The sequence below is a fragment of the Lysobacter yananisis genome, assembly GCF_031199375.1.
Taxonomy (GTDB): domain Bacteria; phylum Pseudomonadota; class Gammaproteobacteria; order Xanthomonadales; family Xanthomonadaceae; genus Lysobacter; species Lysobacter yananisis.
The window spans coordinates 4,516,664-4,572,647 of the sequence record NZ_CP133568.1 but is presented as its reverse complement, the minus strand read 5'-3'; the positions used below and the strand labels follow the sequence as shown (position 1 = coordinate 4,572,647).

The 55,984-nt window shown below is 70.5% G+C and carries 53 protein-coding genes and 1 pseudogene (2 of these 54 cut by a window edge); 25 read left to right on the top strand and 29 right to left on the bottom strand.

Annotated features, from left to right (window positions below; all coding sequences use genetic code 11):
* From RDV84_RS19175 to RDV84_RS19160, 5 genes are all read right to left on the bottom strand, one after another.
* Positions 1–477, bottom strand: the start of a protein-coding gene (locus tag RDV84_RS19175) for a cryptochrome/photolyase family protein (RefSeq protein WP_309151243.1). 954 nt of this gene lie to the left of the window's left edge; only the first 477 of its 1,431 coding nucleotides appear in the window; its start codon is at positions 475–477; its stop codon lies off the left edge, out of view.
* A gap of 323 nt (positions 478–800) precedes the next feature.
* A complete protein-coding gene (locus tag RDV84_RS19170; protein ID WP_309151242.1) occupies positions 801–2,456 on the bottom strand; it encodes a S8 family serine peptidase in 1,656 nt (551 codons plus the stop codon).
* Positions 2,457–2,718: 262 nt separating this feature from the next.
* Positions 2,719–3,795 carry an alanine racemase gene (alr, locus tag RDV84_RS19165; protein ID WP_309151241.1) on the bottom strand — a complete coding sequence of 359 codons (1,077 nt, stop codon included), beginning with the start codon at positions 3,793–3,795 and terminating at the stop codon, positions 2,719–2,721.
* A gap of 10 nt (positions 3,796–3,805) precedes the next feature.
* Positions 3,806–3,997 (bottom strand): DUF6053 domain-containing protein, encoded by a 192-nt coding sequence (locus RDV84_RS26895; protein WP_425606224.1) that lies wholly within the window; start codon positions 3,995–3,997, stop codon positions 3,806–3,808.
* A gap of 66 nt (positions 3,998–4,063) precedes the next feature.
* A complete protein-coding gene (locus tag RDV84_RS19160; RefSeq protein ID WP_078995421.1) occupies positions 4,064–4,396 on the bottom strand; it encodes a glycine zipper 2TM domain-containing protein in 333 nt (110 codons plus the stop codon).
* Between the two features lie 282 nt (positions 4,397–4,678).
* On the opposite strand from RDV84_RS19160, the gene RDV84_RS19155 reads away from it, so the two are divergent.
* Positions 4,679–5,335: a hypothetical protein gene (locus RDV84_RS19155; RefSeq protein ID WP_309151240.1), complete on the top strand. Its 657-nt coding sequence runs from the start codon at positions 4,679–4,681 to the stop codon at positions 5,333–5,335.
* 310 nt (positions 5,336–5,645) lie between these two features.
* Entirely contained in the window at positions 5,646–7,106 is a 1,461-nt protein-coding gene (locus RDV84_RS19150) for an NAD(P)/FAD-dependent oxidoreductase (protein ID WP_250450360.1), read from the top strand.
* Between the two features lie 9 nt (positions 7,107–7,115).
* Here the strand turns inward: RDV84_RS19150 and RDV84_RS19145 are convergent, their stop codons facing one another.
* The 10 genes from RDV84_RS19145 to RDV84_RS19100 form a co-directional block, all read right to left on the bottom strand.
* A complete protein-coding gene (locus RDV84_RS19145) occupies positions 7,116–7,865 on the bottom strand; it encodes a class I SAM-dependent methyltransferase (protein WP_158229734.1) in 750 nt (249 codons plus the stop codon).
* Positions 7,866–8,054: 189 nt separating this feature from the next.
* Positions 8,055–8,201: a hypothetical protein gene (locus RDV84_RS19140; RefSeq protein ID WP_168356357.1), complete on the bottom strand. Its 147-nt coding sequence runs from the start codon at positions 8,199–8,201 to the stop codon at positions 8,055–8,057.
* A 163-nt stretch (positions 8,202–8,364) separates the two neighbouring features.
* Entirely contained in the window at positions 8,365–8,652 is a 288-nt protein-coding gene (locus tag RDV84_RS19135; protein ID WP_197414860.1) for a hypothetical protein, read from the bottom strand.
* On the bottom strand, positions 8,649–9,830 hold the full coding sequence (locus RDV84_RS19130) for an aKG-HExxH-type peptide beta-hydroxylase (RefSeq protein WP_175429205.1): 1,182 nt from the start codon (positions 9,828–9,830) through the stop codon (positions 8,649–8,651). The genes RDV84_RS19135 and RDV84_RS19130 overlap by 4 nt, the downstream gene beginning before the upstream one ends.
* Positions 9,827–11,329, bottom strand: coding sequence for an aKG-HExxH-type peptide beta-hydroxylase (locus RDV84_RS19125; protein ID WP_309151239.1), 1,503 nt, complete (start codon positions 11,327–11,329; stop codon positions 9,827–9,829). Before RDV84_RS19125 ends, RDV84_RS19130 begins: the two co-directional genes overlap by 4 nt.
* A gap of 531 nt (positions 11,330–11,860) precedes the next feature.
* On the bottom strand, positions 11,861–13,273 hold the full coding sequence (locus RDV84_RS19120; RefSeq protein WP_057947702.1) for a replicative DNA helicase: 1,413 nt from the start codon (positions 13,271–13,273) through the stop codon (positions 11,861–11,863).
* A 391-nt stretch (positions 13,274–13,664) separates the two neighbouring features.
* Positions 13,665–14,117, bottom strand: a complete 453-nt coding sequence (gene rplI, locus RDV84_RS19115; RefSeq protein ID WP_078998188.1) for a 50S ribosomal protein L9 — start codon at positions 14,115–14,117, stop codon at positions 13,665–13,667.
* Positions 14,118–14,284: 167 nt separating this feature from the next.
* Complete coding sequence (rpsR, locus tag RDV84_RS19110; RefSeq protein WP_031372470.1) at positions 14,285–14,515, bottom strand: 30S ribosomal protein S18; 231 nt, start codon at positions 14,513–14,515, stop codon at positions 14,285–14,287.
* A gap of 22 nt (positions 14,516–14,537) precedes the next feature.
* The gene (gene rpsF, locus RDV84_RS19105) at positions 14,538–14,966 is read right to left on the bottom strand and encodes a 30S ribosomal protein S6 (protein WP_057947704.1); all 429 of its coding nucleotides are present in this window, start codon (positions 14,964–14,966) and stop codon (positions 14,538–14,540) included.
* 261 nt (positions 14,967–15,227) lie between these two features.
* Positions 15,228–17,036 carry a DUF885 domain-containing protein gene (locus tag RDV84_RS19100; protein ID WP_309151238.1) on the bottom strand — a complete coding sequence of 603 codons (1,809 nt, stop codon included), beginning with the start codon at positions 17,034–17,036 and terminating at the stop codon, positions 15,228–15,230.
* A gap of 337 nt (positions 17,037–17,373) precedes the next feature.
* On the opposite strand from RDV84_RS19100, the gene RDV84_RS19095 reads away from it, so the two are divergent.
* Positions 17,374–19,524, top strand: coding sequence for a DUF7024 domain-containing protein (locus RDV84_RS19095; RefSeq protein WP_309151237.1), 2,151 nt, complete (start codon positions 17,374–17,376; stop codon positions 19,522–19,524).
* A 90-nt stretch (positions 19,525–19,614) separates the two neighbouring features.
* On the opposite strand, the gene RDV84_RS19090 is transcribed toward RDV84_RS19095, so the two are convergent.
* Together RDV84_RS19090 and RDV84_RS19085 are read right to left on the bottom strand one after the other, a co-directional pair.
* Positions 19,615–19,953: a HesB/IscA family protein gene (locus RDV84_RS19090; protein WP_057947706.1), complete on the bottom strand. Its 339-nt coding sequence runs from the start codon at positions 19,951–19,953 to the stop codon at positions 19,615–19,617.
* Between the two features lie 140 nt (positions 19,954–20,093).
* Positions 20,094–21,260 (bottom strand): DUF2891 domain-containing protein, encoded by a 1,167-nt coding sequence (locus RDV84_RS19085; RefSeq protein WP_309151236.1) that lies wholly within the window; start codon positions 21,258–21,260, stop codon positions 20,094–20,096.
* A 121-nt stretch (positions 21,261–21,381) separates the two neighbouring features.
* Between RDV84_RS19085 and asnS the strand changes: the two genes are divergently transcribed.
* From asnS to RDV84_RS26890, 6 genes and pseudogenes are all read left to right on the top strand, one after another.
* On the top strand, positions 21,382–22,782 hold the full coding sequence (gene asnS, locus RDV84_RS19080) for an asparagine--tRNA ligase (protein WP_057947708.1): 1,401 nt from the start codon (positions 21,382–21,384) through the stop codon (positions 22,780–22,782).
* 179 nt (positions 22,783–22,961) lie between these two features.
* On the top strand, positions 22,962–23,267 hold the full coding sequence (locus RDV84_RS19075) for a hypothetical protein (protein ID WP_123648247.1): 306 nt from the start codon (positions 22,962–22,964) through the stop codon (positions 23,265–23,267).
* A complete protein-coding gene (locus RDV84_RS19070; RefSeq protein ID WP_057947710.1) occupies positions 23,267–23,578 on the top strand; it encodes a hypothetical protein in 312 nt (103 codons plus the stop codon). Before RDV84_RS19075 ends, RDV84_RS19070 begins: the two co-directional genes overlap by 1 nt.
* An 8-nt stretch (positions 23,579–23,586) precedes the next feature.
* A complete protein-coding gene (locus tag RDV84_RS19065) occupies positions 23,587–24,222 on the top strand; it encodes an FMN-binding negative transcriptional regulator (RefSeq protein ID WP_250450340.1) in 636 nt (211 codons plus the stop codon).
* Between the two features lie 37 nt (positions 24,223–24,259).
* Positions 24,260–25,045 carry an SDR family oxidoreductase gene (locus RDV84_RS19060; protein WP_309151235.1) on the top strand — a complete coding sequence of 262 codons (786 nt, stop codon included), beginning with the start codon at positions 24,260–24,262 and terminating at the stop codon, positions 25,043–25,045.
* 138 nt (positions 25,046–25,183) lie between these two features.
* Positions 25,184–25,279 (top strand): annotated as a pseudogene (locus RDV84_RS26890) (DUF6053 domain-containing protein); the annotation flags it as partial.
* 91 nt (positions 25,280–25,370) lie between these two features.
* Here the strand turns inward: RDV84_RS26890 and RDV84_RS19055 are convergent.
* From RDV84_RS19055 to RDV84_RS26885, 10 genes are all read right to left on the bottom strand, one after another.
* Positions 25,371–27,257, bottom strand: coding sequence for a carboxypeptidase regulatory-like domain-containing protein (locus tag RDV84_RS19055; protein ID WP_309151234.1), 1,887 nt, complete (start codon positions 27,255–27,257; stop codon positions 25,371–25,373).
* Positions 27,254–29,428, bottom strand: a complete 2,175-nt coding sequence (locus RDV84_RS19050; RefSeq protein ID WP_309151233.1) for a hypothetical protein — start codon at positions 29,426–29,428, stop codon at positions 27,254–27,256. Before RDV84_RS19050 ends, RDV84_RS19055 begins: the two co-directional genes overlap by 4 nt.
* The gene (locus RDV84_RS19045) at positions 29,425–30,588 is read right to left on the bottom strand and encodes a BatA domain-containing protein (protein ID WP_309151232.1); all 1,164 of its coding nucleotides are present in this window, start codon (positions 30,586–30,588) and stop codon (positions 29,425–29,427) included. The genes RDV84_RS19050 and RDV84_RS19045 overlap by 4 nt, the downstream gene beginning before the upstream one ends.
* Positions 30,585–31,478: a DUF58 domain-containing protein gene (locus tag RDV84_RS19040; protein WP_309151231.1), complete on the bottom strand. Its 894-nt coding sequence runs from the start codon at positions 31,476–31,478 to the stop codon at positions 30,585–30,587. The genes RDV84_RS19045 and RDV84_RS19040 overlap by 4 nt, the downstream gene beginning before the upstream one ends.
* A 46-nt stretch (positions 31,479–31,524) precedes the next feature.
* The gene (locus RDV84_RS19035) at positions 31,525–32,526 is read right to left on the bottom strand and encodes an AAA family ATPase (RefSeq protein WP_309151230.1); all 1,002 of its coding nucleotides are present in this window, start codon (positions 32,524–32,526) and stop codon (positions 31,525–31,527) included.
* 52 nt (positions 32,527–32,578) lie between these two features.
* Positions 32,579–33,253 carry a DUF4159 domain-containing protein gene (locus tag RDV84_RS19030; protein ID WP_309153756.1) on the bottom strand — a complete coding sequence of 225 codons (675 nt, stop codon included), beginning with the start codon at positions 33,251–33,253 and terminating at the stop codon, positions 32,579–32,581.
* A 74-nt stretch (positions 33,254–33,327) separates the two neighbouring features.
* Positions 33,328–34,953 (bottom strand): TldD/PmbA family protein, encoded by a 1,626-nt coding sequence (locus RDV84_RS19025; RefSeq protein ID WP_309151229.1) that lies wholly within the window; start codon positions 34,951–34,953, stop codon positions 33,328–33,330.
* Between the two features lie 99 nt (positions 34,954–35,052).
* Complete coding sequence (locus tag RDV84_RS19020) at positions 35,053–36,387, bottom strand: TldD/PmbA family protein (RefSeq protein WP_309151228.1); 1,335 nt, start codon at positions 36,385–36,387, stop codon at positions 35,053–35,055.
* A 19-nt stretch (positions 36,388–36,406) separates the two neighbouring features.
* Positions 36,407–38,035 (bottom strand): TldD/PmbA family protein, encoded by a 1,629-nt coding sequence (locus RDV84_RS19015; RefSeq protein ID WP_309151227.1) that lies wholly within the window; start codon positions 38,033–38,035, stop codon positions 36,407–36,409.
* 445 nt (positions 38,036–38,480) lie between these two features.
* A complete protein-coding gene (locus tag RDV84_RS26885) occupies positions 38,481–38,693 on the bottom strand; it encodes a DUF6053 domain-containing protein (RefSeq protein WP_425608221.1) in 213 nt (70 codons plus the stop codon).
* Positions 38,694–38,745: 52 nt separating this feature from the next.
* Between RDV84_RS26885 and RDV84_RS19010 the strand changes: the two genes are divergently transcribed.
* The 14 genes from RDV84_RS19010 to RDV84_RS18945 all read left to right on the top strand — a co-directional run bounded on the left by RDV84_RS19010 (position 38,746) and on the right by RDV84_RS18945 (position 51,720).
* A complete protein-coding gene (locus RDV84_RS19010; protein ID WP_309151226.1) occupies positions 38,746–40,173 on the top strand; it encodes an aldehyde dehydrogenase in 1,428 nt (475 codons plus the stop codon).
* Positions 40,174–40,234: 61 nt separating this feature from the next.
* Positions 40,235–40,900: a carbonate dehydratase gene (can, locus tag RDV84_RS19005; RefSeq protein WP_057947723.1), complete on the top strand. Its 666-nt coding sequence runs from the start codon at positions 40,235–40,237 to the stop codon at positions 40,898–40,900.
* Positions 40,897–41,334: a RidA family protein gene (locus RDV84_RS19000; protein WP_309151225.1), complete on the top strand. Its 438-nt coding sequence runs from the start codon at positions 40,897–40,899 to the stop codon at positions 41,332–41,334. Before can ends, RDV84_RS19000 begins: the two co-directional genes overlap by 4 nt.
* 4 nt (positions 41,335–41,338) lie before the next feature.
* On the top strand, positions 41,339–41,869 hold the full coding sequence (locus RDV84_RS18995; RefSeq protein WP_309151224.1) for a 3-hydroxyanthranilate 3,4-dioxygenase: 531 nt from the start codon (positions 41,339–41,341) through the stop codon (positions 41,867–41,869).
* Between the two features lie 7 nt (positions 41,870–41,876).
* Positions 41,877–42,887 (top strand): amidohydrolase family protein, encoded by a 1,011-nt coding sequence (locus RDV84_RS18990; protein WP_309151223.1) that lies wholly within the window; start codon positions 41,877–41,879, stop codon positions 42,885–42,887.
* A 34-nt stretch (positions 42,888–42,921) separates the two neighbouring features.
* Positions 42,922–43,359, top strand: a complete 438-nt coding sequence (locus RDV84_RS18985) for a hypothetical protein (RefSeq protein ID WP_309151222.1) — start codon at positions 42,922–42,924, stop codon at positions 43,357–43,359.
* A 41-nt stretch (positions 43,360–43,400) separates the two neighbouring features.
* Positions 43,401–44,687 carry a kynureninase gene (gene kynU, locus RDV84_RS18980; RefSeq protein WP_309151220.1) on the top strand — a complete coding sequence of 429 codons (1,287 nt, stop codon included), beginning with the start codon at positions 43,401–43,403 and terminating at the stop codon, positions 44,685–44,687.
* 53 nt (positions 44,688–44,740) lie between these two features.
* A complete protein-coding gene (locus tag RDV84_RS18975) occupies positions 44,741–46,114 on the top strand; it encodes an FAD-dependent oxidoreductase (RefSeq protein WP_309151219.1) in 1,374 nt (457 codons plus the stop codon).
* Between the two features lies 1 nt (position 46,115).
* Positions 46,116–47,561: an exodeoxyribonuclease I gene (gene sbcB, locus RDV84_RS18970; RefSeq protein WP_057947730.1), complete on the top strand. Its 1,446-nt coding sequence runs from the start codon at positions 46,116–46,118 to the stop codon at positions 47,559–47,561.
* 135 nt (positions 47,562–47,696) lie between these two features.
* Positions 47,697–48,383, top strand: a complete 687-nt coding sequence (locus RDV84_RS18965; RefSeq protein WP_309151218.1) for a DUF2461 domain-containing protein — start codon at positions 47,697–47,699, stop codon at positions 48,381–48,383.
* Between the two features lie 299 nt (positions 48,384–48,682).
* On the top strand, positions 48,683–49,696 hold the full coding sequence (locus RDV84_RS18960) for a hypothetical protein (RefSeq protein ID WP_250450296.1): 1,014 nt from the start codon (positions 48,683–48,685) through the stop codon (positions 49,694–49,696).
* Positions 49,697–49,726: 30 nt separating this feature from the next.
* Positions 49,727–50,071: a hypothetical protein gene (locus tag RDV84_RS18955; protein ID WP_057947733.1), complete on the top strand. Its 345-nt coding sequence runs from the start codon at positions 49,727–49,729 to the stop codon at positions 50,069–50,071.
* 352 nt (positions 50,072–50,423) lie between these two features.
* Complete coding sequence (locus RDV84_RS18950; protein ID WP_057947734.1) at positions 50,424–50,975, top strand: DUF2939 domain-containing protein; 552 nt, start codon at positions 50,424–50,426, stop codon at positions 50,973–50,975.
* Between the two features lie 355 nt (positions 50,976–51,330).
* Positions 51,331–51,720: a lysozyme inhibitor LprI family protein gene (locus RDV84_RS18945; protein WP_078998210.1), complete on the top strand. Its 390-nt coding sequence runs from the start codon at positions 51,331–51,333 to the stop codon at positions 51,718–51,720.
* A gap of 205 nt (positions 51,721–51,925) precedes the next feature.
* Here the strand turns inward: RDV84_RS18945 and RDV84_RS18940 are convergent, their stop codons facing one another.
* Positions 51,926–52,846 carry a 5'-nucleotidase gene (locus tag RDV84_RS18940; protein WP_078999991.1) on the bottom strand — a complete coding sequence of 307 codons (921 nt, stop codon included), beginning with the start codon at positions 52,844–52,846 and terminating at the stop codon, positions 51,926–51,928.
* 321 nt (positions 52,847–53,167) lie between these two features.
* Between RDV84_RS18940 and RDV84_RS18935 the strand changes: the two genes are divergently transcribed.
* Complete coding sequence (locus RDV84_RS18935; RefSeq protein ID WP_309151217.1) at positions 53,168–54,541, top strand: amino acid permease; 1,374 nt, start codon at positions 53,168–53,170, stop codon at positions 54,539–54,541.
* A gap of 67 nt (positions 54,542–54,608) precedes the next feature.
* On the opposite strand, the gene RDV84_RS18930 is transcribed toward RDV84_RS18935, so the two are convergent.
* On the bottom strand, positions 54,609–55,670 hold the full coding sequence (locus RDV84_RS18930) for an IS30 family transposase (protein WP_057945874.1): 1,062 nt from the start codon (positions 55,668–55,670) through the stop codon (positions 54,609–54,611).
* Between the two features lie 169 nt (positions 55,671–55,839).
* Here RDV84_RS18930 and RDV84_RS18925 point away from each other — a divergent pair, with 169 nt between their 5' ends.
* Positions 55,840–55,984, top strand: partial view of an NUDIX domain-containing protein gene (locus RDV84_RS18925; protein ID WP_309151215.1) — the 5' end (the start) only. Its footprint extends 269 nt past the window's final position; only the first 145 of its 414 coding nucleotides appear in the window; the start codon lies at positions 55,840–55,842; its stop codon lies off the right edge, out of view.

Here is a 55,984-nt window from a genome sequence, read left to right as displayed (position 1 = left end):
GGCCGCGCGCCAGAACGGGGTGAACACCTTGAACGGGCCGCCCTGCTTGGTCCGCAATGTCCACGGCTCGAACAGCAGCGAGCCGTTGAAGCTCTCCGCCTCCAGGCCCGTGCGCCGCAACTGCTGCTTGATCCGCGTGTCGCGTTTTTCGATGTAGGGCTCGTAGCGGCGGTTCCAGAACACCGCCTGCGCGCCGGTGGCCAGCGCCAGCGACTGCAAGGTCGCCAGGCTCGGGCCGAAGAAGCGGCGCAGGTGCGAGCCGCGCTTGCGCAGGTCGGCGTCGAGCGCGGCCAGGGAATGATGCCGCCACGCGTCCGAGGCGGCGCCGGGCGTCCACGCGCCGTGCTCGTCCGGCGCGTGGATGTAGACCGGCACCGGCACGAACCCGGCTTCCAGCGCCGCGCGCAGCGCCGGGTTGTCGTCCAGGCGCAGATCGTCGCGGAACCAGACCAGGGCGGAGGGTTGGGCTTCGGGCATCGGGGCCGGCGCGCGGGAGGGGCGACCAGTATGCAGCCAGAACCGCGGCCGCCCGCGCGCGCCGGCGCCGGCCTCGTTTCGCTCGCCCCGCCCCGCCGGCCTCGAAGCCGGCGCGCAGTCGGGCGGCGCCCGATTCGCAGATCCGCGCTTCGCAGACTCGCGCTTCGCAGATCCGCAACGCGCAAGCTGCCGGGCCCAAGCGAGCGGGCGCCGCACAGGCCTGCCCCGAGCGCTCGCGAACCCAGCGACCGGCCCGCGTGCGCCGCTTAAAAAGAACGGGAGCCCGAAGGCTCCCGTTCGCTTGCAGCTTCGGACGCGAACGCTTACTGCGACTGCAGCTCGGCGATCGCCGCCGGAATCTGCACCAGGCCCCAGCCGGTGTTGTTGTCGCGGCCGGCCGCGTCGATGTCCAGCGCGGTGGCGTCGAGCGCGTCGCGCACCTGCTGGGCGGTAGCGGTGGGCTTGGCGCTCCACACCACCGCGGCGGCGCCGGCGACGTGCGGGGTCGCCATCGAGGTGCCGCTCATGGTCTCGTAGGCGCTGTTCGCGACCGACGGCGTGGCGTCCACCGTCGCGGTCTTGCCGGCGAGGTTGGCGACGAGGTACTCGCCGTCGACCTTGCTGATGCCCACCGCCGGCAGGGTCGTGGTGGTCGCGCTCAGGTTCGGCGCGGTGCCGGTGTACAGGCCGATGGCCAGCGGGCCGTCGACGTTGTTGTAGATGACCACGCCGGCGGCGCGGCCGCTCTTGGCCTTGGTGATCTTGTCCACGAAGGTGTTGGTGCCGCGCTGGCAGACCACGATCTTGTTGCGCCAGGTGCTGGACGAGGTCTGGCACAGGCCGCCGTTGACCCAGCCCGCGCTGGCCGTGGCCTGCTTGGAGCCCGCCACCGGGATCGCGGCGAAGCTGGAGGTGCCGACCACCAGCGGGTCGTTCTTGAGCGGATAGGTGCTCAGCACGTCCACGCCCGGCGCCGCCAGTTCCACCTTCGGGGTGAACTGGGAGAAGTCGGCCTTGACGTTGCTCGAATCCACCGCCGCCACCGAGACCACGCTGGCGTAGCCGGCCGGATAGCTCTGCGAGCTGTCGCCGTCGTTGCCGGCCGCGGCGATGCTCAGCACGCCGGCGTCGGCCACGGTCTGGAACGCGGTGCGTTCGGCGGTGGACGCGCTCGGGCCGCCCAGGCTCATGTTGATGACCTTGGCGCCGGCGGCCTGGCAGCGCTGCGCGGCGTCGGCCAGGGTCGAGGAGTAGGTCCACGAGCACTGGCCGTGATCGCTGCCGTTGTAGGCGTTGCTGCCGAAGATCTTGACGATGTGCAGCGAGACCTTGCCCGGGCTCACGCCGACCACGCCGACGTTGTTGTTGGCCGCCGCGATGGTGCCGGCGACGTGGGTGCCGTGGCCGCAGGTGTCGGTGTCCCAGCCGGTCGGATAACCGGTGATGGTCATGCCGGCGAAATCTTCGTGGCCCTTGTTGAGGCCCGAGTCGATGATGCAGACCTTGATCCCGGAACCGTTGGCGGCGCCGGTGTCGAGCACGCCGTCGCGGTTGGCGTCCCACACGTTGCGCGCCTGCACCTGGTCGATGCCGTAGGGCACGCTCTGCGCCTGCAGGTAGCGCGGCTGGTCGATCTCGACCGATTCCACGTCGGGGTTGGCGCGCAGCGCCTTGACCGCTTCCGGCGAGGACAGGGTCATCACCGCGGTGTTGCTGCGGTCGAACTGGTAGTTGAGCTCGGCGTCGCCGGCCTTGGCCGCGCTGAGCTTGCCGCGCAGCGCCTGGATGCGCTGGCCCAGGTTCGCCGGCGCGGCCAGGCCGCTGCGCGCGTTGGCGGCATTGGCGGAAACGCCGGCGCCGGACTTGAACTTGACCCACACGCGATTGGGGTTGGGCCCTTCCTGGGCCATCGCCGCGGTGGACAGGGTGGTCGCGGCCAGCGCCAGGCCCAACGCGCACATCAACTTGCTCTGCTTCATCGATCCCCCGGGGATTGGAGTGACGGGGCCGGCTCCGGTCGGAGGCGGCCGTCGGGCGCGATGTTCGTGCCCGATGTCAGTCCTAACGGGGCCGCGAGGGTGCCACCCTACCCCGGGAAAACACCCAGGCCGACAGCGGATTTTCATCCGGTGCGCGCCTGGAAAACGCAAGTAAAGGCCGGTTTTTTGTGAGTGGATTTACTCGACGGTGTCCACAACTTGCGCACTTGGTGCGCATCGCTGCAGCCGCCGCGGGACGCGTTCAGGTCTCGACGAAACGCACCCGGCGGGTGATCGAGCAGGTCAGCTCGTAACCGATGGTGGCGCTGACCTCGGCGATGCGCTCCACCGGCAGCTCCGGCCCCCACAGTTCGACCGGGTCGCCGACCGCGGGCGAATCGATGCCGCGCAGGTCGATGGTCATCAGGTCCATCGACACCCGCCCGATCAGCTGGGTTTCGTGCCCGCGCACGCGCACCGGCGTGCCCGAGGGCGCCGCGCGCGGATAGCCGTCGCCGTAACCGATCGCGGCCACGCCGACCAGCATGTCTTCGGGGCATTCCCAGGTCGCCGCGTAGCCGACGCGCTCGCCCTTGCGCACCCGGTTGACCGCGATCAGCCGGGTCGACAGGGTCATCGCCGGGCGCAGGCCGAAGTCGGCGCCGGTGCGGCCCTCGACCACGCTGATGCCATAGAGCAGGCCGCCGGGACGGATCCAGTCGGCGTGCGCGTCCGGCCAGCCGAGCACCGCGGCCGAGTTCGACAGCGAACGCGCGCCGCCGAGCCCTTCGGTGGCGGCGGCGAACGCGGCCAGTTGCTGGCGGGTCTGGGGGTTGGCGAATTCGTCGGAACTGGCGAAGTGGTTCATCAGCACGATGCCGCCGGCCACCGCCGGCGCCGCGGTCAGGCGCACATAGGCCTCGCGCACGAACTCCGGGGCGAAGCCGAGGCGATGCATGCCGCTGTCGATCTTGAGCCAGCAGCGGATCGGCTCGCCCGGCCCGGCCTGTTCGAGCATCTCGATCTGGCTGATGTGATGGACCACGGTCTCCACGCCCAGGCGGCGCAGCTGCGGCAGATCCTCGGGTTCGTCGAAGCCCGACAACAGCACGATCGGCTGCGACAGCCCGGCCGAACGCAGCCGGTCGGCATCGGACAGCGCGGCCACGCCGAAGGCGTCGGCGCCTTCGAGCGCGCGGGCGACGCGTTCCAGGCCGTGACCGTAGCCGTCGGCCTTGACCACCGCCATCACCCGGCTGCGGGGAGCGAACGCCCGGGACTGGGCGAGGTTGTGACGCAAGGCGTCGGTGTGGATGTGTGCGCAGGTCGGTCGTGCCATGGCGCACATTCTAGCGGCGCGCTCGCGGCGGGCTATGAGGCGAATGTGAAGTGACGGCTGCGCGCAGGATGGGCAAAGCCCGAGCTTGCGGCCGATGCTTTCGGGCAGTCGTGGGAGGGCCTTCAGGCCCGATGCTCTGGTTTCGGATCGCGGCGACCCGAGCCGAAAGCATCGGGCCTGAACGCGATCCCACATAGGCCATCCACAAAAAAACCGCGCGCGGTCGCCCGCGCGCGGCTCGGTGTTGCGACGGCGGCGGCCGGCTGCGTCAGTCGCAGCGGCGCTCGATCACCGTCTCGGTCTTGTTCTGCTGGTTTTCCTGGATCTTGCGGCCCGCGAACGCGCCGCCGACCGCGCCGGCCGCGGTGGCCAGCTTCTTGCCGTTGCCGCCGCCGACCTGGTTGCCGAGCAGGCCGCCGGCCACCGCGCCGATCGCGGTACCGGCGATCTTGTGCTGGTCCTTGATCTGCTTGGGACGCTGCACTTCCACGTTGTAGCAATGCGGAGTCTTCTTCGACTTGGTCTGCGCGCCGGCGGCGCCGGTGACCATGACGCAGGACACCAGCGCAGCGGCGATCATGGTTTTGAAAGTGGAGTTCATATAACTCACCGAAGGAGTTGGGAGGGCGATGTCTACGATGCGCCCGGACTCGTCATAAAGACGTCAATCCGGCACATCGCCCCGGCAGGCTAGCCGCCCCAGCCTGAACGGGCGCATGCGCGTTCGCGCCGCGCGCGGCGAAATTCGCGCAGCGTGCGCGGCGTCGCCGAATGCGCGACGCACCGCGCCGTCGCGCAGCGGTACCGCGCCCTGCCCCGGCCGCCTATGATCGGCGTTTGCCCGCGCGTGCGCGGGTGCCGTGCGCAACAGGAGAAACCTCGCATGGACCGTCTTGCGGCCCGCATCCCGACTCCCCCGATGGCATGGCTGTGCGCGTGCCTGCTGCTGGCCGCGTGCGGCCCGCGCGAAGCGGCGCAGCCCGCCGCGCCCGCGACGTCGCCCGCGCCGGCCACGCAGAGCGCGCCCGCGCAAGCCGCGCCCGCGCCGGTCCAGGCAGCGCCCGCGCTGGCCAAGCCGCCCTATCGCTTCGCCTTCGCGAGCAAGGACGACAAGCGCAACAAGGACCCGCGCGTGGTCGAGTGGGGCGAAGACGGCTGCGGTCCGTATCCGGTCGCCGAGGTCGAGGCGATCCCGCTGCACGACGCCTGGCTGCTGCCGGACTGGGTGGTGGAATTCGACGACAAGAACCGCGAGATCGCGCGCTGGGGCCGGCCGATGGCGGCCGAACTGGTCGGCCTGGACGGGCCGCAGTTGCGCTTCCGCGTCGACGGCCACGGCCAGACAGGCGAGTTCGCCACCGACGCCGACGGCGCGCTGCAGCCGCTGAGCGCCAGCGGCGCCTCCCTGTACGACAGCGCGCGCCAGATCGAATGCCCGCGGTTGCCGACCTTCGCCGAATCCGACTACGCGCAATGCTTCGTGGTCAAGGATGCCGCCGGCGCCGAACGCCGCCTGGCCTGGGAAGCGCCCTGCACCTGAGCCGCGCGGCGCCGTGCGGCGCGACACCCGCGCGGCGGCGCTGCAGCATGGAACGGCGCCGACGACGACGGCGGCGACGAGAAACGCAGAGGCAACGCACGCAGATGTAATCGAGTTGGCGTTCTGCGCAATGGGTCGCTCGTCACCGCGCGCCCGCGCCCGCATGATGCAGGACCGCCCGCGCACGGTCGCCCGACCCAGGCGCGCGCGGCCGACGCGTATCGCGCACGCCTGCCGCGATGGTTTGCGGCCGATGCGATCACGCGACCCGAGCCGATGACGGACGCGCCCCGCGCGCGATGGAGCGAGCATGGCCGATTACGATGGTTACGATGTCGTGGTGGTGGGCAACGGCGTACTGGGCATGGCGACCGCGCATGCGCTGCAGTTGCGCGATCCCGGATTGCGCGTGGCCGTGGTCGGCCCGGCGCCGCGGCCCGGCGCGGCCTCGGCCGCCGCCGGCGCGATGATGGGCTGCTACGGCGAGGTCACCGCGCAACTGCTGCGCACGCCGTCCGGACGCGCCAAGCTGGCCAAGGGCCTGCTCGCCGCGCGGCACTGGCCGGACTGGCTGGAAAGCATCAACCAGGCCCTGCCCGCCGAGGAGCGCATCGCGCTGACGCCGGGCACGATCGTCTTCAGCAACAACAAGTCCGGGATCATCGAGGACGAGAACTACGCGGCCATCGTGCAGGCGCTGGAGGAAAACGGCGCGGCCTACGAGACGCTCGACCCCAACCGCATCGACGGCCTCGCCCCGGCCGAGGACTGCCGGCCCAGCCGGGCCCTGTACCTGCCCGACGAAGGCTCGATCGACGCCGCCAAGCTGTTGGGCGCGCTGAGCGCCTTGATCGAGCGCTCGCCGACGCTGAGCTTCATCGACGACACCGCGACCGGCCTGGACATCCACGGCGGCCGCATCCGGGCCGTGCGCCTGCGCGAAGGCGGCCGCGTCGCCGCGCCGCAGGTCGTGCTCGCCGCCGGCGTATGGACCCAGGCCGTGCTCGACAGCGTGCCGGAGCTGGCGCGGCGCATTCCGCGGCTGTTCTGCGGCGGCGGCACCTCGCTGCTGCTCGACACCGGCCCGCGCGCGCAGGCCCACGTGCTGCGCACGCCCAACCGCGCGTTCGCCTGCGGCCTGCACGCGGTGCCGCGCGGCGGCGGCCGGCTCTACGTCGGCGCCACCAACACCCTGTTCGCGCAGCCGATGCTGCGCACCTCGCCGGCGGACATGTTCTTCCTGCTCGAATGCGCGCTGGACCAGCTCGACCAGGACCTGTGCGCGGCGCAGCTGGTGGCCTGGCAGGCCGGCAACCGCCCGGTCGCGGTCGACACCTGCCCGCTGATCGGCCCGACCTCGGTCGAGGGCCTGTGGCTGCTGACCGGCACCTACCGCGACGGCCTGTTCCTGTCGCCGCTGCTCGGCCGGCACATCGCCGACCGCGTCTGCGGCGGCCCCGGCCTGTTCGAGGAAACCTTCGCGCCCGAACGCAAGCCGATCCGCCTGTACACCGTCGAACAGGCGCGTGCCGAGGCGCTCAAGCACTATCTGGCGATGGGCTCCGAGCACGGCATCCGCCTGCCGCGGGTCGGCTGGCACCACGCTTTTCCGCGCTTCTACGAACAGATGCTCAACGGTCTGTACGACGAGCTGGGCGAAGAGGAATTCGTGCTGGCGCCGGAACTGCTGGCGATCGTCGCCGCCGACCGCAAGCGCATGGTGCCGTTCTTCCGCGACTACTACGCGCAGGTCCGCCAGGCCTGGGCCTGACGCCGCGGCTCAGGCCGCGCCGTCGCGCAGGAACCAGGCCGACAGGCTGCGCCGCCACTGCTGGAAATAGGCGCTGTCGCGCTCCGGCGCGATCGTCGCCGCGGCCGTGTCGATGCGCTGCATCGCGCCGTAGCCGAGCCGGGCCATCGCGCCGGCGATCAGGCGTTCGCCGAGCACCACCGAGTAGCCGCAATCCGGACGCCGGTTGTAGCGGTAGTTGCAGCTGTTGACCAGGTTCGGCACCGCCACGCGCAGCTCGGCGACGCCGTCGTCGAGGGTGTCGATCAGGATCGCGCGCGGGCGCAAGTGCGCCATCGCTTCCAGCAGCAGGAACGGATGGGCGGAGTGGTAGAGCACGCCGGCGCAGACGACCACGTCGAACCGGTCCTGCCCCAGGTCCCACAGCGCGTGGTGCATGTCGCCGGCGACGATGCCCAGGCGTTCGCCGAAACGCTCGCGCAGGTGGCGCACGCAGCGCGGGTTGTTCTCCACCGCGACGACCTGCGCGGCGTGGGCGAGCAGCGCCTGGGTCAAGCCGCCGGTGTGCGCGCCCAGTTCGAGCACGCGCGCGCCGCGCAGTCGTTCGGCTTGGGTATCGATGAGCCAGTGCCGGCGGATCGGCGTGGCGTGGGTGTGGTCGGCCTGTTCCAGCACCACTTCGAAGCGCTGCGCCCAGTGCGCCAGCGGCATGCGGCCGTCGGCGGCGTCGCGGTCGAGCCAGGCGTAGTCGACCGCGTCGGCGTCGCGGCGCAGCACCATCACGGCCTCGGCCGGGTCCGCGCGAGAGCGCCAGATCTCGCCGGCGCTGGGCGCCCCCCCGGCGTCGCCCGCGGCGGGATCGGCGAACGACGCGGGCGCCGGGCGTTGCGATCGAAAGTCCTGCATGCGGGCGGCGCCAACCCTGCCGCGCCCTTGCGGGCGCGGCAGGTCCAGCGACTGGCGCGGGCGTCAGTTGCTCGGCGGGGCCGGCGAGACGTTGTACGGCGGCCACCAGCGGCGCTCGTCGGCCGAGCCCGTGGTCACTTCCGATTCTTCCAGCGCCTTCTTGTTGCTCAACAGGTCCTTCAAGGTATCCAGGTTGGTTTCATTGCTCATGGACGTTCTCCTGTGGAATGGACGTACTGTCTTGCCTCGATCGCTGCGGCGTCCGTGCCGTCGCTTGCTACCTCTTCCTTTCGCGTGGCCCGCCCGAGGGCCGTAGTCGGTGGATCCGGCCGCGACGACACCGGCCGGGGCCGGCGCGCGCGCGCCGCCAGGCTCAGGCCGGCGCGGCCTCGATCAGGCGGCTGCCGAGCAGCGACGCCAGGCCGCGCTCGGCGCGGGCCCGGGCATCGCCGCCGCCGAGCTTGTCGCCGGCGAGTTCGGCATAGCCGCGCGCGACCGCATCGACATTGCGGCCGTCGCACAGCTCGAACAACAGCCAGGTATCCAGGGCCAGCCAATGGATGCGCCCGGAATGCGGCGAGAACACCATCAGGCATTCGGCCTGCGGCACCGGGCGCCAACGCACCCCGTCGGCCTTGCGTACGCTGTCGTCTGCGTTCATGCGGCCTCCCGCGCGTCGGCGAACATCGCCTCGTCCACCGGCGCCAGCGCGCTGCGCAGCCAGTGGATCAGTTCGAAACCGCCCGGCGAGAGCAGGTGCGACCACTCGCCTTCGAGCATCTCGCCGAGGTAGCGCGCGCGGTCGATCGAGCGCCCGTACTGGTGGGCGGTGTCGTTGTTGACCACCGACATCGCATGCGCGCGGCTCACATAGGCCAGCGGATCGCCGTACAGCTCGAAGCAGCGCGGGTCGGCGACCAGCGCCGCGGCCTTGAATAGCGACAGATGCACGTAGACGTGGTACGCGAAGATCGCGCGCACGATCGACCAGCGCACGTTGCGCCACGGCACCTGGATGGTCGCGTCCGGCTCCTTGGCCAGCGACACCGAGCGCGCGGCGTCGAACAGCTTCATGTGCAGGCCTTCGTGCAGCAGGCAGCCGGCGATGTCCCAGGGATTGCCGAGCTGGTCGAGCGAGACGAACACGGTCGAAGGCGTGAGGTCGCCGCCGGCGGCCGACAGCACGATCCCGCCTTCCAGTTGCGCTTCCAGCAGCGCGATCGCGCCGACGTGGCGCAGCGCCGCCGGGCCGGAGTTGGGCAGCAGCATCGACAGCAACGCGATCGAATCCTGGACCTTCTTCTGCGCGCCCGCGTCAGGGTTCAACAACAGCCCGCGGTTGGCCGGGTTGTCGGCGAAGATGCGGTCGAACGCGGCCTGCAACTGCGCGGCGAACGGGTCGTCGCTGCCGACGATCGACCACATCCAGTGCTGCTCCTGCGACTGCAGGCCCCAGCGCTGCAGCATGTGCGATTCGCACAGCCCCGCCGGCAACGCGGCGATGGCTTGCGGCAACAGCGCTTCGAGCCGGTGCGGCGACGCCAGCTGCCCGCTCTCCAGTTCGGAGAAGGCGTCTTCGGCGGCCAATCGCACCAGCGGGTCGAAGAAAATCCGCCGCACGTCGGCGTCGGGCATCGCCTCCACTTGCTGCAGCAGCGCCGCGGCCTGCGGCAAGCGCTGCGCGAACAGCTCGGTGCCGAAGCGGTAGCGCGCGTAAACCTTGGCCAGGATGCGCTGCGAATCGCCGAAGTTCGGATGCTGGGCGAGCGTGCGGTCGGCCGCGGCGACCAGTTGCGCCTGCGGCGAGTGGGCGTGGCCCTGGGCGGACGGCGCGCTCATGCCGCCCTCCCCTCGCGCAGCGCGACGCGTTGGCCTTGCGCAACGATCATGCCGGTGGCGACCAGGCTGTCCAACACCGGCTCGACCTGTTGCCAGGCACGCTCGGACGCCAGCCCGGCGAGGTCGGCATAGGCCTGGGTCAGATCGCTTTCGCTGCGCCCGTCGCACAGCTCGAACATCAGCCAGGCGGCGGTGTTGAGCTTCTGGATCTTGGGCCGGGCCGGATCGGCCGCGAACAGGATGCCGCGGTCGCCGACCGGGCGCAGTTGCAGCTGCGGGTTCTTGGCGTAATGCACCGACGTCGTCGGCGCGCTGGCCGCGACCGGCGCGGGCTCGCCGGCCGCGCCGGCCTGCGGCGCGACCGACAGGTCGATCAGCGGCGCGATCGCCGCGCACAGCCAATCGACCATGCGCCGCGCGTACGGGGTCAGGTAGTGCGACCACTGCGTGCGGAACTGCTGGGCCAGGTAGGCCATGCGTTCGTGCCCGCGCGAGAACGGCGTGGCCGAGGCGTTGTTGACCACCGACATCGCATGCGGCCGGGTCGCGGCGCGGTAGCTCTCCGGCGCGCCGTAGACCGCGTGCAGCTGCGGCCCGATCTGTTCGACCGCGGTGCGGAAGATCTGCAGGTGGACATAAGCGTGGAACGCGAACAGGCAGTTCGACACCGAGATCTCGCGGCCCCACGGCAGCGTCACCATGTCCTCGCGCACCACCGCGGCGCTGGTGCGGACCATGTCGGAGAGCTTCAGGTGCACCGCCTCGTGCATGATGTGCACGGCCGTGTCCCAGGGATTGGCCAGTTCCTCGGGCGCGATGAAGATCATGCACGGCGTCGAGTCGCCGCCCGAAGCGGTCAGCATCGGCCCGCGCTCGTTGCGCATGTTCGCGAACGCGACCGAATGCAGGTGGCCGAACACGCTGCGCGCGACCTGCGGCACCAGCGATTGCAGCAGCGAACAGGCGCGGTCGAGCTGGGCGACCATCTGCGGCGTCGGCCGCACCAGTTCGGCCTCGCAATGGCCGCCGGGCATGAAGCCCAGGCGCAGCGCTTCGCGCAACGCGTCGGCGACCGGTTCGGAGGCGTCCGGCAGGTCCCAGATCCAGATGCGGCGGCCGTCGAGGTCGGGGCCGGCGACGAAGCTGCGCTGCATCGCCGAAGCCGACAGGCTCAGCGGCTGGTCGATGCGCTGCAGCGACTGCGCCAGGCTCCAGGCCAGCACGCCGGCCTGGTGGATCGGCGCCACCCCGGTTTCCAGCCGTTCGATCGCCGCTTCCAGCTCGGCGCGCACCAGCAGGTCGCCGAACAGCTTGTCGGCGCGGCGCTCGTCCAGGGCCTCCAGCGCCGGCAGCAAAGCCTGCAGCGCGGCGTCTTCGCGCGCCAGCACCGCCAGCGCGAATCTATAGCGTTCGACGTTGAGCCGAACGATCTGTTGCGAATTGCCGAACTCGTCGTGGGCCTGCAGACCCGCGTCGACTTGCTTGATCAGATCTCTCATGGGAAGACCTACCTCGCGAAATCCAGCGTTCGAGTTGTCGTTGCTTGCGCGTGCGGGACGATCGCGGTGCGACAGGTGCGCTGCGTTCGTCCGACTCCTGGGCTTATAGCAAGAAGATGTCATGCGCTTTTGTGCATGGGCATCGCAAACCGGCAAGTTTTTTTCTGTATGCGGCCCTTGCGGCCGTGCGAGCGCGCGCATGCGAGCGCGGTGCGCGACAAAGCGCAAAGCGTGTCGCAAAACGATTCATCGTCGTCGGATGCGCGCGAGGCATCGTCGTCCGATCGCGCGCAATGCGCCCGATGCGGCAAAAAATTAGCGGCTTGCGCGCGCGATCGCCCGTCGCGCCTGGCTTGCGCGCGAGCGAACGCGGACGCGCGTGCGCCGATGGCGCTGCGCTGCAACACGGATTTGCGGCGCGAAGCGCCGGATGACAATCGTCATGCGCGCGACGCCGCGCGGATGCACACGCGCGACGCCGCGGCGACGACGCCGGCATGGCGCGCGGGCCTGCGCCGGCTCGCGCGCGGATTACTCGAAGCTGCCGATCGAGTCGTGGGCGAGATTGTCGAAGCGGGTGTATTCGCCGAAGAACTTGAGCTTGAGCGAACCGGTCGGGCCGGAACGCTGCTTGCCGATGATGACCTCGGCCAGGCCCTTATCGGGCGAGGTCTCTTTGTTGTAGTAGTCGTCGCGGTAGATGAAGATGATGATGTCCGCGTCCTGCTCGATAGCGCCGGATTCGCGCAGGTCGGCCATCACCGGGCGCTTGTCGGCGCGCTGTTCCAGCGAGCGGTTGAGCTGCGACAGCGCGATCACCGGCAGGTTGAGTTCCTTGGCCAGGTGCTTGAGCGAGCGCGAGATCTCGGAGATCTCGGTCGCGCGGTTCTCCTGGTTGCCCGGCACCGACATCAGCTGCAGGTAGTCGATCACGATCAGGCCCAGGTCGTGCTCGCGCTTGAGCCGGCGCGACTTGGCGCGCAGCACGTCCGGCGACAGGCCCGGGGTGTCGTCGATGAAGATCTTGACCTCGCGCAACTGCCGGATCGCGCCGGTCACGCGCGCCCAGTCCTCGTCCTCGAGCTGGCCCGAGCGCAAGCGCTGGGCGTTGACCCGGCCGACCGAGGAGATCAGGCGCAGCGCCAGCTGGCTGGCCGACATTTCCATCGAGAACACCGCCACCGCCTTCTTGGTGCGGAAGGCGACGTGCTCGGCGATGTTGAGGGCGAAGGTGGTCTTGCCCATCGCCGGACGCGCGGCCAGGATCAGCAGGTCGGTGTTCTGCAGGCCCGCGGTCATCTCGTCGAATTCGGTGTAGCCGGTCGGCAGGCCGGTGACCGCGCCGCCGTTGGCGTAGCGCGTCTGCAGCACGTCGAAGGCTTCCGACAGCGCCTTGGTCACCGGGGTGAAGTCGGTGCGCCCGCGCGCGCCGGCCTCGGCGATGGCGAACACCTGCTGCTCGGCCTTGGACAGGATCTCGCTGCTGTCGCGGCCGTCGGGCTGGAAACCGTCGTTGACGATCTCGGTGCCGACCTCGATCAGCTTGCGCATCACCGCCTTGTCGCGAACGATTTCGGCGTAGGCGGCGATGTTGGCGGCCGAGGGCGTGGTGGTGGCCAGTTCGATCAGGTACGCGCCACCGGCGACCTGCTCGCTCAGGCCCTGCGAATCGAACCATTCGCCCAGGGTCACCGCGTCGAACGGGCGGCTGCGCTCGGCCAGCTCGCGGATCGCGCGGTAGATCAGCTGATGGTCGCGGCGGTAGAAGTCTTCCTCGACCAGTTGGTCGGCGACGCGGTCGTAGGCGTCGGGCGCCAGCATCAGGCCGCCGAGCACGGCCTGCTCGGCCTCGACCGACTGCGGCGGCACGCGCAGTTGGTCGATGCGCTGCTCGGCGCGGGTCTCGAAACGTTTTTCGCCACGGAATCCGGGACGTGAGCTCATCGGGGAGACGATCCTGGTCGGAGGGCCGCGCTGGCGGCCGGTCTGCGGCGGTGGCCGGGACGTCGCCCGGGGGCTCATCCTAGCGGCCGTCGCCGGCAGGGGGTTGCAGACAAGACGGTGGACAGGCTGTGGACAACGAGTGGGTCGTTTATGCGCCCGTCGCGTCTACGCGGCTAAGACTGGAAGAACATCGCCGAACGGCGGCGAAACCTCCCGGTTCGGCGAAGCCCTGCCGGACGCGGCCGAATGTGGCCGGATCGGCCCGGCGCGGGCCCGAACGTATCGCCGGCACGCACGATCCCGGCCTTGCGCTCAAACAAACGAAAGGCGCCTCGCGGCGCCTTTCGCTGGTTCGCGACCGCGCCCGTCGGGCGCGGACCGCGTTGTCGGATCAGGCGGCGTCGCCGATCACGATCACCTTGACGCTGGTCTCGACGTCGGCGTGCAGGTGGATCAGCACGTCGTACTCGCCGGTGCGGCGGATCGGGCCTTCGCCCATGATCACTTCCGACTTGCCGACTTCGAAGCCGGCCTTGGTCAGCGCCTCGGCGATGTCGCGCGGGGTCACCGAGCCGTACAGCTTGCCTTCGGTGGCGGCGTTGGCGGTGATGGTCACCTCGACGCCTTCCAGCTTGGCCTTGCGGCCTTCGGCGCCTTCCAGCAGCGAGCTGGCCTTGGCTTCGTACTCGGCGCGGCGGGTCTCGAACTCGGCCAGGTTGGCGGCGGTCGCCGGCACGGCCTTGCCCTGCGGGACCAGGTAGTTGCGGCCGTAGCCCGGCTTGACGTTGACCTTGTCGCCGAGGTTGCCGAGGTTGGTGACTTTCTGCAGCAGGATCAGTTGCATGGGATTGCTCCGTATTCGTTAGCGGGTCTATAGGCCCGCAGCAGGATTCGCTGTCCGAAGAAGCGAGAAGCGAGCGTGGAGGAGCGAGAAGCGAGCGGAAGCGAAGTTTTCTCTCTCCGCTCACTCCTCAAGGCGGCGCAGCCGCCACTCGCTCCCGACAACGCCGATCAGGCGTTGTGGTTGTCGGTGTAAGGGATCAGCGCGAGGAAACGGGCGCGCTTGACCGCCGTGGCCAGCTGGCGCTGGTACTTCGACTTGGTGCCGGTGACGCGGCTCGGCACGATCTTGCCGGTCTCGGTCAGGTACTGGCGCAGGGTGTTGAGATCCTTGTAATCGATCTCCTTGACGCCCTCGGCGGTGAACTTGCAGAACTTGCGGCGGCGAAAGAACTTGGACATGGGAATGCGTTCCTAGAAGGGATCAGGCGGCTTCGGTGGTGTCTTCGGCGCTGTCGGCGGAGCCGACGGCGCTGTCGCTGTCGTCGTCGCGACGACGGCGCTCACCGCGCTCGGGCTTGTCGCCCTTCTCATCCTTGAACTTCATGATCAGCGACTGCTCGGTATCGGCTTCGTCGCGCTTCATGACCAGGTGACGCAGGACCGCGTCGTTGAAACGGAAACCGTCGACCAGCTCGTTGAGCACGGTCTGGGTGACTTCGATGTTCAGCAGGACGTAGTGGGCCTTGACCAGGTTCTCGATCGGGTAGGCCAGCTGGCGGCGGCCCCAGTCTTCGAGACGGTGGATCTTGCCTTCGCCGGCTTCGATCAGCGACTTGTAGCGCTCGATCATGGCCGGGACCTGCTCGCTCTGGTCCGGGTGGACCAGGAACACGACTTCGTAATGACGCATTGCGGTGATTCCTTGTGGATGAAGGACCGCCGACGGCGGCCCCGTTCAGCCCCCCGAGGCCAGGAGCGGCCCGGTGGAGCAAGGGTCCCGGCCCGGCCAGCGGCCGTGCGGGAGCCGGAAAGTATGGCAGCGACAGGCAGTCAGCGCAATTTGCGCGTAGCGGACAGACCGGGACTGCGGCGCCGGGAGCACCGGCGGCCAGGATCGGCCGGCCGCACCCGGATCATGTCATTTCTCGAATTAATCTTGTAAGCCAATAATTCAATTCGACTTTTTATTCTTGGACATCGCGATCCAGGCGTCGATCCGTGCTTCCAGCACGCTCAGCGGCACCGAGCCCGTCGCCAGCACTTGGTCGTTGAAATCGCGCAGGTCGAAGCGCTCGCCCAGCGCCTGGCGCGAGCGCTCGCGCAGTTCGCTGATCTTGAGCTGGCCGATCTTGTACGCCAGCGCCTGCCCCGGGGTGCCGATGTAGCGGTCGATCTCGTTGACCACGTCCTGCTCGGTCTTGGGCGCGTTGTCCATGAAGAACGCGATCGCCCGTTCGCGGCTCCAGCCCTTGGCGTGCATGCCGGTGTCGACCACCAGCCGCACCGCGCGCCACATGTCGTAGGACAGCTGGCCCATGCGGTCGTAGGGGTCGTCGTACAGGCCCATGTCGTAGCCCAGGCGCTCGGCGTACAGGCCCCAGCCTTCGCCGTAGGCGACGAAATAGCCGGTGCGGCGGAACAGCGGCGCGTCGGGCAGCTCCAGGCCGCGGGCGAACTGGAAATGGTGGCCGGGCACGGCCTCGTGCAGCGACAGCGGGATCATCTCCCACTTCGGCCGCGACTCGGGCTTGTACAGGTTGACGTAGTAGAACCCGGCGCGGCTGCCGTCGACGGCGCCGGCCAGGTAGTAGGCGGTGGTGGTGTCGGGCGCGATGTTGTCGGGAATCGGGCGCACGCCGTAGGGCTGGCGCGGGATGATCTTGGAAATCTTCACCAGTTCCGGATCGATCCGCTTGGCCGTGGCCTGATAGGCCTCCAGCAATTCGGCCGGGGTCTTGTAGAAGAACTTGGGATCGGTGCGCAGATAGTGGAAGAACTCGGCCAGGCTGCCCTTGAAGCCGACCTCGGCGCGGATCTTCTCCATCTCGGCGCGGATGCGCGCGACTTCCTTGAGGCCGGTCTGGTGGATCTGCTCGGCGCTGAGGTCGGTGGTGGTGTAGTAGCCGGCGAGGAAGTCGTAGTAGGCCTTGCCCTCGGGCAGGTCGCCGGCGGCGATGCTGGCGCGGGTCTTGGGCAGGTAGTCGCGCTGGAAGAACTCGCCGAAGGCGCGGTAGGCCGGCACCACGGTCTGGGCGATGACCCGCTTGGCCTCGTCCTGCAACTGCGCGCGCTCGGCCGCCGCGACGCTGTCGGGGAAGCGCGCGAACGGCTTGTAGTACGGGCTGCGGGTCGGGTCGTCGACGACTTGTTTGGCGATCTGCGCCGGCACCCGCTGCATCAGCACCCGCGGCGGGGTCAGCCCGGCCTCGACGCCCGCGCGCATCAGCGTCTGGGTCTGTTCGATCATCGCCGGCACCGCGCGCAGCCGCGCCAGCCAGTCGCGGTAGTCCTTGGCGCTGTCGAAGGCCAGCCCTTCGACGATGCCGTCGGCGGTCTGCACCCCGCCCTGCTGGCTCAGCGGCATCAGGTACTCGCGGAACTTCTCGCGCTGCAGCGAGTGCTCCAGGTTCCAGACGAAGGTGTCGTAGCTCAGTTGGTCCTCGGCCGACAGCGCGGCGCGGTCGATCGCGCGCAGGCGCTTCAGGGCGAGCCGGTCGCCGTCGAAACGGGCGCGGATCGCCTGCAGGCTGTTGTCGGCCCAGCGGTCGTTGTAGCGCTTGTCGCCGTTGTAGCTGGCGCTCTCCGGGCTGTCGCGCAGGCCGCGTTCCCATTCCTGATCGAACAGGTCGTGCAAGGCCCGCGCCTGCGGCGAGCGCGCGGTGGCGGTGGCGGACGCGGGCGCGTCCGACGCGGCGGCGGGCGCCGGCGCGCAGGCGAGGCCGGCGGCGATGGCCGCGGCGAGCAGGACGGGACGGAACATGGCGGGACTCCCTGGACGGATGCGGGCGCGGATGCGTCGACGCGGATACGGCGAGCGCAGGAGTCTAGACCGCCGCGGCCCGGCCGGCCGCGTGACGGAAGTCGGGGTCGCTGGTGCCGGCCGCCACGCTGGCCGCGCGGGCCGGTTTAGCTATGATTCCGCGCTCGCCCTGCCCGCCGCCGCGCGTACCGCATGCGGCCGCCCGCCGCCGGCGCCCGTCCAGCCCGCGCGATGCCTGCGCGCACAGACGCGCGCTCGGCGGCGCAGGCACGGTTGCGATGCCCCTCGCATCCGCCGCGCCGGCACCCGCCCTCCATTTCGAGTCCGCCCCCTGCCCATGGTTTCCGCCTCCGCCCCGCCCCGCGCCCCTTCCCTGCACCGATGGCTGCTCGGCCTGGGCGGGCTCGCCCTGCTGGCGGCGATGTCGCTGCGCGACCAGAACCTGTTCGCCGCGGTGTTCGCGGACGAGTGGTACTACAGCGCCTACAGCCGCCTGGTGCCGCTGGCCGAGTCCAAGCTGCCCTCGTACCTGTACCTGTGGATCTTCGGCCTTACCCGCCAGTGCGGCAGCGAGTTCCTCGACTGCGCGCGCGCGCTCAACGCCGCGATGCTGGTCGCGGCGTTGCCGCTGATCTACCGGATCCTGCGCGCCTACGCCCCGCCGCTGCTGGCCGCGTTGCTGGCGCTGGCCTGCGTGGCCGCGCCGGTGAACAGCTACGCGGCGTATTTCATGCCCGAGTCGATGTACTTCCTGCTGTTCTGGGTATGGGCGACCGCGGCGCTGCGGCCGTACGCGCCGAATCCGCTGCGCTACGGCCTGCTCGCCGGCGCGATCCTGGGGCTGATGTGCCTGGTCAAGATGCACGCCGCGTTCGTGGCGGTGGGCTTCGGCGCGTTCATCGTCGTCGACGCGCTGTGGCCGGGCCGGCGCGACCGCATTCCGGCGGCGATGGTGGTGGCCGCGGCCAGCGCCGGCGCGTTCCTGGCGATGCGCTTCGGCCTGGGCTACCTGCTCGCCGGCCCCGCGAGCCTGGACTTCATGGGCGAGTTCTACAGCGGCCAGGCGCGCGGCAACGTCGGCGTGCAGTCGGCGGCGATCCTGGCCAAGAACCTGTCGATTTCCTCGGTCGGGCACGGCCTGGCGCTGGCGCTGCTGTTCGCGCCGCTGCTGGTGCCGGCGCTGCCGATGCTGCTGCGTCCGCGCGGCGACGAGGCCGCCGAGCGGGCGCGCAGCGCGGTGCTGTTCGCGCTGGTCCTGCTCGCGACCTTGGTCGCGATCACGGTCTATTTCACCGCCAGCATGGGCGCCAACGAAGCGATCGGGCGCCTGCACCTGCGCTACTACAACTTCTGCCTGCCGTTGCTGCTGCTCGCGCCGCTGGCGTGGCGCGGGGCGGAGCCGGGCGCGGTCTGGCAGCGGCGGGCGCTGTGGGCCTCGGCGCTGGGACTGGCCGCGCTCGCGCTGTTCGCCGGCGCCTACGCCCTGCGGTTGTACCTGCCGGCGCCGGCCGACTCGCCGGAACTGGTGTGGGTCATCAACCGCACCTGGCTGAGCGCGCCGGTCGGCCTGCTCGGCGCCGCCGCGTGCCTGGGCTGGCTGGCGATCCGCGAACTGCCGCGCGCGCGTCTGGCGGCGTTGGGCTATTTCGTCCTGGTGGCCGCGCTGGGTACCGGCGCGGTGACCGTTTCGGTGCGCAACGCCCGCTTCGAATCGGCCTATGTCCGCGCCGGCCAGTGGCTCAACCGGCAAGGGCCGCAGCGCATCGCCGACAGCCAGCTGTTGGTCAGCGACGGCTCCGGCCGGTTCAAGACCCAGTTCTATGCCGATTCGATGGACCTGGCGATCCGCCCGGTCGCGCCCGGCGGCGACGCGCAAGCGGTGCTGGACTGGAACCGCGGCACCGCCGTCGCGCTCGACGGCCTGGCCCTGCCCGCCGGCAGCTACCTGGACAAGGAAACCCACCCGGGCTTCGACGTCTACCGGCTGGCGAGCGCGACCACGCTGGAACTGAGCCAGGCGCAGCCGGCGGGCGTGCGCGCGTTGCGCGGGCTGAGCGCGCCGGAAGCGTTCGGGCGCTGGAGCGACGGTCCCGTCGCGGCGATCGAGCTGGATCGCGAGCTGTCCGGCAACGTGCGCGTGGTCGTCGACGCGGCCGCGTTCGGCCCCAACGTCGGCCAGCCGGTGACCGTGGCGCTGGGCGCGTCGCGGCAGCCGTTGGCGCTGGGCGCCAGCGCGGCCCGCCATACCCTGGAGTTCCGCGACGTGGCCCCGACCCGCGAGCTGAGCCTGAGCATCCCGCACCCGACCTCGCCGCAGTCGCTGGGCCAGGGCGAAGACACGCGCCTGCTCGGCGTGGCGCTGTCGCGGATCAGTCTGCGCGAAACCGGCGGCGCGCCCGGGCCCGCACGGGCCTTGCCGGCGCCCGCGCCGACGGAGTGCGTCGATTGCGCCGCGCCGGCCCAGGCAGTGCCGCGGCCGCAGCGCTGACCGCGGGGCAAGGGCCAGAAAATGAAAGCTCCCGCGCGCAGGCGGGAGCCGCAATGCTCGGGAAAGCGGCGCGGACCGCGCCGCCGGACCTCAGGCCGCGTCGGCCGAGGTGGTGAAGCTCTCGCCGCAGCCGCACTCGGCGGTGGCGTTGGGGTTCTGGAACACGAACATCTCGCCCAGGCCCTGCTTGAGGAAATCGATGCGGGTGCCCTCGACCAGCGGCAGGCTGACGGCGTCGACGAAGATGCGCACGCCGTCCTGCTCGAACACGGTGTCGCCTTCGCGCTGCTCGCGGGCCAGATCGGCCACGTGCTGCCAGCCGGAACAGCCGGTGCGGGTCACGCCGAAGCGCAGGCCCAGCGCGGCCGGGGTCTCGGTCAGGAAATGCTGAACGCGGGCAAGGGCGGCGGGGGCGAGGGTTACGGCCATGGCGGTCTCGAAACGGAATGCGGTCGGAAGGGGGACGACGGCGTCGGCGCCATGGTACCAGCGGGCCGCAACGCCTCCGCTACCGGATATGGCGGCTCGGCCGGCGCATTCAAGCCGCCGCCGGCGCGGCGCCGCCCGGTTCAGCGCCCGCCCGCGGCCGCTGCGGCCGGCGCGGCGCCCTCGCCCGCTGCGCCCGGCGGCGCCAGCAGGTAGGTGGCGAAGCTGCCGAGCCAGTGCGCGCCGGCGTAATGCCCGCCGGACACCGCCGCCAGGCCGAGTTCGCGATGCCGCGCCGCGGCCGCGCGCAGGACCGGCACGCGCCGGTCGCGCGGCGGCAGGCCGGCGGCGATGCCTTCGAGCATCCAGGCGCGGCTGAGGTTGAGCCCGTCCAGGTGGGCGAGCTTGCCGTCGGCCTTGTCCAGGACCACGCCCGGCGCCAGCCAGTCGGCGCGCGCGCGGCGCGGGATCGCCGGCAGGAACCGGTCCAGCCAGGCGCCGAACTCGGCCGGCGCCAGCACCCGCCGCATCAGGTCGGCCTCGGCCAGGCACGGCGACAGGAAGTCCTGGCCGGAGGGCTCGTAGGCCAGCGGGCAGTCGCGGTCGCCGAGGTAGTAGTCGCGCGAGCGCACCAGCAGCGCCTGGCGCAGCGCCCGATCGCCGCTGACCTGGGTCCAGTCCAGGGCCAGGCCGAACGCGAACGCGGTCTGGCTGTGCTCGCCGACGCGGATCGGCCGGGTCAGCTTGGGCAGCCAGCGCTGCAGCCGCGCCGCCGCTTCGCGCTCCAGCGGCTCCAGCGCCTGCGCCCAGCGCCGCGCCTGCGGGTCGTCCCAGCCGCGCAGTTGCGCGCCCAGTTGCAGCAGCCAGGCCAGGCCGTAGGGGCGTTCGAAGGATTCGTCGTCGTTGCGGCGCAGGTAGGCCAGTTCGCCGGCGATGTTGGCCGCGGTCAGGTGCCGGTCCAGCGCCTGGCGCGCGCGCGGCGCGAACGGCTCGCCGGGAAAGCGCTGCGCCAGCCGCGCCAGCAGCCAGTGGCCGTGCACCGCCGAATGCCAGTCGTAGCAGCCGTAGAAGGCCGGATACAGCTGCGACGGCGCGCGCGCGTCGGCGGCGCCGTCGAGGCGGTGGGCGATCTTGTTCGGGTACTCGCGATCCACGCAGTCCAGCGCCAGGGCGGCGAAGTTCGCGGCCTGGACCGCGTCCAGCTGCGGCGCCGGCGGCGCGGGCGTGGCCACGGCCTGCCCCGCGGCCAGCAGCGCCGCCAGCCCCCAACCCGCGCCCGCGCGGCGTCGCCCGTTGCGGCCCTTGCCCATGCCCCGTCCCCTTTGCCGTGATCGTCGCCGCAGTCTAAGGGCCGCGCCCGCGGCGCGCTGCGCCGGGATCATCCGTTATCATCGCCCTCCCTCACATTGCAACGCGCTAAGGCGGCACGACATGACGGTGGTAAGCGTCGAACAGGCACTCGCAGGCAAGATCCCGGCGGGCGGCGAGGTCACGGTACGCGGCTGGGTGCGCACCCGGCGCGATTCCAAGGCCGGGCTGAGCTTCGTCAATGTCAGCGACGGCTCCTGCTTCGCGCCGATCCAGGTCGTGGCGACCAACGAGCTGGGCAACTACGACAGCGAGATCAAGCACCTGAGCAGCGGCTGCTCGGTGATCGCCACCGGCACCCTGGTGGCCTCGCAGGGCCAGGGCCAGAGCTTCGAGATCCAGGCCTCGTCGGTGGAAGTGGTCGGCTGGGTCGAGGACCCGCTGACCTACCCGATGCAGCCCAAGCAGCACTCGCTGGAATACCTGCGCGAGTTCGCCCACCTGCGCCCGCGCACCAACCTGTTCGGCGCGGTGACCCGCATCCGCCACTGCCTGTCGCAGGCGGTGCACCGCTACTTCCACGAGAACGGCTACTACTGGATCAGCACGCCGATCGTCACCACCTCCGACGCCGAGGGCGCCGGACAGATGTTCCGCGTGTCGACCCTGGACCTGGCCAACCTGCCGCGCGGCAAGGACGGCGCGGTCGACTTCTCACGCGACTTCTTCGGCAAGGAAACCTTCCTGACCGTGTCCGGCCAGCTCAACGTCGAGGCCTACTGCCTGGCGCTGAGCAAGGTCTACACCTTCGGCCCGACCTTCCGCGCCGAGAACAGCAACACCACGCGCCACCTGGCCGAGTTCTGGATGATCGAGCCGGAGATCGCCTTCGCCGACCTGATGGAGAACGCCCAGGTCGCCGAGGACTTCCTCAAGTACCTGTTCCGCGCGGTGCTGGACGAACGCGCCGACGACATGGCCTTCATCGCCGAACGCGTGCAGCCCGACGCGATCAAGCGGCTGGAGGCGTTCGTCAACTCGCCGTTCGAGCGCATCGACTACACCGACGCGATCGCGCTGCTGCAGAAGTCGGGCAAGAAGTTCGAGTTCCCGGTCGAATGGGGCCTGGACCTGCAGACCGAGCACGAGCGCTGGCTGACCGAGGAGCACGTCGGCCGCCCGGTGGTGGTGCTGAACTACCCCGAGCACTTCAAGGCCTTCTACATGCGCCTGAACGACGACGGCAAGACCGTCGCGGCGATGGACGTGCTGGCCCCGGGGATCGGCGAGATCATCGGCGGCAGCCAGCGCGAGGAACGCCTGGACGTGCTCGACGCGCGCATGGCCCAGTTCGGCCTGGACCCGGCCCACTACGGCTGGTACCGCGACTTCCGCCGCTACGGCACGGTGCCGCACGCCGGTTTCGGCCTGGGCTTCGAGCGGTTGGTGGTGTACGTGTGCGGGCTGGCCAACATCCGCGACGCCATCGCCTATCCGCGCGCGCCGGGCAGCGCGGAGTTCTGAGCGAGCCGGAGCGGCCGCGGCCGCTCTACACCGTCGTTCCCGCGCAGGCGGGAGCCCAGGGCTTCGTCCAGGCATGGCGCTGAAGTCTCTGGCCCCCCGCCTTCGCGGGGATGACGACTTCCAACGTGCGCGGCGAGCGGCCGGCAACGCGCTCCCCGCGCCTCAACGAGAGGCAGCGGATGATCCTGTTCCTGGCCCTGACCTTCGTCGGCATCGCGATCTCCGCGCTGTGCGCGTTCGCGATCTTCTGGCCGCTGGCGCTGGTGCACCTGCGCGACCGCCATCCGGCCCTGCGCGGCGAGCTCGGCGAAGCCGCCTTCGTCGCCCCCGCGGCGTGGAACTGGCTGCTGCGCCAGCGCTACCGCGGCGCCGGCGACCGCAACCTCGACGGACTGGCGACCCCGGCGCGGGTGTCGCTGCTGATCACCTTCGCCGCACTGGCCTGCGCTGGCCTGCTGTGGCTGCTTTCCCTGCTGGTGCCGTGATGACTCAAGCATTCGAACACGAACAATGGTGGCTGGCCACGCTCGGCCGCACCGCGATCTGGGCGCGCCTGCGCGTGCTCGAGGCCGGCACCGCCGAGGTCCTCGACAGCGACGGCAACACCCTGCCCTACGACAGCGAGGACACCGCGCGCGCGGCGCTGATGGACGCCGAGTTCGTCCAGTACGACGGCCTCGACGAGGACGACGCGGCCGCGCGCGGCTTCGCCCTGGGCGAACTGGCGCCGCCGCAGGCCGGCAGCGACGCCGCGCTGGCCGCGCTGATGACCCAGCAACTGCCGCCGCGTCACTGAGCCGGGCCATGTACCTGCCGCGCGCGTTCGACGAAACCGACCTGGGCGCGCTCGACCGCCTCGCCGCGGCCGACGCCTTCGCCACCCTGGTGACCGTGCGCGACGACGCGCCGCAGGTCAGCCACCTGCCGGTGCTGTACGCGCGCGAGGGCGAGCGGATCGAACTGCGCGGCCACTGGGCGCGGCCGAACCCGCAGGCGCGCCACGCCGGCGCGGCGCTGGCGATCCTGCACGGACCGCATGCCTACATCTCGCCCGGCTGGTATCCGGACAAGGAAACCGCCGCGCGCGTGCCGACCTGGAACTACGCGGTCGCGCATCTGCACGGCCAGTTGCACACCTTCGACGACGAGGCCGCGCTGGCGGCGCTGGTCGACGACCTCAGCGTGCGGCACGAAGCGCAGGTCGGCGGCGATTGGCGTTTCGAAAGCGAACGCGACGAGCTGCGCCGGCAACTGCGCGGCATCGTCGGTTTCCGTTTCGCGGTCGAGCGGATCGAACTGAAATTCAAGCTCAGCCAGAACCATCCGCTGGCCAATCGCGAGAACGTCGCCGCGCAGCTGCAGGCGCAGGACCGCGAGGACAGCCGCGCGGTCGCCGCGCTGATGCGCGAGCGCATGGCCGCGCGCGGGCGGGAAGACTGAGCGCCACCGTTATCGCAGCGATTTCGCAGGAGCATCGATGGATCTGGATCTCACCGGCAAGCACGCCCTGGTTTGCGGCGCCTCCGAGGGCATCGGCCGCGCCGCCGCGCGGGAACTGGCCCTGCTGGGCTGCGACGTGACCGTGCTGGCGCGGCGGGCCGAGGCGTTGGCCGCGGTCGCCGCCGAACTGCCGCGGCGCGGCGCGCAGGCGCACGGCTGGATCGCCGCCGACGTGTCCGAACACGCCGCGCTGTCGGCGCAGGTGCAGGCGCTGGCCGCGGGCAAGCCGGTGCAGATCCTGGTCAACAACACCGGCGGCCCGCCGGGCGGCCCGGCCCACGCGGCCGAGGACGCCGCCTACCTCGACGCGTTCAACCGCCACCTGCTCGCCAACCACGCGCTGCTGCGCGCGGCGCTGCCGGGCATGCGCGCGGCGCAGTGGGGGCGCGTGGTCAACGTGATCTCGACCTCGGTCAAGGAGCCCATCGTCGGCCTGGGCGTGTCCAACACCATCCGCGGCGCGGTGGCGAGCTGGGCCAAGACCCTCTCGCGCGAACTCGGCGCGGACGGCATCACCGTCAACAACGTGCTGCCGGGCTACACCCGCACCGCGCGCATCGACCAGATCGTCGCCGAGCGCGCGCGCAACAGCGGCCAGGCACCGGAAGCGGTGCTCGAAGCGATGCGCAAGACCGTACCGGCCAACCGCTTCGCCGAACCGGCCGAGATCGGCGCGGCCATCGCCTTCCTGTGTTCGCCGGCGGCCGGCTACATCAACGGCGTGAGCCTGGCGGTGGATGGCGGGCGGATGCAGTCGATCTGATTCCACGGCGGTCGTGGGGCTGCGCTGCCGAGGTGGTTCGCTGCGAGCGTTCATCGCGGCGGATCGGAGAGCGTCGGGCCTGAAGGCCCTCCCACGAGAGCAGAGGCCCTCCGACGGGAGCATCGGCTTGAGGCTTGTGTGGGAGGGGCTTCAGCCCCGACGCTGTTCGCTCAGGTCGCCTCGGGCTTTCATCGCGACGGATCGGAAAGCGTCGGGCCTGAAGGCCCTCCCACAGGAGCGAAGGCTCTCCCACAGGAGCGTCGGCTTGAGGCTTGTGTGGGAGGGGCTTCAGCCCCGACGCTGTTCGCTCAGCTGGCCTCGGGCTTTACGGCGGATCGGAAGGCGCTGAACTCGAAGCCCGCCCCAGCCGCGAGCGTTCGAACCACCACAGCGCGGCGCACAGCGCCAGCCATGCCGCGAACCACGGCCACGGCGAGCCGCGCTCGCCATCCGTTGGCGCGGCAACGGCGCCGCCGCCGGCGGCAGGCTGCGAGCGCAACGCCAGCGCCAGCGTCGCCTCGCGCAATTCGCTCGCGCGCAGTCCCGGCGCGTCGTCGAGCGCGCGCACGTAAAAATCCTGCGACCGCGAGCCTTGCGTAAGCGCATGCCAGCCGGCCTGCGTCGGCCAGAAACCGGCGCAGGCCTGCGGCCCCGCGGCCGGATCCGGCAACAACGCGATGCGCGAGCCGTCCGGCGCGGCCACCTGCGCCTGCGCGCCGACGCCGCACAGTCGCACCCGCTCGCCGACGCGCAGGCTGCCGTCGATGCGCGCGCGCGCGTCGCCGCGCGGCCGCGCCAGCGCCGACAACGCCCGGCTCCACAACTGCGCATGCGCGTCCTCGCGCCCGGCCAGGACCAGGCGGAAGCTGTCGCCCAGCCCCCACAGCGCGATCCGTCCCTGCCCCGCCGCGCGCCACGCGGCGAAGGCGCGGCCGTCCGCGTCGCGACCCAGCGGCTGCAACGCCGGCGCATCCAGCGCCAAACTGCGCCGGGTCAGCACCGGCAAGGCCGCCGGCGCCTGTTCGCGCGAGTGCGGCGCGTCGGCGCTGCCCGGGCCCAGGCGCGCGCGCAAGCCGGCTTCGTCGTAGCGCTCCGCCGGCCACCGCAGCGGCGCGCTGTCGCCGCCCGCGCCGGGTTCCAGACCGAAGCCGCGCAGTTGCACGCGCAGGCCCGGCGACAGCGGGCCGGTGACGCGCAACAGCACGCCCAGGCCGTCGCGCAGCGCGATCGCCAGCGCGCCGCGCTGGGCCGGCGCGAGCGCGTCCCAGGCGCGCTCGTCGAGGATCAGCGCATCGAAGCCGGCCAGGGTCGCCGCATCGATGCGCAACGGCGCGTCGCCGAGTTGCAGGCCGGCGCCGACCGCGAGCTGGGTATGCAGCTTGATGCCGGCGTCGCTGGCCCAGCGCCGCAGGTACTTGAGTTCCGGCCCGGGCGCGCCGGCCAGCAGCAACACGCGCGTCGGCGGCTCGGCCTCGACCGACAACGGCAACGTCACGCGCTCGACCGGGCGCTGACGCGCATCGAGCGCGCGCAGGACGAATCCGGCGCGGCCTGCGACGCGCGCCACCGCATCCACGGCGAAACCGCCGTCGGCATCGGGTACGACGCGGTCGATGCGCTGGCCGGCCGGATCGAGCAGTTCCACCGCGCCGCCGTCCAGGCCGTGCGCGCGGCCGTACACGGCGAAGGCCTCGCCCTCGCCGATCCGCGCCGGCGTCCACACCCCGACGATGCCGCGCGGCAACGGCGGCGCGGCGAAGTCCAGCGCGTGCCCGCGCACCGCATCGCGGTCGCGCGCGACCAGACCGGCGCCGACCACGCGCACGCGCCGGCTGTGCGGATAGCGGCGCAAGGCGCTGGCCAGATCCGGCACACGCTCGCCGACCTGGCTGCGCGGCGCTTCCGGCAGGCGCACGCGCGCATCGCCGGCCGCGGCGTCCAGGGCCGCGTCGCCGGCGCCGGCGGTGGCGACGACCAGGCTGCCGGCCTGCCCCGGCAGGCGCGGCGGCAACGACGCGGCGTACAGCAATCCGGCCAGCAGCGGCTGCGCCAGCACCAGCGCCGCGACGCGCCAGCCGCGCGAGCGCGCCGCCGGTTCGGCGCGATGCTGCCGCCACAGCGTACGCACCATCGCCAGCGCCGCGGCGAGCGCGAGCAGCAGCGCGACCGCCGCCTCCACGGACAGGAGATCGCCTGCGAACGGCGCGTTCATCGCGCCTCCTGCGGCAAGCCATCGAGATAGCGGCGGTCGCGCGCATCGCCCGCGGCGCGCGCGTGCACCGTCGCCGCCGGCCGCTGCAGCAACGGCCACAGCAGGCCGCGCAGGCGGGCGCGGCATTCGCCGCAGTCGGGCCGGTCGTGCAGCGCCGACAGCGCGGCCGCGAAGGCCAGCGGATCGGGCACCCGCTCGTTGTTGGCGCCGAGCCAGCGTTCCAACGCGGCGTAGTCGACCGGCTGCGACGCCGGCGCGTCCAGTTCGCGCCACAGCCGCGCCGGCAGCGGGTCGGCCGCGGTCGCCGCGGTCAGCGCGTCCTCGCGCCGCGCCAGTCCCGCGCGATCGCCGCTCAGGCGCCGGCTCTCGTCGATCGGCGGCAGTTCCGGCCCGACCCGGGCCAGGTAGATGCGGCTGGCCTGCTGCACCTGCTTGATGAAACCCAGCGCCTTGTACGCGAACGGCAACGCGCGCTGCGGCTGGCCCTGGCGCAGGTGCAGTTCGGACTGCCACATCTGGTCCAGCGCCGCTTTCAGCAATTTGCGGGTCTGCGGATCGAGCAAGGTCGCGGCCTCGGCGTGGTCGTGGGTGTGGCCGAACTCCTCCAGCACCGCGCCTTCCTCGCCGAATGCGGGCTTGGCCGCGGCGGCGCCGTGGTCGTGATCGTCGTGCGCCGCGGCCGGCGCGGACGGCTCATGGCCGGCGTGGCCGTCGCCATCGCGGCCATGATCGTGATCGTCCTCGCTGTCGCTGGTCGGCAGCTTGGGCTCGCCCTCGGCCTCCTCGCCGAGGAACTGGCCGTAGCGCAGGCGCAGCAGGCGCTGGTCGACGCCGATCGCGTCGGACTTCTTCACGAACGTCTCGCCGTCGAACTTGCGCTTCTGCGCGATCAGCGCTTCGGCGTCGATGATGATCTGGCGCTGGCTGCGGAAGTACGCCGGCAGCACGGTCTTGACCATGCCTTCGATGCCGGTCGCCTCGCTGCCCGCGTCGGCCGGCCAGCGCAGGATCAGGCTCGGGCTCAGCGCGGTCTGCGCCTGCGGCGCGCGGTTGTCGCTGACGCTGAGTTGCACGATCAGGTCGTCGCCGACCGCGTAGCCGAGCGCGGCGAGGTCGAGGCGATGGACGAAGCGTTTGGCGCGGGCGCCGCCGCTGCCGCGCAGGTCCACGCTGCGTTCGCGGAAGCTGATCTGCTCGCCGCTGCCCTGGACCAGGGTGATGCGCAGGCGCGCGGTCGCCGCGACGCCGTAGTCGTCGCTCGCTTCGAACGCCAGCGGCCAGGCCTTCTGGCCCGGCGCCAGCAGGGTCAGGCCGCGCTCGGGCTGGAGCACGCGCAACTGCGGTGGGCGGTCGGGAACGACGTCGAGCCGATACAAACGCCGGGCCTGCGCCGGCGGCGCGCCGCTGGCGTCGATCCGGTACAGCGTCGACTTGGCCAGCGTGCGCTGCGCGCTCCAGTCCTCGCCTTCGCGCCGCAGCGGCAGGCGTTCGCCGTCGTGGAAGACCAGCGCCGCCTGCGCCGGCTGCGGCTGGAAGCGCAGGCGCCAGCGCAGCCGCGCGCCTTCGGCCGCGCGGCCTTCCAGCGCGGGCTCGTCGCGCGCCTGCAGGCCGGTGTAGGCCGGCGGTTCGATGCGCAGGGCCTGCGCGAGCAGACGCGGCTGGCCGGGCGCGGCGGCGACCGGCGGCGCGGGCGAGAAGGCCGGTCCGGGCGCCTGCGGGCGCGGCTGCGGCCACCACGCGGCGGCCGCGGCCAGCGCCAGCGCGAGCGACGCGCCGACCGCCAGCGACCGCCAGTTCCATGGCAGACGCAGGTCCGAGGCCGGCGCGGTCTCGATGCGCCGTTGCAGGCGCGCGCGTTGCAGGCGCTGCAAGCCAGAGAGCGCTGCGTCGTCGGCGAACAACAGATCGGCGCTGTCGTCCATGTCGGCGCGCAACGCGTCGAGCCGGCGCCGCAGCCACTGGCGGTCCAGCGCCCTCGCGCCGCGCCAGGCGCGCCAGCCCACCGCCGCGGCGCCGAGCGCGGCCGCGGCCGAGGCCGCGCCGGCGCCGTAGCCGCGCGCGACCCACGCCGCCAGCGGCAACAGCCACACGCCGCAGACGCAGGCCAGGTACGCCGCGCGGCTGCGCCGCGCTCGCGCGTGCCACTGCGCGATGCGTTGCGCCGCGCTCATGGCGCCGCCGCGCGCCGCGCGCGCGTCGCCAGCAGGCGTTCGAGCAGGAACAGCGCCGCGACCAGCAACGCCAGCCACGGCCGCAGATCCAGCGGCGGCGGCGCGAACATTGGGCCGTCGGCGCTGGGCGCGTAATCGCGCGCTGCGACCCGCATCGGCGCCGGCGGCGCGTCCGCGAACAGTCCGCGCAAGTCCGCGGCGAAGCCCGGCTGCAACAGCGCTGGCCACGCGCGCGGCTCGACCGCGGCGGTCAAGCGCAGCGCCTGGCCGCGTCCGACCCGCGCGCCCAGCGCCCGCGCCCGGCCTTGTTCGTCGCGCCACAACGCGGCGTCGAAGTCGGCTTCAGGCCAAACCGCTTTCTCGTCGAGCAATACTCGCCCGCCCTGCGCGACCCAGTCGCGCACGCTCGCCGGAACCGGGCCGGGAACCAACCAGATCAACGAACTCGCGGCCGGATCGAAGGCTTGCGCGACCGGCGCGGAATCGATCTTCGCGCTGTGCGAGTCCCAGGCCGCGACGGCCGCGCGCAGATACGCCGCCGCTTGCGCGCGCTCGGGCGCGTAGCGGATCGGCGGCGGCGCCAGCGCGGTTTCGCGCGCCGCTGGCGTCGCCGGCGCCGCAGCGGCGGCGTCGACGATGCGCCACTGCAGCGGCCGCGACAGCCGCAGGCGCGCGCCGTCGGCGCCGTCGAACTGTGCCGGCACCGCCACGGTCAGGGCTACGCCCGGCGGCAAAGTCGCGTCGAGTTCGCGCAGCAGGCTGGCAGCGTTCGCCGCCAACGCCGGCGCCGGTTCGCCCACATCGGGAAATCCCGGCGCCAGCCAACGCCGCTGCAACCGCGCGTTCCCAAGGCCCTCGCCCGCCCGAGCAGGATCGAGCCCGGGCATCACCGCCAGCCAAGCTTCGCGCGGCTGCGCGCCGTACAGCACCGGCCGCGCCAGCAGCAGCGCCAGCACCGTCAGCAACAGCAGCCGCAGCAACAGCAACGGCCATTCGTCGAAGCGGATGCGGCTGCGCGGACGCGGCCGTTCGCGCAGCCAGCGCAACGCGGCGAACACGGTCGGGCGCTGCTCGCTGCGCCGGGCCAGGTGGATCAACAGCGGCAGCGCCAGCGCCGCCAGCGCGGCCAGAGCCAGCGGCAGCAGCAGCGCCGCGCTCATGCGCCCGCCGCCGCGTCGCGCGCGCCGAACAAGCGCCGCAGCGGCAGGTCGATCGGTTCGTCGAGCGTATGCTCGGCATGGCGGACGCCGGCCGCGTCCAGGCGCGCATCGACCGCGCGCCGCGCCGCGCCGAAGCGCTGGATGAACTCGCGCCGCAACGCGGCGCCGTCGCCGAGCAGTTCCTCGCCGGTCTCCGGATCGCGGAAGCGATGGCCGCCGCGGAACGGAAAATCGCGCTCCTCGACAGTCAGGATGCGCACGCTGAGCACTTCGCGCCGCGCCGCGGCCAGCCGTTCGGCCACCGCCAGCGCCGCCTCGTCGAGGCCGTCGCCGAGCATCAGCACCAGGTCGCCCGCGCCGATGCGCTCCCACAGCGGCCGCAGCGACGCCGGCGCCGGCCACGCGCCGTGCGCGCGCAGGCCGTGCAGTTCCAGCAGCAAACGGTCGCGCTGGCGCGCGCCGGTCGCCGGCGGCAACAGGCGCAGACCGTCTTCGCGCAACACCATCAGGCCGAAGCGGTCGTTCTGGCGCAGCGCCAGTTCGGCCACGCAGGCGGCGATGGCCTTGGCCGCGTCCAGGCGCGGGTAATCGGGACGCGCGCCGTCGCGCTGGTCCATCGACGCGCTCGCGTCCAGCAACAGCCAGACCGCCAGCGGACTTTCGCGTTCGGCTTCGCGCACGAAGAAACGGTCCGAGCGCGCATAGAGTTTCCAGTCGACCTGGCGCAGTTCGTCGCCGGGTTCGTAGGCGCGGTACTGGGCGAACTCCAGCCCGGCGCCGCGGCTGCGGCTGCGATGCGCGCCGATACCGTGCGCGCCGACGGCGCGGCGCGAGACCAGGCTAAGGCTGCGCAGGCGCGCGCGCACGTCGGCGGGAATCAGATCGCGCACGATCCGCCCTCGCCGGTCCTCGCGCCACGCGGGCCGGGCATCGCGCTCACCCCGGCAACGGCACGCCGCGCAGCAGCGCCGCGATCACATCGTCCGCGCTCTTGCCCTCGGCCTCGGCCGCGAACGACAGCAACAGGCGGTGGCGCATCACCGGCGCGGCCAGCGCGATGACGTCCTCGCGGGTGGCGGCGAAGCGCCCGTGCAGCAGCGCGCGCGCCTTGGCCGCGAGCACCAGCGACTGGCCGGCGCGCGGGCCGGCGCCCCACTTCACCCACTGCCGCACCTCGATCAGCGCATCGGCCGCGGGCCGGCTGGCGCGCACCAGGCGGGTGATCCAGCGCAGCACGTCCTCGCCCAGATGCACCTCGCGCACCCGCGCCTGCAGCGCCAGCACCGCCTGCGCGTCCATCACCTTGGGCACCTGCGCGCCGCCGCTGCCGGTGGTCTGCTGCAGGATGTCGTGTTCTTCCTGCTCGCTCGGATAACCGACCCGGATATGCAGCAGGAACCGGTCGAGCTGGGCCTCGGGCAGCGGATAGGTGCCGGCCTGCTCGAGCGGGTTCTGGGTGGCCAGCACGAAGAACGGCGCCGGCAGCGAATGGGTGGTGCCGGCATAGCTCACCGTGCGCTCCTGCATCGCCTCCAGCAACGCCGCCTGGGTCTTGGGCGGAGTGCGGTTGAGTTCGTCGGCGAGCAGCAGGCTGGTGAAGATCGGGCCCGGCTGGAAGCGGAAGTGGCGGTGGCCGGTGCCGTGGTCCTCCTCCAGCAACTCGGTGCCCAGGATGTCGCTGGGCATCAGGTCCGGGGTGAACTGGATCCGCCGGAACTGCAGTTCCAGCGCCTGCCCGAGCGAGCGCACCAGCAGGGTCTTGCCGAGTCCCGGCACGCCTTCGAGCAGGCAATGCCCGCCGGCGAGCAGGCCGATCAGCAACTGCTCCACCACCTCGTCCTGGCCGACGATGGCCTGGGCGATGGCCGCGCGCAGTTCGCCCAGCCGCGCCAGTTGCGCCTGCAGCGCGTCGTCGCCGTTGTTGTCGTTGCCGCTCATCGCCGCTCCCGAAACCGCTTGTTGTCGCGAATGCGAAACCGCCGCGCGCCGATCACGAGTTCAACGCGTACATCACGATATTGACCCCGAACTTGGTGTTGTCCTCGGCCAGGAACCGCTTGTTGCGCCAGTCGTAATCCCACTCGCAGCCGTAGTCCTTGTTGCTGTACAAAATGCCGAGCCGCCCGTCGATCTCGATGCCCTTTAGGTAATCGTGGACCAGATCGTCGCCCCAGCCGTTGAGCTCGAACCCGGTCGCCGGCGGCCCGTCGAAGACGAAGAAGCTGCGGTAGACCGGGTGCTTGTTCGGCAGTTTCTTCAGCGCCTTGGCGCCGAAGATCTTCGCCATCTGCGCCTCGAACGACTTGGCGAACAGCCCGTCGATGTCGTGATTGCAGTCGTCGACGAAGACGAAGCCGCCGTTGCGCACGTAGCGCTCGAAGTTGCGCCGCTCGTCGGGGTTGAACTCGACCAGCTTGTGCCCGGCCAGGTAGCAGAACGGCGCGGCCAGCACTTTCGGGTCGGCCAGCGCGAGCACGTGCTCCTTCGGGTCCACCCGCAGGTGGGTGTAGTCGATCAGCGAGGTGATCAGGTTGGCCGGCATGCGCTGGTCCACGTCCCAGTCGCCGGAGTCGTACTTGAGCCGGGTGAACCAGAAATCGTAATCGGCCGCCGCGCGCGCCAGCGGCACCCGCGCCGCCACGGCGCCGGCCGCGGCGGCGAGCATCAGCCGCAGGAACTGCGCCCGGTTCACCGCGCCGCGCCCGCGCGCATGTCCGCCGGCGTCGCCGCGCGCATCGGCTACAGCGCCCGCGCCGTGTTGATGACGTTGACCCCGTCGAAGCGCGCGGTGGCCGCGCCGTGCGAGACCGCCGAGACCTGGCTCGGCTGGCCCTTGCCGTCGAAGAACGAGCCGCCGAGGCGGAAGTCGCGTTCGTCGCAGATCGCCGAGCACGAGGCCCAGAACTCTGGCGTGCGGATCTGGTAGGCCGCGTCGCCGACCATCCCGGCCACCTCGCCGTTCTTGATCTCGAAGAACAGCTGGCCGCCGAACTGGGCGTTGTAGCGCTGCTGGTCGATCGAGTACGAGCCGCGGCCGTGGATGTACAGCCCGCGTTCCACGCCCTTGATCATCTCGGCGACGCTGAGCTTGTCCTTGCCGGGCCGCAGCGACACGTTGGGCATGCGCTGGAACTGCACGCTCGACCACGAATCGGCGTAGCTGCAGCCGTGCGATTCCTTGTGGCCGAGGATGTGGGCCTCGTCGCGGGTGGCCTGGTAGTCCACCAGCACGCCGTCGCGGACCAGGTCCCACTCGCGCGTCTTGACCCCTTCGTCGTCGAAACCGACCGCGCTGAGGCTGCCCGCGCGGGTCTTGTCGGCGACGAAGTTGACCCGCTCGCTGCCGTACTTGTAGCCGGCTTCGCGCTTGTCGAGGGTGGCGAAGCTGGTGCCGGCGTAGTTGGCTTCAAAGCCGAGCACGCGGTCGAGTTCGAGCGGGTGGCCGACGTTCTCGTGGATGGTCAGGAACAGGTTGGACGGATCGATCACCAGGTCGTACTTGCCCGGCTTCACCGACGGTGCCTTGAGCTTGGCGCGGGCGTGGCGCGCGGCAGCAGCGGCGTCTTCCATCACGTCGTAGCTGCGGCCGTAGCCGGTCAGCCCGCCCGGCAGGGCGAACTTGCCGGCCGGATCGGCGTCGAGATACTCGTAGCCCATGCCCATCGGCGCCGACAGCCCGTCGCGGGTGCGGAACTTGCCGCTGGCCTTGTCGACCGCGGTCGCGGTCAGCGGCAGCCAGATCCGGTGCACGTCCTGGTCGATGTAGCTGCCGTCGGTGGACGCGAAATATTTCTGTTCGTTGATCGCGAACAGGTTGGACTGGACGAAGTCGGCGCCGTTCTTGAGCGCGGCGGCGTTGACCGCCATCAGCAGCGCGACCTTGTCCTGGATCGGCACCGCCAGCGCGTTCTTGCGCACCGGCGTGGCCCAGCGCACCTCGCCCACGCCTTGCACCGACGCGAGTTCGACCTTGCGCGTCTGCACGCGCGCGTTGGCCTTGGCGATGGCCAGCGCCTGCTGCGTGGCCGCGGCGACCGCGTCGACCGTGGTCTGCGACGTCGCGGCGAAACCCCAGGCGCCGTCGCGCAGCACCCGTACGCCGACGCCGACCGATTCGGCGTTGACGATGTTGCGCACCTGCGCCTCGCGGGTCAGCACCGACTGGCGCAGGTAGCGGCCCACGCGCACGTCGCAGTAGTGCGCGCCGCCTTCGCGCGCGGCGGCCAGGGCGGTGTCGGCCAGGCGCTTGCGCAGCGCCGGATCGGCCGGTTCCAGCAGGGCTTCGGCGGCGACGCTGCGGCCGAAGGGAAGCATCAGACCGGCCAGGCCGAGACCGGCGGAACCGAGGAAGTCGCGTCGTTGCACGGTGAGGCCTCTTGCGGTGGTGCGGCGGTGCGGGGTGCGGGGGTGCGTTCCCGCGGCGGCGCGGCGCGCCCGTCGCCGGGCGCGCCGCGCGCGTTGCGGTCAGACCGCGTCGGACAGCGAGGTGAAGGTGAAATCGCGCAGCTTCATCGGCGGGATCATCATCACCGAGTCGGATTCGTCGCCGGCCACGCGCACCGGCCGGCCGAGCTCCTCGATGTTGTTGAGCATGATCACCGGCGATTCGTTGAAGCGGAAGTTCTTGATCGGGTGCTTGATCTGCCCGTTCTCGATGTAGAAGGTGCCGTCGCGGGTCAGCCCGGTCAGCAGCACGGTCTGCGGATCGACCATGCGGATGTACCAGGTGCGGGTGACCAGGATGCCCTTCTGGGTGCCCTTGACCAGCTCGGCGGTGGTCTTGTCGCCGCCGGACATCAGCAGGTTGCCGGGCGTGCCGACCGCGCGCTTGCCCTGCTTCTGCGCCCAGTAGCGCGAATAATTCAGCGCCACCACTTTGCCGTTCTCGACGATCGGCATCTTCTCGCGCGGCAGGCCTTCGCCGTCCCACGGCATCACCGGCGCGCGCGGGTCCCAGGGATCGGCGAGGAAGTTGACCCGCGGGTCGTAGACCTGTTCGCCGAGCTTGTTGCCGCCGCCCTTCTTGGACAGGAAGCTGCGGCCTTCGTCGGCCTGGCGCGCGTCGAAGAAGTTCATCATGAACGAGATCAGCCCGGCGGCCGCGTGCGGCTCCAGGATCACCGTGTACTTGCCCGGCTCCAGCGCCTTGGCCTCGGCCGATTCGGTGGCCTTGCGCATGGCGATGCGGATGTCGGCGTCGGCCTTGAACGCGTCGGCGTCGGTCAGGTCGCGGCCGACCCAGCCCGAACCGCGGCCGTCGTCGGTGCGCACGGTGCAGGTGTAGTTGAAGTTGGTCGCGGTCTGGTAGCCGAAGTTGCCCTTGCTGTTGGCGAAGGCGACGAAGCTCTGGCCGTCCTCGAGGAAGCCGGCGGCGGTGAGCTTGGCCTCGCGGCACGGCGCGATCGAATCGGCGGCGACCTTGGCGCGGAAGCCCGGGTCGATCGCCGCGGTCGAGGCCGAGAACGTCGGGCTGGGCTTGTAGGTCTGCTTGTCGATGATCGGCATGAACTCCGGGTTTTCCGGAGCGAGCTTGGCCAGGTCCTCGGCGCGGCGGACCACGCGTTCGAGCGCGGCGTCGTCGAACTCGTTGATCGTGGCCACGCCCACGCGCTTGCCGAAGGACACCTGCACGGCCAGGTCGACGTCGCTGACCACGCCGCTGGTGGAGATGTTGTTGAGGGCGAAACGGATGTTGCCGTCGATCGAACCGGTCAGCCGCGCGCTGGTCTCGTCGGCCTTGGACAATGCAATGACCTTGTCCAGGATCGCCTTGGACTGGGCTTCGGTGAAGATGCTCATAAGTGTTCTCCTGCCCCGGTCAGCCGAGCTTGCGGGCGGTGTTGATGACGTTGACGCCGTTGAACCGCGCCGTGCTGGAGCCGTGCGAGACCGCCGAGACCTGGCCCGGCTGGCCCTTGCCGTCGAAGAACGAGCCGCCCAGGCGGTAGTCCTTGTCGTCGCAGACCGCGACGCAGGAATTCCAGAATTCCGGCGTGCGGATCTGGTAGGCCACGTCCTCGAGCATGCCGGTGACCTTGCCGTTCTTGATCTCGTAGAACAGCTGGCCGCCGAACTGGGCGTTGTAGCGCTGCTGGTCGATCGAGAACGAGCCGTCGCCGACGATGTAGATGCCGTTCTCCACGTCCTTGACCAGGTCGGCGACGCCGAGCGCGTCCTTGCCCGGCGCCAGCGACACGTTGGCCATGCGCTGGAACTGCACGCTCGACCACGAATCGGCGTAGCAGCAGCCGTCGGATTCGGTCTTGCCGAGGATGTGGGCCTGGTCGCGGATGGTCTGGTAATCGACCAGCACGCCGTTCTTGATCAGGTCCCAGCGCTTGGTCTTGACGCCCTCGTCGTCGTAACCCACGGCGCCGAGGCTGCCGACCTGGGTCTTGTCGGCGAACACGTTGACCTTGTCGCTGCCGTACTTGAAGCCGCTCTCGCGCTTGTCCAGGGTGGCGAAGCTGGTGCCGGCGAAGTTGGCCTCGTAGCCGAGCACGCGGTCGAGTTCGAGCGGGTGGCCGATGGATTCGTGGATGGTCAGCCAGGTGTGCGAGGGATCGAGCACCAGGTCGTACTTGCCCGGCTTGACCGAGGGCGCGGTCAGCTTCTGCCGCGCCTGCTTGGCCGCGGCGACCGCGTCCTCGCGCATGTCGTAGGAATCGCCGTAGACGGTGGCGCCGCACGGCAACACGGTCTTGCCCGAGGCCGCGCCGTCGAGGTATTCGTAGCCCATGCCGCGCGGCGAGGACAGGCCCTGGCGGGTGCGGAACTTGCCGCTGGCCTTGTCGATGGCGGTGATCGTCATCGGCGCCCAGATCCGGTGCACGTCCTGGTCGATGTAGCTGCCGTCGGTGGAGGCGAAATACTTCTGCTCGTTGACCAGGAACAGCATCGAGTTGACGAAGTTGGCGCCGGCGCCGATGGCCGCGGCGTTGACCCCCAGCAGCAGCTCGGCCTTGTCCTTGAGCGGCACTTCCATCGCGTTCTTGCGGATCGGCGTCTTCCAGCTGACCTCGCCCACGCCCGGCGCCTTGGCCAGCTGTACCTTGGCGGTGATGACCTTGGCGTTGGCGCGGGCGATGGCCGCGGCCTGCTGCGCGGCCTTGGCCGCGCCGTCGGTGCCGAACTGGTTGGTCGCGGCGAAGCCCCAGGCGCCGTCGACCAGCACGCGGATGCCGATGCCGCTGGACTCGACGTTGACCACGTTCTGGACCTTGTCCTCGCGGGTGATCACGAACTGGCGCAGGTAGCGGCCCACGCGCACGTCGCAATAGCTCGCCCCCGCGCCGCGCGCCGCGGTCAGGGCGGCGTCGGCCCAGGCCTTCTTCTTGGCCACGTCCAGCGGCGCCAACAGGTCTTCGGCGGCGATGACCTTTCCGAAGGGAATCATGAGCCCGGCGATGCCCAGCCCCGACATGCTGAGGAAATTGCGTCTGTCCACGTGATCGTTCCCGCCCTGAATGGCTCGGCGCCCGCGCGCCGGAGCGTGAGTGAATGAACCCCGCCGGAATGTGCGCAGCGTCGTAGTTGGGCGTCAAGTGCACAGCGGCACGGTCGGCCGCCGACGGACCTCGTGTCGCTGCCGAATTTCGCAAGACGTGCAGGCCGATTCGGCGATTTGCCGCGGCAGGCATGACTTTCGACCTAGGCCGCGCCGGCGCGTGGGCCGATTCGGCAAACACCGTGTGCGCAAGGTCCGAAAGCAAGAACTTCGACCAGAACGTTTTCGTTTGCATGCGGCGGTCGTGGGAGGGGCTTCAGCCCCGACGCCTTTCGCTCGTGTCGCTCGCCCCACACCGCGCCGGATCGAAAAGCGTCGGGCCTGAAGGCCCTCCCACAAAAGCCGGTCCGGGCCCAAGCGATACAGAGTTGTTGTGGGAGGGGCTTCAGCCCCGACGCCTTTCGCTCGGGTCGCTCGCCCCCACACCGCGCCGGATCGAAAGGCGTCGGGCCTGAAGGCCCTCCCACAAAAGCCGGTCCGGACCCAAGCAATACAGAGCTGTTGTGGGAGGGGCTTCAGCCCCGACGCCTTTCGCTCGGGTCGCAGCAAACCCGCACCGCGCCGGATCGAAAAGCGTCGGGCCTGAAGGCCCTCCCACGTTCACCTTCGACGCTATGGGCGCCACCGGGCCCACGCGTTAAGCTTGCGCCATGCAGACATTCCGGCACTGGATCGACGGGACGCCGCGCGATGCGGCCGACGGACGCTGGCTCGAAGTCTTCGATCCCGCCAATGCGCAGCCGTATGCGCAGGTCGCCGCCGGCGGCGCGGCCGAGGTCGAGGCCGCGGTGGCCGCGGCGCAGGCCGCGTTTCCGGCCTGGTCGGCGTTGCCGCACAGCGAGCGAGCGCAGTGGCTGGAGCGCCTGGCCGCGGCGCTGGAAGCGCGCACCGGCGAATTCGCCGCGGCCGAATCGCGCGACGGCGGCAAACCGATCCGGCTGGCGCGCGAGGCCGAGATCCCGCGCGCGGTGTCCAACCTGCGCTTCTACGCCCACGCCGCGACCCAGTTCGCCAGCGAATCCCACCACGGCCAGGCCGGGCTCAACTACACCCTGCGCCAGCCGCTCGGCCCGGTCGCGGCGATCTCGCCGTGGAACCTGCCGCTGTACCTGTTCACCTGGAAGATCGCGCCGGCGCTGGCCGCCGGCAACACCGTGGTGGCCAAGCCCTCGGAGGTGACCCCGGCGACGGCGACGATGCTCGGCGAACTCTGCGCGCAGATCGGCTTGCCGGCCGGCGTGCTGAACATCGTCCACGGGCTCGGGCCCGAGGTCGGCGCGCCGCTGGTCGCGCACCCGGCGATCCGCGCGGTCTCCTTCACCGGCAGCACCGCGGTCGGCCGCGGCATCGCCGCGACCTGCGCGCCACTGCTGCGCAAGGTTTCGCTGGAACTGGGCGGCAAGAATCCGACCCTGATCTTCGCCGACAGCGACTGGCGCGAACACCTCGACCTGCTGGTGCGCTCGGCGTTCCAGAACTCCGGCCAGATTTGCCTGTGCGGCTCGCGCATCCTGGTCGAACGCTCGATCTACGCCGAGGTGCGCGACGCTTTGGTCGAACGCGCGCAAGCCCTGCGCGTGGGCGAACCCGACGAGGAAACCACCGCGCTCGGCCCGCTGGTGTCGCAGGCGCATTTCGCCAAGGTCGTCGCCGCGCTCGAGCGCGCCCGCGCCGAAGGCGGCCGGGTGCTGTGCGGCGGCGCCGCGCTCGAACGCCCCGGCTGGTACGTCGCGCCGACCCTGCTCGAAGGCCTCGGCCCGGACACCGCGAGCAACCGCGAGGAAATCTTCGGCCCGGTCGCCACCCTGCAGCCGTTCGACGACGACACCCACGCCCTGGCCCTGGCCAACGCCAGCGACTACGGCCTCAGCGCCAGCCTGTGGACGCGCGACCTCGCCCGCGCCCACCGCCTGGCCGCGCGCCTGAACGTCGGCATGGTCTGGATCAACACCTGGCTGCAACGCGACCTGCGCACGCCGTTCGGCGGCGCCGGCGCGTCGGGCCTCGGCCGCGAAGGCGGCGTCGAGGCCCTGCGTTTCTTCACCGAGGCCAAGAACGTCGGCCTCCATCTCGGATGACCTGCATGACCGCGCCCTACCCCACGTCCTTCGTCAGCGCTCTCCACGCCGGGAGCCGCGCATGAATCCGCTCGACGACCTGCTCGAACGCAATCGCGAGTGGTCCGAGCGCATCAACGCCGAGGACCCGGACTTCTTCGCCCGCCTGTCCAAGCAGCAGGCGCCCGAATACCTGTGGATCGGCTGTTCGGATTCGCGCGTGCCGGCCAACCAGATCATCGACATGGCCCCGGGCGAGGTGTTCGTCCACCGCAATATCGCCAACGTGGTCGTGCACACCGACCTCAACTGCCTGTCGGTGATCCAGTACGCGGTCGACGTGCTCAAGGTCAAGCACATCCTGGTGGTCGGCCACTACGGCTGCGGCGGCGTGCACGCGGCGCTGCACGGCACCCGGGTCGGCCTGGCCGACAACTGGCTGCGCCACGTCAGCGACGTCGCCGACAAGCATTCCGAGTGCATGAACCACGCCCACGAGAGCGAGCGCCACGACCGCCTGTGCGAGCTCAACGCGATCGAGCAGGTGTTCAACGTGTGCATGACCACGATCGTGCGCGACGCCTGGTCGCGCGACCAGCCGCTGAGCGTGCACGGCTGGGTCTACAGCCTGCGCAACGGCCGCGTCCACGACACCGGCATGAACGTGCATTCGTTCAAGTCGCTGCAGCCGGCCTACGAACGCGCGTTGGCGCGGGTGCATTCCACCCACGGCGGCTCGCCGCGATGAGCGGCGCGGTGCGCACCGGCAACGCGCCGCGGCCGGTCGGCTCGTACCCGCATGCGCGCCGGGTGGGCGACCTGCTGTTCCTGTCCGGAGTCGGCCCGCGCGACGCCGCCAGCAACGCGGTGCCGGGCAACGTGCACGACGCGCAAGGCCGGCTGATCGCTTACGACATCGAGCTGCAGACGCGCTCGGTGTTCGTCAACGTGCGCGCGGTGCTGGAAGCCAGCGGCGCGTCCTGGGACGATCTGGTCGACGTGACCGTCTACCTGACCGACATGGCGCGCGACTTCGCCGCCTACAACGCGCTGTGGTCCGAGTATTTCCCGGACATCGACCGCGCGCCGTGCCGGACCACGCTCGGCATCACGGCGCTGCCGACGCCGATCGCGATCGAACTCAAGTGCGTCGCGCGGCTGCGCGATGCCGGAACGGAGTAAAGCCATGCTGCCCGGACCGATCAACCTGTTTTCTTGGATCGAAGAGCATCGCCACCTGCTCAAGCCGCCGGTCGGCAACAAGACCATCTACGTCGGCGACTTCATCGTGATGGTAGTCGGCGGACCGAACCAGCGCACCGACTACCACTGGGACGAAGGTCCGGAATGGTTCTACCAGCTCGAAGGCGAGATGGTGCTGCGTATCCAAGAGGACGGCGCGGTCCGCGACATCCCGATCCGCGCCGGCGAGATCTTCCTGCTGCCCGCGCGCGTGCCGCACTCGCCGCAGCGCATGCCCGACTCGGTCGGCCTGGTGATCGAGCGCAAGCGCCTGGAACACGAAGACGACGGCCTGATGTGGTTCTGCGAACGCTGCAACCACAAGCTCTACGAAGAGTTCTTCAAACTGCGCAACATCGAGACCGACTTCCCGCCGGTGTTCGAACGCTTCTATTCCTCGCGCGAACACCGCAGCTGCGGCCAATGCGGGCACCTGAACCCGGCGCCGGCGCGCTACACGATGCCCGACACCTGAGGCGGCGATGCTCAAGATCGACACCCACGCCCATTACCTGCCGCGCGACTGGCCCGACCTGGCGCGCAAGTACGGCGACGACCGCTTTCCGGTGATCCACCACACCGACGACGGCCGCCACCGCATCTACAAGGACGGCAAGTTCTTCCGCGAGATCTGGTCCAAGACCTGGGACCCGCAGGAACGCATCGACGACTACGCGCGTTTCGGCGTGCAGGTGCAGGTGATCAGCACCGTGCCGGTGATGTTCAGCTACTGGGCCAAGGCCAATCAGGCGCTGGCGCTGCATCAGGCGCTCAACGAGCACATGGCCCAGACCTGCCGCGATTTCCCGCGCCACTACGCCGGCATCGGCACGGTGCCGCTGCAGTCGCCGCGGCTGGCGGTGCAGGAACTGGAACGCTGCATGGACCAGCTCGGCCTGCAGGGCGTGCAGATCGGCAGCCACATCGGCGACTGGAACCTCGACGCGCCGGAGCTGTTCGAGTTCTTCCAGGCCGCCAGCGAGCTCGGCGCGGCGATCCTGGTGCATCCCTGGGACATGATGGGAACGCCCAGCATGCCCAAGTACTGGCTGCCGTGGCTGGTCGGCATGCCCGCCGAGCAATCGCGCGCGGCCTGCTGCCTGGTGTTCGGCGGCGTGCTTGAGCGGCTGCCGAAACTGAAGATCTGCATGGCCCACGGCGGCGGCAGCTTCCCCTACACCATCGGCCGGATCGAGCACGGCTTCAACATGCGCCCGGACCTGGTCGCCACCGACAACCCGCGCAATCCGCGCGAGTACCTGTCGCGGCTGTACTTCGATTCGTGGGTGGCCGATCCGCGCGCGCTGCGCTACCTGCTCGACACCTGCGGCGTGTCGCGGGTGATGCTGGGCACCGACTATCCGTTCCCGCTCGGCGAACAGACGCCCGGCGCCGGCATCGCTTCGCTGGCGTTGCCCGAGGCCGAACAGGCGCGGCTGTACCACGGCACCGCGCTGGAATGGCTGGGCCTGCCGCTGTCGCGGTTCGCATGAGCGCGAAGGCACGCTTGCGCATGGGCGCGACCGCATGAGCCCGTCCGCGTTGCACGCGCCGCCGCCGCTGGATCCGCAAGACCTGCTCGCGACCCTGCGCGACTGGGCCGAGCGCATCGCCGACGCCGACGGCAAAGCCATCGACGATTACCTCGACCGGCGCGACCGCGAACCGTTCGACGGCCAGTGGACCCGCGCCGACGCCGCGCTGCGGAGCCACAAGCGACGGCTCGACCCGCAGCGCGTGCAACGCGCCCAGGCCGAATCGGCGCAACTGCGGCAGGCGGCGTTCGTCGCCGCGATGCAGGCCGCCGGCCATGCCGAACTGGCCGCCTATCTCGCCGACGACGCCGCGCTGATCTACGAAAGCGAGGTCCTGGGCCTGTGCTCGGATTGGGTGCGGGCGCTGCACCGAAGCTATCTCCACGCCGCCGAATCGCCCGCGCCCGGGCCGCTCGAATCCGCCGGCTGAGTCCGCGCCGCCACCTCTCGCATCGCAATCGCCCGAACCCTATGACCGACCTGCATACGCCCGCCCACGCCGCCGCGCTCGACGCCGCCGACCCGCTGCCGACGCTGCGCCACGAGTTCCTGATCCCGCGCCACGGCGAGGAAGAACAAGCCTATTTCGTCGGCAACTCGCTCGGCCTGCAGCCGCGCGGCGCGCGCGGCCATGTCGAGGAAGTCATGGACAAGTGGGCGATGGAAGCGGTGGAAGGCCACTTCACCGGCCAGGCGCAGTGGATGCCGTACCACGAACTGGTGCGCGAACCGCTGGCGCGCCTGGTCGGCGCGCTGCCGCACGAGGTGGTGGCGATGAATTCGCTGACCGCCAACCTGCACTTCATGTTGGTCAGCTTCTATCGGCCGACCCGCGAGCGTCCGGCGATCCTGATGGAAGCCGGCGCGTTCCCGTCCGACCGCTACGCCCTGGCCTCGCAGGTCGGTTTCCACGGCTTCGATCCCGACACCGACCTGATCGAACTGCAGCCCGACGGCCCCGGCGGCGTGTTCTCGATGGAGAGCATCGAGCGCGCCATCGCCGAACACGGCCCGCGCCTGGCGCTGGTGCTGTGGCCGGGCGTGCAGTACCGCACCGGCCAGGCCTTCGACCTCGCGCGCATCGCCGCGCTCGCGCACGCGCAAGGCGCGCTGTGCGGCTTCGACCTCGCCCACGGCGTCGGCAACCTGGAGCTGAAGCTGCACGACAGCGGCGCCGACTTCGCAGTGTGGTGCCACTACAAATACCTCAACGCCGGCCCCGGCGCGGTTGCCGGTTGTTTCGTCCACGAACGCCACGCGCGCAGCGACCGGCCCCGCTTCGCCGGCTGGTGGGGCCACGAATCGGCGACCCGCTTCCGCATGGGTCCCGAATTCGTGCCCACGCCGGGCGCCGAAGGCTGGCAGCTCAGCAACCCGCCGATCCTCGGACTGGCGCCGCTGCGCGCCTCGCTGGACCTGTTCGACCGGGTCGGCATGCGCGCGCTGCGCGAGAAGTCGCTGCGCCTGACCGGTTACCTGGAATCGCTGATCCGCGCGCGCCTGGGCGAAACCCTGGACATCCTGACCCCGGCCGAGCCGGCCCGGCGCGGCTGCCAGTTGTCGCTGCGGGTGATCGGCGGCCGCGGCCTCAGCGGCCGCGCCGCCGGCCGCGACCTGTTCGAAGACCTGGCCCGCCGCGGCGTGCTCGGCGACTGGCGCGAACCCGACGTGATCCGGATTTCGCCGGCGCCGCTGTACAACACCCACGGCGATATCGTGCGCTTCGTCGCGGCGGTGGAGGCGTGGCGGGACGCGTGACCCGCCCGCCGCAACCGCTTACGCTCCCCTCATCGCCCGCAAGGATCGATTCCTTGAACACTTCGGCCAACGCCACCCCGCACATCACCCTCATCGGCGCCGGCCTCGCCGGCGCCCTGCTCGCCACCCTGCTCGCGCGCGCCGGCTGGCGGGTGGATGTGTACGAAAAACGCGGCGATCCGCGGCTGAAGGGCTATCAGGGCGGGCGCTCGATCAACCTCGCCCTGGCCGAGCGCGGCCGCCACGCCTTGCGCCTGGCCGGCGCCGACGAGGCGGTGATGGCGCAGGCGGTGATGATGCGCGGGCGCATGGTCCACTTCCTCGACGGCCGCACCGACCTGCAGCGCTACGGCCGCGACGACAGCGAGGTGATCTGGTCGGTACACCGCGGCGAGCTCAACCTGATCCTGCTGCAGATCGCGCAGGACGCCGGCGCGAACCTGCATTTCCACCGCGGCCTGTCCGGCGTCGATTTCGACGCGCGCATCGCCCGCTTCCGCGACGACCGCGACGGCAGCGAGCACGAGGTCGGCTTCGACAGTCTGGTCGGCGCCGACGGCGCCGGCTCGGCGCTGCGCGCGGCGATGGGCGAAGTCGCCGACCTGGGCGAGCGCACCGAGTTCCTCGGCCATTCCTACAAGGAACTGGAAATCCCGCCGGCGCGCGACGGCGGCTTCAGCATCGAACCCAACGCCCTGCACATCTGGCCGCGCGGGCGCTACATGTGCATCGCCCTGCCCAACGACGAGCGCACCTTCACCGTCACCTTGTTCCTGCCCAACCAGGGCGACCCCAGCTTCGAGACGATCCGCGACGGCGCCGACGCGCGCGCGCTGTTCCAGCGCGATTTCGCCGATGCGCTGCCGCTGATTCCCGAACTGGAGCGCGACTTCGAACGCAACCCGGCCGGCCTGCTGGCGACGCTGTACCTGGAGCGCTGGCACCTGGACGACCGCGCCGTGCTGCTCGGCGACGCCGCCCACGCCATGGTGCCGTTCCACGGCCAGGGCATGAACTGCGCGTTCGAGGACTGCGTGGCCCTGGCCGAACGCCTGCTCGCCGGCGGCGACCGCGGCGACGCCTTCGCCGCGTTCCAGCGCCAGCGCCTGCCCAGCGCGCGCGCGATCCAGGCGATGGCGCTGGAGAACTACCTGGAAATGCGCGACCGCGTCGACGACGACGACTACCTGCTGCAGCGCGCGCTCGAACGCGAGCTGGCCCAGCGCCATCCCGAGCGCTTCATGCCGCGCTACGCGATGGTGACCTTCCACCGCATGCCCTACGAAGTCGCCTTCGACCGCGGCCAGCGCCAGCGCGAACTGCTGGTCGAACTGACCCGCGGCCACGACTCGCTCGACAGCCTGGACTGGGACGCCGTCGACGCGACCGTGCGCGCGCGCCTGGACCCGCTGCCGGCGGACGCCTGACATGCCGGCCAGCTTCCTGTTCTACGACCTGGAAACCTTCGGCGCCGACCCGCGCACGACCCGCATCGCCCAGTTCGCGGCGATGCGCACCGACGCCGAGCTCAACGAGGTCGAGGCGCCGATCAGCGTCTTCGTCAAGCCCGCCGACGACCTGCTGCCCTCGCCGATGGCGACCCTGATCACCGGCATCGCGCCGCAGGACGCGCTGCGCGACGGCGTGACCGAGGCGCAGATCTTCGCCCTGATCTTCGAGGAAATGGCCCGACCGCAGACCTGCACCGCCGGCTACAACTCGCTGCGCTTCGACGACGAATTCGTCCGCTACGGCCTGTTCCGCAATTTCTACGACGCCTACGAACGTGAATGGCGCAACGGCAACTCGCGCTGGGACCTGCTCGACGTGCTGCGGCTGGCGCGCGCGCTGCGTCCGGACGGGCTGCAGTGGCCGCAGCGCGAGGACGGCTTCACTTCGTTCAAGCTCGAACACCTGGCCGTCGCCAACGACGTGCGCGTCGGCGACGCCCACGAGGCGCTGTCGGACGTGCGCGCCTTGATCGGCATCGCGCGCAAGCTCAAGCAGTCGCAGCCGCGGCTGTGGGAGTACGCGCTGCGCCTACGCGACAAGCGCTTCGCCGCCAGCCTGCTCGACCCCATCGCGATGCAGCCGGCCCTGCACGTGTCCTCGCGCTATCCGGCCGCGCGCCTGTGCGCGGCGCCGGTGATCCCGTTGGCGCGGCACCCGCGCATCGACAGCCGCATCGTCGTGTTCGACCTGGAACAGGACCCGCAGGCGTTGCTGGACCTGGCCGCGGACGAGATCGCCGACCGCCTCTACACCCCGTCGGCCGACCTGCCCGAAGGCGAGGAGCGGGTCGCGCTCAAGGAAGTGCACCTCAACCGCTGCCCGGCGTTGACCGCCTGGAACCACCTGCGCGCGGACGACTTCGAGCGCTTGAGCATCGATCCGGTGCGCGCCGAATACCGCGCCGCGCAGTTGCGCGAAGCCGGCCCCGAGCTGGTCGAGAAAGTCCGCCGCGTCTACGCCCGCGACGCCGCGCGCGCGCCCGCCGACGCCGACGCCTCGCTCTACGACGCCTTCATCGGCGATGGCGACAAGCGCCTGTTCCGCGGCGTGCGCGCCGCCGCGCCGGAGGAACTGGCGCACGCCGCGTTCGAGTTCCGCGACGCGCGCCTGCCCGAACTGCTGTTCCGCTACCGCGCGCGCAACTGGCCGCAGAGCCTCAGCGCGGCCGAACGCGAGCGCTGGGACGACTACCGCCGCCAGCGCCTGGACGGCGAATCGGGCCTGTCGGAATACAGCTTCGCCCGCTTCGCCGAAGAGCTGCGCCAGGTCCGCGCCCACGCCGGCGAAGACGGCGCCAAGCAGGCCTTGCTGGATCGGCTGGAGGACTGGGGCCGCGGACTGTGGCGGGAACTACACGCGTGACAGCCGAAAGCCGGGAATGCGCGGCTGCGAGCCGGCGGATCGCGGCCGGCGCCCAACCCGGCGTTAACTTCCCGCTCGCTACCGTAGTCCTGCGACCGTCCGACTTCTGACTCCTTCCCGCTATCGCCTGCCCTCATGCCCAGCTACTTCTCCGACGCCAGCTTCAAGTTCCTGCGCTCGCTGGCGCGCAACAACAATCGCGAGTGGTTCCACGCCCACAAGGCCGCCTACGACGAACACGTGCGCGGCCCGTTCCTGCGCCTGCTCGGCGACCTGCAGCCGGGATTGGCCCAGGTCAGCGAGCACTACCGCAGCGAGCCCAGGAACGTCGGCGGCTCGCTGTTCCGGATCCAGCGCGACACCCGCTTCGCCAACGACAAGGCGCCGTACAAGAGCTGGCAGGGCGCGCGCCTGTTCCACGAACGCGGACGCCAGGTCGAGGCGCCTTCGTTCTACATCCACCTCGCCCAGGGCGAGTGCTTCGTCGCCGCCGGCGTCTGGCATCCGGCGCCCGAGACCTTGCGCAAGATCCGCCACTTCGTCTTCGACAACCCCGGCAGCTGGAAAGCCGCCGCGCACGATCCCAAGTTCCGCAAGCGCTTCGACCTCGACGACAGCGAGGTGCTGACCCGCGCCCCGCGCGGCTTCCCGCCCGAGTTCGAATTCGCCGACGACCTCAAGCGCAAGAACTTCGTCGCCTACCGCAGCCTCGACGACGCGGTCATGACCGGCCCGCGCCTGCTGTCCACGCTGGAAAAGGACCTGGCCGGGTTGGCGCCGTTCGCCGATTACCTGTGCGCGGCGCTGGATCTGGAGTTTTGAAACAAAGAAAGAGCGACGAGGACGAGCACTGTCCGGAGGCTGGACCGCTTGCGCGCCCTCCTCGCCCTTTTCGCTCACGACGGCCACACGCACGCAGTCCGCGTGCTACCGCTTAAGTGTGCCTACTAAGCAAATCAAACGTGCCATAGGCCACCTATACCGCACCAACCTTCCGCGCTAGGTGTTTGCGCAGAGGCCACGCCTGCGCCAGTGCTGTCCGCGCCGCCTCGGCGATTGCGTTGATACCAGCAACGCGAGGGCTCCAGACACGGAAGCCGTCGTCACTCAAGGAGGGGAATATGCAATGGCACCAGCTCGCCGGGTCCGTCCTGGCCCTGTCGTTCCTGTTCGCTACAGGCTGCGTAAAGAACCAACTGCTTCGACTGGAAACTCGGGATTTCAGCGCCAAGGCCGCAACGGCCACCGCCGCTGCCGAAACTTCCTATATCGATCGCATCCACAGCAACCAACAATTGCACGGACTGATGTACGCACTCGATGCGCGTTGCGTACCGCCGGCGCTGCGCGATGATGCTGCGCAGGCTGCCCTCGCCAAGGCCTCGTCCGTGGCCAAAACCTGCTTAGCGCTGAAATACAAGCTGGAATACAAAACCTTCGATGCGCAGTTCCGTTCCTTGCAGTTCGTTTCCGATTACGTGTCGATACTGGCCGAGACCGCCGCCGACCCGGAGCTGGTTGCCGCCAAGAACTTCGGGCAAGTGGCGGCCGACTTCAACAATCTGACCACGGCATTGGAAGGCGCACCGGTCGCCGATGCCAAGGTCGGTGCGGTGTCCGATCTGTTGAATGCGCTCGAAGCGATTTCCCGCAACGGGGACAGCGCCAACGCGATCCGCGAGGAGTTCAAGCGAAACGGTGCCGCGGCCCAGGTCCAACTCGAACAATTGGCCGAGGATTTGCTCGATGAGAAAAAGGAAGACAATTTCGATAGGAAGGCCGCCCAAGAGGCCCGCAAATTGGCGATAGACAGCGACGCCGCCAGCCGCCTGGATGCCGCGGGGCGCATGCGGATCCTCGACGATCTTTATCGAAATCAACAGGAGCAATGGCAGAGCGAACGCGAGACCGAACGTTGCGAGAATTCGCCGATCGTCCAGAAAAAGGGACTGACCCGCTTTTGCAGCGCCAAGGCCGCGGGCCTCATGTACGCGGCGTCGAAGGCGCACGGCGAGTTGTCGTCGCTGATCGCCGACCGTCCCAACGCGCGCCAGCGCCAGCGCCGGGCCGAGTTGGCCTACCGTCAATTCATGGATCTGGTCGGCGTGTTCGTCGGCCTCGCAGCGGCATTCTGACCCCGCCGCCCCAACTCAAGGAGAACCATCATGGGCAACGATAAGAAATTGACGGATGCCGAGGACAAGCTGGTAGCGGCGCTGGAACAGGCATCGGACGACGCCATGAACTGCATCAACCGCGAAGCGCACAAGAACACGCGCTGGCAACTGCTCCAAGCCGCGATGATCCTGCGCGACCGCATGCGCAGCATCGTTGGCGGGACCTTGCTGATCACGCCCAAGGCGGTCGCGGTATGCACCACGGAGGTCGTCCAGGTCAGCGCCGCAGCCAAGGATGCCGGCGACGGTCCTCACTACGATCGCGTGGTCGTCGAAGGCAACCAGGCCATCGCCGTCATCGACGCCAGCGGAATCCAGGCCGCTACGGCCTGATCGCCGCCGCAGAGCGCGATCCCGGCCGCTCCGGATGCGGCGCTCATCGCGCCGATCCGGAGCGCGCCGCCGCGAAGTCCGTCGGCGGGTCGCGGCAGCCGCAACGAGGTGATCGCGGCCCGGCCTCGGCCCTGCCCGATCAACAACGCACAGAGATGATCGGCGCCGGTGACAGGTAGAGGATGCCGGTACTCCCGCAGGGCGGCCGTCCGCCGTTGCTGGCCTGCGCATGATGCTGCAGCGCAGCGGGCCCCATTGTGTTGCGCGCCGCCGCGGCGCCATCGTTGGCCGCTTTTAATGCCGCCCCGGTCCTCCCCGACTATCCTGGCGGCTGCCCACAAGGATCGCCGCCATGAAGAAATGGATCGCCGCCCTGGTCGTGGCCGCCGCGCTGCTGCTCGGCTGGGTCGCCGCCGGACCGTTCATGACCGTCAACGCCATCCGCACCGCGGTCAAGCAGGGCGATACCGCCGCGCTGTCCAAGCACGTGGACTTCGCCTCGGTGCGGCTGGGCCTGAAAGCCCAGGTCGACGACTATCTGGTGCGCCGCGCCGGGCCTTCGGTGCAGTCCAGCCTGCTCGGCGCGATCGGGCTGGGCATGGCCAGCAGCGTCGCCGGCGGCGCGGTCGACGCCATCGCCACGCCGATGGGCATCGGCGCGGTGCTGGAAGGCCGCAACCTGCTCAAGCGCTTGGATCCGTCCGCGCCGCCGCGCGACGCCTATGCCCCGGTCGAGCCGGCCGAACCGCTCAAGCAACTGAGCTACCGCTTCGAAACCCCGTCGCGGTTCACCGCGACGGTCGCCAACGCCGACGGCGACCCGGTGGTGTTCGTGCTGACCCGCCAGGGCCTGAGCTGGCGGGTGACCGAGGTGCGGCTGCCGCTGGACAAGATGCTGCCCTGAAGCCCCTGTAGGAGCGACGCGAGTCGCGACCGCGACAACGCAACTGTTGCGGGAGATTCGGCTTGCGAGAGATTCGGTCTGTGGACGAGCCGGCCTTGGGGCAGAGCTTGCTCGTGGAAAAGCCGGCTCGTGGAAAGCCGGCTCGTGGAATACCCGGCTTGGAGAGGATCCGGCGTAGCTGCGTTGTCGCGGTCGCGGCTCGCGCCGCTCCTGCAGGGGATCGCCCACCGGCGCTTGCTTTCCCGGGGGCGCGGCAATACTTTCACGCCAACGCCGCCCGCGCCGCGCGCGGCGCCGGCCGGACAGGCATGCCCGGCCCCGATCGTCACCGCCACACGACTTGGACTGGAACGCCATGAAAACGATCTTCCCCGCCCTCGCCTTCGCCCTGCTCGGGCTGGCCGCCGGCAACGCCTATGCCCAGGGCGAGTGCGACAAGTACCGCACCAGCTACGACAAGACCTATTGCTTCGCCAAGCTGTTCCTGGAGTCGGACAAGGAACTCAACGCCGCCTACAACGATCTGCGCGGCGTCGCCAAGGAGCCGGCCAAGAGCCAGCTCAAGCAGACCCAGCTGCAGTGGATCAAGCACCGCGACGCCAGCTGCGAGAATTCCGGCAGCATCAACGTCGACTGCAACTACCGGGTCAACCGCGAGCGCACCGAGTACCTGCGCGACCGCGCCCGCGAGTGCAAGGCCGGCACCTGCCGCGCGGACATGATCGTCAAGCAATCCTGGAACTGAGCCGAGCCGCCAGCGCGCGGCGCCCTCGCGAGCCACGCCCGTCGGCGTGGCTCGCGTCGTTTCGGAACCAGCCAAACCGGGCCGGCTCGCTGTAGGAGCGGCGCGAGCCGCGACAACGCGCCTAAGTCGAATCCTTCGCAATAGTCGCGTTGTCACGGTCGCGACTCGCGCCGCTCCTACACAACAGCACCGCCGGCCTCGCGCCTCAGCGGTTCGCGACCCCGTGCGGCACATGCCCCGCCGCCACGTGCCCGCGCGCCGAGGCGATGTTGTTCTCCGAATCGTCGAAGAAGATGTCGGCGCCGAACGCCTCCAGGAACGGCCCCTTGGCGCGGCCGCCGAGGAACAGCGCCTCGTCCAGGCGGATGTCCCATTCGCGCAGGGTGCGGATCACCCGTTCGTGCGCGGGCACCGAGCGCGCGGTCACCAGCGCGGTGCGGATCGGCGCGTCCTGGCCGACCGGGAACGCCGCCTGCAGCCGGTGCAGCGCATCGAGGAAGCCGCGGAACGGCCCGCCCGACAGCGGCTCGCCGGCGTGGTTGCGCTCGTGCTCGGCGAACGCGGCCAGGCCGCCCTCGCGCGAGACCCGCTCGCCCTCGTCGTCGAAGATCACCGCATCGCCGTCGAAGGCGATGCGCAGCTGGTCCGGCGGCAGGTGCGGCGCCAGCTTGGCGTTGGGCACCGCCGGCAGCAGGGTCGCCGCGGCGATCCCGGCTTCCAGCGCGGCGCTCACGTCCTGGGCGTTGGCCGACAGGAACAGGTCGGCGCCGAACGGGCGGATGTAGGGGAACGGCGGCGCGCCGTTGCTGAACGCCGCGCGCTTGATCGACAGGCCGTGGTGGGCGATCGAATTGAAGATGCGCAGGCCGCTGTCGGCGGAATTGCGCGAGATCAGGATCACCTCGACCCGCGGCGCGTCCGCCGGCGCATCGCGGTTGAGCGCGAGCAGCTTGCGCACCAGCGGGAAGGCGATGCCCGGGCGCAGGACGTCGTCCTCGCGCGCGCGCTGGAAGGCGGCATAGGCGTCGATGCCCTCGCGCTCGAACAGCGAGTGGCTCTCTTCCATGTCGAACAGGGTTCGCGAGGAAATCGCGACAATCAACGGGTCGGCATCGCGGTCGGGCATGGGGCTATTGTGCCTGAGGCGGGAATCGGGAGCTGAGATTCGGCCGCCGGGTTTGGCGTTCGGGTTGGGAGCGAATGCGGTCGGGATCGAGGTGCGCGGTCGTTGCATTGGCGCGGTCGCGGCTTGCGCCGCTCCTACAAGACGCGGTGCGGCATCCGAAGTCCCTGTAGGCGCGGCGCAAGCCGCGACCGCGATACCCCGACGGCGACGCCGATCCGGACAAGCCGGCATCTCACCGCGCCCGCCCCGCCGCCGCCGCGCTCGCCCCCGCCGCCGATGCGGTATCGTGCCGCACTTCCCGCCGCACCCCGGACCCGCTCGATGACCGCCAGTCCCGCCGCCGCTTCCGCCGATCCGCAGCTCGGCCACGCCCTCAAGTCGCGCCAGTTGGTGATGATGGGCCTGGGCAGCGCGATCGGCGCCGGGCTGTTCCTGGGCTCGGGCGTCGGCGTGCAGACCGCGGGGCCGGCGGTGCTGTTGTCCTATCTGATCGCCGGCACCCTGATCATCATCGTCATGCGCGCGCTCGGCGAAATGGCCGCCGCGCGCCCCACCAGCGGCGCGTTCTCGGTCTACGCCGCCGACGCCATGGGCCCGACCGCGGGCGCGACCCTGGGCTGGTTGTGGTGGGTGCAGATCGTGATCGTGGTCGCGGCCGAGTCGGTCGGCGCCGCCGGCCTGCTGGCGACGGTGTGGCCGCAGTTGCCGGTCGCGGCCACGTCGCTGGTGTTCATGAGCGCCTTCACCCTGGTCAACCTGCTGGGGGTGCGCAACTTCGGCGAGTTCGAGTTCTGGTTCGCGATCCTGAAAGTCGCCGCGATCCTGATCTTCATCGCCATCGGCGCCGCCCTGCTGCTGGGCCTGCTGCCGGACGTGCCCTCGCCGGGCCTGAGCCACTTCACCGAACACGGCGGCTTCGCGCCCAAGGGCTGGGCCGGCATCGGCGCGGCCCTGCTGGTGGTGGTGTTCGCCTTCGGCGGCACCGAGATCGTCGCGGTCGCCGCGGCCGAAACCCAGGACCCGCAGCGCAGCATCACCCAGGCGATCCGCACCGTGGCCTGGCGCATCCTGGTGTTCTACATCGGCTCGCTGGCGGTGATCATCGCGGTGGTGCCGTGGACCAGCGAAGCCTTGAAGTCGCCGTTCGCGGCGGTGCTGGAGGCGGCGCGGATCCCCGGCGCGGCCACCGCCATCACCCTGGTCGCGGTGGTGGCGCTGCTGTCGGCGCTCAACGCCAACCTCTACGGCGCCTCGCGCATGATCTACTCGCTGGCCCAGCGCCAGGAAGCGCCGCGCTTCCTCGCCCGCCTCAGCCGCAGCCAGGTGCCGGTGGCGGCGGTGCTGGCGAGCGTGGCGTTCGGCTTCATCGCCACCGCGCTGGAGCTGCTGTATCCGGACAAGGTGTTGCCTGCGCTGTTGAACGTGGTGGGTTCGACCTGTCTTTTGGTGTGGACGCTGTCGCTGGTCGCGCAGCTGATCCTGCGCCGCCGCGCCGACCGCGCCGGCACCGCGCTGCCGTTCAAGATGTGGGCATTCCCGTACGTGACCTGGTTCGGCCTCGGCATCCTGGCGCTGGTGTTCGTGCTCGCGCTGATGACCCCGGGCCCGCGCGTGCAGTTGCTGTCGACGGTGGGACTGACCTTGGGCATCGCCGCGATCAGCGAGATCGCGCGGCGGATGCGGGTGCGCGGCTGACGCCGCCATCGAATTCGATTCGACCTTATAAATACTTCTTAAGTAGCTGTTTTTAAATTAGGCGGAGTCAATGTCCAAGTGCATCACCCTGCGCCCGCGGGTTTTTGAGTTCCTCATAGAGCACCTCGACGGGCGAGCGCCTGCCCAGGCTACGACGGGGGCGGTTGTTCATTTCCCACGCCACCTCTTTGAGGCGCTGCGCAGAATGCACCGACAGATCGGTGCCCTTGGGAAAGTATTGCCGCAACAAGCCGTTGGTGTTTTCGCAGGTTCCGCGTTGCCACGGGCTATGGGGGTCGGCGAAGTAGATCGCTAAACCAGTGCGTTCGCTCAACTGCCGATGCGATGCCATTTCCTTGCCCTGGTCGTAGGTCAAGGTCTTCTTCAAACTTTCCGGCACACCTTCGAACGCCGAGCTGAAGGCCTCCAGCACCGTGTGCGCGGTCGCGTCGGCGAGCTTGACCAGCTTGACGTACAAGGTGCGGCGGCAGACCAATACCCCAATCGCCGAGCGATTGTGCGCGCCCACGATCAGGTCGCCCTCCCAATGCCCCGGCATCAGGCGCTCATGCGCGGCCGGCGGCCGCAGGCGGATGTTGGGTAGATCCGGCAGATGGCCGCGGGCGTCGCTTCCCTGGCGCGTGCGGCGGCCGGACTTGCGCCCCTGCCGCAGCAGACGGGTCACCTGGCGGCGCAATTCGCCGCGCGGCATCGCATAAATCGCGGTATAGATCGTTTCGTGCGACACGCGCAGCCAGGGCCGGTCCGGGTACAGATCGCGCAGTTTGTCGGCAATCTGTTGCGGCGACCAGCACCGTTCCAGCCAATAGCGCACGCGTCGCCACAGCACGGTGTCGCGTCGCAGCTTGCGGCGCACCCGCGCCCGCCGACGCAGCCGTTGGGCCCGCCGGCCCGCCCGGGTCGCATCGTAGCCAGGGTCGAAACGGGGGCGTCCGCGCAGCGGCGGCCCCGAATGGGACCGAAACCCATTACGGCGCAACTCGCGAGCGATGGTGCTTTGCGCCCGACCCAACGTCTGGGCGATTTGCCGTCCGCTCGCCCCTTGGGCGATCAAGACCATGATGGCCCCGCGCTCTTCTGCGCTCAGATGTGAATACTGCTGGCCCATTCACAGTGCCTCACTGAGGTGATGCACTTGAGGTTAGAGACCAGCTTATTTAAATACCGGAGTTTAAAGTAATTTCCGAGCGCATGACGCCCGCCGTCTGCCCCCGTCGCCTGCGATTTTCGGCCCTCCCGCCGGGCCGCGGCAGCGCCCTGCGGCTCCGCTGCGCGCCATGAGCTCGGACGCGACACCTCCCATCGGCTGGGTCGGCGCGCTGTTGCTGCGCGACGGACAGGTGTTGCTGGGCCTGCGCGCGCTGCACAAACGGCTGGCGCCCGGCCGCTGGGACCTGCCCGGCGGCCACGTCGAACCCGGCG

Coding starts and splice junctions, on each gene's coding strand:
- RDV84_RS19170 (WP_309151242.1), bottom strand. CDS start 2,456: ATGAAGCAGAGCAAGTTGATGTGCGCGTTGGGCCTGGCGCTGGCCGCG.
- alr (WP_309151241.1), bottom strand. CDS start 3,795: ATGGCACGACCGACCTGCGCACACATCCACACCGACGCCTTGCGTCAC.
- RDV84_RS26895 (WP_425606224.1), bottom strand. CDS start 3,997: ATGGCCTATGTGGGATCGCGTTCAGGCCCGATGCTTTCGGCTCGGGTC.
- RDV84_RS19160 (WP_078995421.1), bottom strand. CDS start 4,396: ATGAACTCCACTTTCAAAACCATGATCGCCGCTGCGCTGGTGTCCTGC.
- RDV84_RS19155 (WP_309151240.1), top strand. CDS start 4,679: ATGGACCGTCTTGCGGCCCGCATCCCGACTCCCCCGATGGCATGGCTG.
- RDV84_RS19150 (WP_250450360.1), top strand. CDS start 5,646: ATGGCCGATTACGATGGTTACGATGTCGTGGTGGTGGGCAACGGCGTA.
- RDV84_RS19145 (WP_158229734.1), bottom strand. CDS start 7,865: ATGGTGCTGCGCCGCGACGCCGACGCGGTCGACTACGCCTGGCTCGAC.
- RDV84_RS19140 (WP_168356357.1), bottom strand. CDS start 8,201: ATGAGCAATGAAACCAACCTGGATACCTTGAAGGACCTGTTGAGCAAC.
- RDV84_RS19135 (WP_197414860.1), bottom strand. CDS start 8,652: ATGAACGCAGACGACAGCGTACGCAAGGCCGACGGGGTGCGTTGGCGC.
- RDV84_RS19130 (WP_175429205.1), bottom strand. CDS start 9,830: ATGAGCGCGCCGTCCGCCCAGGGCCACGCCCACTCGCCGCAGGCGCAA.
- RDV84_RS19125 (WP_309151239.1), bottom strand. CDS start 11,329: ATGAGAGATCTGATCAAGCAAGTCGACGCGGGTCTGCAGGCCCACGAC.
- RDV84_RS19120 (WP_057947702.1), bottom strand. CDS start 13,273: ATGAGCTCACGTCCCGGATTCCGTGGCGAAAAACGTTTCGAGACCCGC.
- rplI (WP_078998188.1), bottom strand. CDS start 14,117: ATGCAACTGATCCTGCTGCAGAAAGTCACCAACCTCGGCAACCTCGGC.
- rpsR (WP_031372470.1), bottom strand. CDS start 14,515: ATGTCCAAGTTCTTTCGCCGCCGCAAGTTCTGCAAGTTCACCGCCGAG.
- rpsF (WP_057947704.1), bottom strand. CDS start 14,966: ATGCGTCATTACGAAGTCGTGTTCCTGGTCCACCCGGACCAGAGCGAG.
- RDV84_RS19100 (WP_309151238.1), bottom strand. CDS start 17,036: ATGTTCCGTCCCGTCCTGCTCGCCGCGGCCATCGCCGCCGGCCTCGCC.
- RDV84_RS19095 (WP_309151237.1), top strand. CDS start 17,374: ATGGTTTCCGCCTCCGCCCCGCCCCGCGCCCCTTCCCTGCACCGATGG.
- RDV84_RS19090 (WP_057947706.1), bottom strand. CDS start 19,953: ATGGCCGTAACCCTCGCCCCCGCCGCCCTTGCCCGCGTTCAGCATTTC.
- RDV84_RS19085 (WP_309151236.1), bottom strand. CDS start 21,260: ATGGGCAAGGGCCGCAACGGGCGACGCCGCGCGGGCGCGGGTTGGGGG.
- asnS (WP_057947708.1), top strand. CDS start 21,382: ATGACGGTGGTAAGCGTCGAACAGGCACTCGCAGGCAAGATCCCGGCG.
- RDV84_RS19075 (WP_123648247.1), top strand. CDS start 22,962: ATGATCCTGTTCCTGGCCCTGACCTTCGTCGGCATCGCGATCTCCGCG.
- RDV84_RS19070 (WP_057947710.1), top strand. CDS start 23,267: ATGACTCAAGCATTCGAACACGAACAATGGTGGCTGGCCACGCTCGGC.
- RDV84_RS19065 (WP_250450340.1), top strand. CDS start 23,587: ATGTACCTGCCGCGCGCGTTCGACGAAACCGACCTGGGCGCGCTCGAC.
- RDV84_RS19060 (WP_309151235.1), top strand. CDS start 24,260: ATGGATCTGGATCTCACCGGCAAGCACGCCCTGGTTTGCGGCGCCTCC.
- RDV84_RS19055 (WP_309151234.1), bottom strand. CDS start 27,257: ATGAACGCGCCGTTCGCAGGCGATCTCCTGTCCGTGGAGGCGGCGGTC.
- RDV84_RS19050 (WP_309151233.1), bottom strand. CDS start 29,428: ATGAGCGCGGCGCAACGCATCGCGCAGTGGCACGCGCGAGCGCGGCGC.
- RDV84_RS19045 (WP_309151232.1), bottom strand. CDS start 30,588: ATGAGCGCGGCGCTGCTGCTGCCGCTGGCTCTGGCCGCGCTGGCGGCG.
- RDV84_RS19035 (WP_309151230.1), bottom strand. CDS start 32,526: ATGAGCGGCAACGACAACAACGGCGACGACGCGCTGCAGGCGCAACTG.
- RDV84_RS19030 (WP_309153756.1), bottom strand. CDS start 33,253: ATGCTCGCCGCCGCGGCCGGCGCCGTGGCGGCGCGGGTGCCGCTGGCG.
- RDV84_RS19020 (WP_309151228.1), bottom strand. CDS start 36,387: ATGAGCATCTTCACCGAAGCCCAGTCCAAGGCGATCCTGGACAAGGTC.
- RDV84_RS19010 (WP_309151226.1), top strand. CDS start 38,746: ATGCAGACATTCCGGCACTGGATCGACGGGACGCCGCGCGATGCGGCC.
- can (WP_057947723.1), top strand. CDS start 40,235: ATGAATCCGCTCGACGACCTGCTCGAACGCAATCGCGAGTGGTCCGAG.
- RDV84_RS19000 (WP_309151225.1), top strand. CDS start 40,897: ATGAGCGGCGCGGTGCGCACCGGCAACGCGCCGCGGCCGGTCGGCTCG.
- RDV84_RS18995 (WP_309151224.1), top strand. CDS start 41,339: ATGCTGCCCGGACCGATCAACCTGTTTTCTTGGATCGAAGAGCATCGC.
- RDV84_RS18990 (WP_309151223.1), top strand. CDS start 41,877: ATGCTCAAGATCGACACCCACGCCCATTACCTGCCGCGCGACTGGCCC.
- RDV84_RS18985 (WP_309151222.1), top strand. CDS start 42,922: ATGAGCCCGTCCGCGTTGCACGCGCCGCCGCCGCTGGATCCGCAAGAC.
- kynU (WP_309151220.1), top strand. CDS start 43,401: ATGACCGACCTGCATACGCCCGCCCACGCCGCCGCGCTCGACGCCGCC.
- sbcB (WP_057947730.1), top strand. CDS start 46,116: ATGCCGGCCAGCTTCCTGTTCTACGACCTGGAAACCTTCGGCGCCGAC.
- RDV84_RS18965 (WP_309151218.1), top strand. CDS start 47,697: ATGCCCAGCTACTTCTCCGACGCCAGCTTCAAGTTCCTGCGCTCGCTG.
- RDV84_RS18960 (WP_250450296.1), top strand. CDS start 48,683: ATGCAATGGCACCAGCTCGCCGGGTCCGTCCTGGCCCTGTCGTTCCTG.
- RDV84_RS18955 (WP_057947733.1), top strand. CDS start 49,727: ATGGGCAACGATAAGAAATTGACGGATGCCGAGGACAAGCTGGTAGCG.
- RDV84_RS18950 (WP_057947734.1), top strand. CDS start 50,424: ATGAAGAAATGGATCGCCGCCCTGGTCGTGGCCGCCGCGCTGCTGCTC.
- RDV84_RS18945 (WP_078998210.1), top strand. CDS start 51,331: ATGAAAACGATCTTCCCCGCCCTCGCCTTCGCCCTGCTCGGGCTGGCC.
- RDV84_RS18940 (WP_078999991.1), bottom strand. CDS start 52,846: ATGCCCGACCGCGATGCCGACCCGTTGATTGTCGCGATTTCCTCGCGA.
- RDV84_RS18935 (WP_309151217.1), top strand. CDS start 53,168: ATGACCGCCAGTCCCGCCGCCGCTTCCGCCGATCCGCAGCTCGGCCAC.
- RDV84_RS18930 (WP_057945874.1), bottom strand. CDS start 55,670: ATGGGCCAGCAGTATTCACATCTGAGCGCAGAAGAGCGCGGGGCCATC.